Origin of the sequence: Halomonas sp. BL6 (genome assembly GCF_006228115.1) — a bacterium.
Classification (GTDB): domain Bacteria; phylum Pseudomonadota; class Gammaproteobacteria; order Pseudomonadales; family Halomonadaceae; genus Vreelandella; species Vreelandella piezotolerans.
Map to the genome: position 1 here is coordinate 57,672 of NZ_VDGL01000005.1, position 56,281 is coordinate 113,952.

General features: G+C 57.6%; 52 protein-coding genes (1 of these 52 running past the window's edge). 34 read left to right on the forward strand and 18 right to left on the reverse strand.

Annotated elements, in window-relative coordinates; translation table 11 throughout:
* Window positions 1-159: 159 nt before the first annotated feature.
* The 9 genes from FHJ80_RS11490 (at window position 160) to FHJ80_RS11530 (ending at window position 9,331) form a co-directional block, all read left to right on the forward strand.
* Window positions 160-945, forward strand: coding sequence for an ABC transporter ATP-binding protein (locus FHJ80_RS11490; protein WP_139527311.1), 786 nt, complete (start codon window positions 160-162; stop codon window positions 943-945).
* Entirely contained in the window at window positions 942-1,691 is a 750-nt protein-coding gene (locus FHJ80_RS11495) for an ABC transporter ATP-binding protein (RefSeq protein ID WP_139527312.1), read from the forward strand. The genes FHJ80_RS11490 and FHJ80_RS11495 overlap by 4 nt, the downstream gene beginning before the upstream one ends.
* Window positions 1,692-1,817: 126 nt before the next feature.
* On the forward strand, window positions 1,818-3,041 hold the full coding sequence (locus FHJ80_RS11500; protein ID WP_139527313.1) for an ABC transporter substrate-binding protein: 1,224 nt from the start codon (window positions 1,818-1,820) through the stop codon (window positions 3,039-3,041).
* A 146-nt stretch (window positions 3,042-3,187) separates the two neighbouring features.
* The gene (locus FHJ80_RS11505) at window positions 3,188-4,075 is read left to right on the forward strand and encodes a branched-chain amino acid ABC transporter permease (protein WP_139527314.1); all 888 of its coding nucleotides are present in this window, start codon (window positions 3,188-3,190) and stop codon (window positions 4,073-4,075) included.
* 2 nt (window positions 4,076-4,077) lie between these two features.
* The gene (locus tag FHJ80_RS11510; RefSeq protein WP_139527315.1) at window positions 4,078-5,085 is read left to right on the forward strand and encodes a branched-chain amino acid ABC transporter permease; all 1,008 of its coding nucleotides are present in this window, start codon (window positions 4,078-4,080) and stop codon (window positions 5,083-5,085) included.
* A gap of 240 nt (window positions 5,086-5,325) precedes the next feature.
* Window positions 5,326-6,480 carry an acyl-CoA dehydrogenase family protein gene (locus FHJ80_RS11515; RefSeq protein WP_139527316.1) on the forward strand — a complete coding sequence of 385 codons (1,155 nt, stop codon included), beginning with the start codon at window positions 5,326-5,328 and terminating at the stop codon, window positions 6,478-6,480.
* Window positions 6,481-6,527: 47 nt separating this feature from the next.
* Window positions 6,528-7,643, forward strand: a complete 1,116-nt coding sequence (locus FHJ80_RS11520; RefSeq protein ID WP_139527317.1) for an enoyl-CoA hydratase/isomerase family protein — start codon at window positions 6,528-6,530, stop codon at window positions 7,641-7,643.
* A 45-nt stretch (window positions 7,644-7,688) separates the two neighbouring features.
* The gene (gene mmsB / locus FHJ80_RS11525) at window positions 7,689-8,585 is read left to right on the forward strand and encodes a 3-hydroxyisobutyrate dehydrogenase (protein WP_139527318.1); all 897 of its coding nucleotides are present in this window, start codon (window positions 7,689-7,691) and stop codon (window positions 8,583-8,585) included.
* A gap of 119 nt (window positions 8,586-8,704) precedes the next feature.
* A complete protein-coding gene (locus FHJ80_RS11530) occupies window positions 8,705-9,331 on the forward strand; it encodes a glutathione S-transferase family protein (RefSeq protein WP_139527319.1) in 627 nt (208 codons plus the stop codon).
* A gap of 123 nt (window positions 9,332-9,454) precedes the next feature.
* Here the strand turns inward: FHJ80_RS11530 and FHJ80_RS11535 are convergent, their stop codons facing one another.
* Both FHJ80_RS11535 and FHJ80_RS11540 read right to left on the reverse strand, forming a co-directional pair.
* The gene (locus FHJ80_RS11535; RefSeq protein ID WP_139527320.1) at window positions 9,455-10,375 is read right to left on the reverse strand and encodes a ketopantoate reductase family protein; all 921 of its coding nucleotides are present in this window, start codon (window positions 10,373-10,375) and stop codon (window positions 9,455-9,457) included.
* A gap of 264 nt (window positions 10,376-10,639) precedes the next feature.
* The gene (locus FHJ80_RS11540) at window positions 10,640-12,505 is read right to left on the reverse strand and encodes a bifunctional diguanylate cyclase/phosphodiesterase (protein ID WP_139527321.1); all 1,866 of its coding nucleotides are present in this window, start codon (window positions 12,503-12,505) and stop codon (window positions 10,640-10,642) included.
* 266 nt (window positions 12,506-12,771) lie between these two features.
* On the opposite strand from FHJ80_RS11540, the gene FHJ80_RS11545 reads away from it, so the two are divergent.
* Window positions 12,772-13,566: a 2OG-Fe dioxygenase family protein gene (locus FHJ80_RS11545; RefSeq protein WP_139527322.1), complete on the forward strand. Its 795-nt coding sequence runs from the start codon at window positions 12,772-12,774 to the stop codon at window positions 13,564-13,566.
* A 77-nt stretch (window positions 13,567-13,643) separates the two neighbouring features.
* Here FHJ80_RS11545 and FHJ80_RS11550 read toward each other — a convergent pair whose 3' ends face one another.
* Window positions 13,644-14,171, reverse strand: coding sequence for an invasion associated locus B family protein (locus tag FHJ80_RS11550; protein WP_231125638.1), 528 nt, complete (start codon window positions 14,169-14,171; stop codon window positions 13,644-13,646).
* 208 nt (window positions 14,172-14,379) lie between these two features.
* On the opposite strand from FHJ80_RS11550, the gene FHJ80_RS11555 reads away from it, so the two are divergent.
* From FHJ80_RS11555 to FHJ80_RS11590, 8 genes are all read left to right on the forward strand, one after another.
* Window positions 14,380-15,177 (forward strand): M48 family metallopeptidase, encoded by a 798-nt coding sequence (locus FHJ80_RS11555; protein ID WP_139527323.1) that lies wholly within the window; start codon window positions 14,380-14,382, stop codon window positions 15,175-15,177.
* Between the two features lie 64 nt (window positions 15,178-15,241).
* Entirely contained in the window at window positions 15,242-16,447 is a 1,206-nt protein-coding gene (locus FHJ80_RS11560) for a GGDEF domain-containing protein (protein ID WP_139527324.1), read from the forward strand.
* A gap of 18 nt (window positions 16,448-16,465) precedes the next feature.
* Window positions 16,466-16,876 carry a DUF2784 domain-containing protein gene (locus FHJ80_RS11565; protein ID WP_139527325.1) on the forward strand — a complete coding sequence of 137 codons (411 nt, stop codon included), beginning with the start codon at window positions 16,466-16,468 and terminating at the stop codon, window positions 16,874-16,876.
* A 222-nt stretch (window positions 16,877-17,098) separates the two neighbouring features.
* Complete coding sequence (locus FHJ80_RS11570) at window positions 17,099-17,305, forward strand: ParD-like family protein (RefSeq protein WP_139527326.1); 207 nt, start codon at window positions 17,099-17,101, stop codon at window positions 17,303-17,305.
* A complete protein-coding gene (map, locus tag FHJ80_RS11575) occupies window positions 17,298-18,086 on the forward strand; it encodes a type I methionyl aminopeptidase (RefSeq protein WP_139527327.1) in 789 nt (262 codons plus the stop codon). Before FHJ80_RS11570 ends, map begins: the two co-directional genes overlap by 8 nt.
* 114 nt (window positions 18,087-18,200) lie before the next feature.
* Window positions 18,201-19,505 (forward strand): S8 family serine peptidase, encoded by a 1,305-nt coding sequence (locus tag FHJ80_RS11580; RefSeq protein ID WP_139527328.1) that lies wholly within the window; start codon window positions 18,201-18,203, stop codon window positions 19,503-19,505.
* A gap of 64 nt (window positions 19,506-19,569) precedes the next feature.
* Complete coding sequence (locus tag FHJ80_RS11585; protein ID WP_139527329.1) at window positions 19,570-19,809, forward strand: hypothetical protein; 240 nt, start codon at window positions 19,570-19,572, stop codon at window positions 19,807-19,809.
* Window positions 19,810-19,934: 125 nt separating this feature from the next.
* On the forward strand, window positions 19,935-20,324 hold the full coding sequence (locus FHJ80_RS11590) for a hypothetical protein (protein ID WP_139527330.1): 390 nt from the start codon (window positions 19,935-19,937) through the stop codon (window positions 20,322-20,324).
* Window positions 20,325-20,348: 24 nt separating this feature from the next.
* Here FHJ80_RS11590 and FHJ80_RS11595 read toward each other — a convergent pair whose 3' ends face one another.
* On the reverse strand, window positions 20,349-22,328 hold the full coding sequence (locus FHJ80_RS11595) for a DNA topoisomerase III (RefSeq protein WP_139527331.1): 1,980 nt from the start codon (window positions 22,326-22,328) through the stop codon (window positions 20,349-20,351).
* Between the two features lie 186 nt (window positions 22,329-22,514).
* Between FHJ80_RS11595 and FHJ80_RS11600 the strand changes: the two genes are divergently transcribed.
* Window positions 22,515-23,765 carry an AarF/ABC1/UbiB kinase family protein gene (locus tag FHJ80_RS11600; RefSeq protein WP_139527332.1) on the forward strand — a complete coding sequence of 417 codons (1,251 nt, stop codon included), beginning with the start codon at window positions 22,515-22,517 and terminating at the stop codon, window positions 23,763-23,765.
* 6 nt (window positions 23,766-23,771) lie between these two features.
* Here the strand turns inward: FHJ80_RS11600 and FHJ80_RS11605 are convergent, their stop codons facing one another.
* On the reverse strand, window positions 23,772-24,392 hold the full coding sequence (locus FHJ80_RS11605; RefSeq protein WP_255303934.1) for a GNAT family N-acetyltransferase: 621 nt from the start codon (window positions 24,390-24,392) through the stop codon (window positions 23,772-23,774).
* Window positions 24,393-24,511: 119 nt separating this feature from the next.
* On the opposite strand from FHJ80_RS11605, the gene FHJ80_RS11610 reads away from it, so the two are divergent.
* The gene (locus tag FHJ80_RS11610; RefSeq protein ID WP_139527735.1) at window positions 24,512-26,332 is read left to right on the forward strand and encodes an SEC-C domain-containing protein; all 1,821 of its coding nucleotides are present in this window, start codon (window positions 24,512-24,514) and stop codon (window positions 26,330-26,332) included.
* Window positions 26,333-26,359: 27 nt separating this feature from the next.
* On the opposite strand, the gene FHJ80_RS11615 is transcribed toward FHJ80_RS11610, so the two are convergent.
* Window positions 26,360-27,730 (reverse strand): MFS transporter, encoded by a 1,371-nt coding sequence (locus tag FHJ80_RS11615; protein ID WP_139527333.1) that lies wholly within the window; start codon window positions 27,728-27,730, stop codon window positions 26,360-26,362.
* A gap of 132 nt (window positions 27,731-27,862) precedes the next feature.
* On the opposite strand from FHJ80_RS11615, the gene FHJ80_RS11620 reads away from it, so the two are divergent.
* The 4 genes from FHJ80_RS11620 (at window position 27,863) to FHJ80_RS11630 (ending at window position 30,576) form a co-directional block, all read left to right on the forward strand.
* Window positions 27,863-28,381 carry a peptidylprolyl isomerase gene (locus FHJ80_RS11620; RefSeq protein ID WP_139527334.1) on the forward strand — a complete coding sequence of 173 codons (519 nt, stop codon included), beginning with the start codon at window positions 27,863-27,865 and terminating at the stop codon, window positions 28,379-28,381.
* Window positions 28,382-28,518: 137 nt separating this feature from the next.
* Complete coding sequence (gene ccoM, locus FHJ80_RS17460; protein ID WP_255303935.1) at window positions 28,519-28,644, forward strand: cytochrome c oxidase subunit CcoM; 126 nt, start codon at window positions 28,519-28,521, stop codon at window positions 28,642-28,644.
* A 292-nt stretch (window positions 28,645-28,936) separates the two neighbouring features.
* A complete protein-coding gene (locus FHJ80_RS17465; RefSeq protein ID WP_231125641.1) occupies window positions 28,937-29,443 on the forward strand; it encodes a hypothetical protein in 507 nt (168 codons plus the stop codon).
* Between the two features lie 29 nt (window positions 29,444-29,472).
* Window positions 29,473-30,576 (forward strand): GGDEF domain-containing protein, encoded by a 1,104-nt coding sequence (locus tag FHJ80_RS11630; RefSeq protein ID WP_231125642.1) that lies wholly within the window; start codon window positions 29,473-29,475, stop codon window positions 30,574-30,576.
* On the opposite strand, the gene FHJ80_RS11635 is transcribed toward FHJ80_RS11630, so the two are convergent.
* From FHJ80_RS11635 to FHJ80_RS11660, 6 genes are all read right to left on the reverse strand, one after another.
* Window positions 30,560-31,027 carry a group 1 truncated hemoglobin gene (locus tag FHJ80_RS11635; RefSeq protein ID WP_231125643.1) on the reverse strand — a complete coding sequence of 156 codons (468 nt, stop codon included), beginning with the start codon at window positions 31,025-31,027 and terminating at the stop codon, window positions 30,560-30,562. The two genes, FHJ80_RS11630 and FHJ80_RS11635, sit on opposite strands and share 17 nt — an antisense overlap.
* A 73-nt stretch (window positions 31,028-31,100) precedes the next feature.
* Window positions 31,101-31,958: a DUF3034 family protein gene (locus FHJ80_RS11640; RefSeq protein ID WP_139527335.1), complete on the reverse strand. Its 858-nt coding sequence runs from the start codon at window positions 31,956-31,958 to the stop codon at window positions 31,101-31,103.
* Between the two features lie 17 nt (window positions 31,959-31,975).
* Window positions 31,976-34,318 (reverse strand): bifunctional diguanylate cyclase/phosphodiesterase, encoded by a 2,343-nt coding sequence (locus FHJ80_RS11645; protein ID WP_139527336.1) that lies wholly within the window; start codon window positions 34,316-34,318, stop codon window positions 31,976-31,978.
* 11 nt (window positions 34,319-34,329) lie between these two features.
* Window positions 34,330-35,007 carry a Cupredoxin gene (locus FHJ80_RS11650; RefSeq protein WP_139527337.1) on the reverse strand — a complete coding sequence of 226 codons (678 nt, stop codon included), beginning with the start codon at window positions 35,005-35,007 and terminating at the stop codon, window positions 34,330-34,332.
* A 149-nt stretch (window positions 35,008-35,156) separates the two neighbouring features.
* Entirely contained in the window at window positions 35,157-35,669 is a 513-nt protein-coding gene (locus tag FHJ80_RS11655; RefSeq protein WP_239283607.1) for a transglycosylase SLT domain-containing protein, read from the reverse strand.
* 78 nt (window positions 35,670-35,747) lie between these two features.
* Window positions 35,748-37,481: a proline--tRNA ligase gene (locus FHJ80_RS11660; protein WP_139527338.1), complete on the reverse strand. Its 1,734-nt coding sequence runs from the start codon at window positions 37,479-37,481 to the stop codon at window positions 35,748-35,750.
* Window positions 37,482-37,732: 251 nt separating this feature from the next.
* Here FHJ80_RS11660 and FHJ80_RS11665 point away from each other — a divergent pair, with 251 nt between their 5' ends.
* A complete protein-coding gene (locus tag FHJ80_RS11665; RefSeq protein WP_139527339.1) occupies window positions 37,733-38,167 on the forward strand; it encodes a hypothetical protein in 435 nt (144 codons plus the stop codon).
* 87 nt (window positions 38,168-38,254) lie between these two features.
* On the opposite strand, the gene FHJ80_RS11670 is transcribed toward FHJ80_RS11665, so the two are convergent.
* Window positions 38,255-39,460: a benzoate/H(+) symporter BenE family transporter gene (locus FHJ80_RS11670; RefSeq protein WP_139527340.1), complete on the reverse strand. Its 1,206-nt coding sequence runs from the start codon at window positions 39,458-39,460 to the stop codon at window positions 38,255-38,257.
* A gap of 143 nt (window positions 39,461-39,603) precedes the next feature.
* Here FHJ80_RS11670 and FHJ80_RS11675 point away from each other — a divergent pair, with 143 nt between their 5' ends.
* A complete protein-coding gene (locus FHJ80_RS11675) occupies window positions 39,604-40,191 on the forward strand; it encodes a helix-turn-helix domain-containing protein (protein ID WP_139527341.1) in 588 nt (195 codons plus the stop codon).
* Here the strand turns inward: FHJ80_RS11675 and nfo are convergent.
* Both nfo and FHJ80_RS11685 read right to left on the reverse strand, forming a co-directional pair.
* Window positions 40,161-41,021, reverse strand: coding sequence for a deoxyribonuclease IV (nfo, locus tag FHJ80_RS11680; protein WP_139527342.1), 861 nt, complete (start codon window positions 41,019-41,021; stop codon window positions 40,161-40,163). The two genes, FHJ80_RS11675 and nfo, sit on opposite strands and share 31 nt — an antisense overlap.
* A gap of 20 nt (window positions 41,022-41,041) precedes the next feature.
* Complete coding sequence (locus tag FHJ80_RS11685) at window positions 41,042-41,818, reverse strand: glycerophosphodiester phosphodiesterase family protein (RefSeq protein ID WP_139527343.1); 777 nt, start codon at window positions 41,816-41,818, stop codon at window positions 41,042-41,044.
* Window positions 41,819-41,994: 176 nt separating this feature from the next.
* Between FHJ80_RS11685 and FHJ80_RS11690 the strand changes: the two genes are divergently transcribed.
* Window positions 41,995-42,972, forward strand: coding sequence for an NADPH:quinone reductase (locus FHJ80_RS11690; RefSeq protein WP_139527344.1), 978 nt, complete (start codon window positions 41,995-41,997; stop codon window positions 42,970-42,972).
* A 20-nt stretch (window positions 42,973-42,992) separates the two neighbouring features.
* Here FHJ80_RS11690 and FHJ80_RS11695 read toward each other — a convergent pair whose 3' ends face one another.
* A complete protein-coding gene (locus FHJ80_RS11695; protein WP_139527345.1) occupies window positions 42,993-43,886 on the reverse strand; it encodes a MurR/RpiR family transcriptional regulator in 894 nt (297 codons plus the stop codon).
* A 190-nt stretch (window positions 43,887-44,076) separates the two neighbouring features.
* Here FHJ80_RS11695 and FHJ80_RS11700 point away from each other — a divergent pair, with 190 nt between their 5' ends.
* The 7 genes from FHJ80_RS11700 to FHJ80_RS11730 all read left to right on the forward strand — a co-directional run bounded on the left by FHJ80_RS11700 (window position 44,077) and on the right by FHJ80_RS11730 (window position 53,250).
* Complete coding sequence (locus FHJ80_RS11700; protein ID WP_139527346.1) at window positions 44,077-44,886, forward strand: enoyl-CoA hydratase/isomerase family protein; 810 nt, start codon at window positions 44,077-44,079, stop codon at window positions 44,884-44,886.
* A gap of 66 nt (window positions 44,887-44,952) precedes the next feature.
* Complete coding sequence (locus FHJ80_RS11705) at window positions 44,953-47,133, forward strand: acetate--CoA ligase family protein (RefSeq protein ID WP_139527347.1); 2,181 nt, start codon at window positions 44,953-44,955, stop codon at window positions 47,131-47,133.
* Window positions 47,130-47,933: an enoyl-CoA hydratase-related protein gene (locus FHJ80_RS11710; RefSeq protein ID WP_139527348.1), complete on the forward strand. Its 804-nt coding sequence runs from the start codon at window positions 47,130-47,132 to the stop codon at window positions 47,931-47,933. The genes FHJ80_RS11705 and FHJ80_RS11710 overlap by 4 nt, the downstream gene beginning before the upstream one ends.
* A 146-nt stretch (window positions 47,934-48,079) precedes the next feature.
* Window positions 48,080-49,918, forward strand: coding sequence for an SLC13 family permease (locus FHJ80_RS11715; protein WP_139527349.1), 1,839 nt, complete (start codon window positions 48,080-48,082; stop codon window positions 49,916-49,918).
* A gap of 113 nt (window positions 49,919-50,031) precedes the next feature.
* On the forward strand, window positions 50,032-50,790 hold the full coding sequence (locus tag FHJ80_RS11720) for a DeoR/GlpR family transcriptional regulator (protein WP_139527350.1): 759 nt from the start codon (window positions 50,032-50,034) through the stop codon (window positions 50,788-50,790).
* Between the two features lie 145 nt (window positions 50,791-50,935).
* The gene (glpK, locus tag FHJ80_RS11725) at window positions 50,936-52,420 is read left to right on the forward strand and encodes a glycerol kinase GlpK (protein WP_139527351.1); all 1,485 of its coding nucleotides are present in this window, start codon (window positions 50,936-50,938) and stop codon (window positions 52,418-52,420) included.
* Between the two features lie 605 nt (window positions 52,421-53,025).
* Window positions 53,026-53,250 carry a hypothetical protein gene (locus FHJ80_RS11730; RefSeq protein WP_044628033.1) on the forward strand — a complete coding sequence of 75 codons (225 nt, stop codon included), beginning with the start codon at window positions 53,026-53,028 and terminating at the stop codon, window positions 53,248-53,250.
* A gap of 102 nt (window positions 53,251-53,352) precedes the next feature.
* On the opposite strand, the gene FHJ80_RS11735 is transcribed toward FHJ80_RS11730, so the two are convergent.
* Window positions 53,353-54,993 carry a glycerol-3-phosphate dehydrogenase/oxidase gene (locus FHJ80_RS11735; RefSeq protein WP_139527352.1) on the reverse strand — a complete coding sequence of 547 codons (1,641 nt, stop codon included), beginning with the start codon at window positions 54,991-54,993 and terminating at the stop codon, window positions 53,353-53,355.
* Between the two features lie 125 nt (window positions 54,994-55,118).
* Window positions 55,119-56,281: the 3' portion of an ABC transporter substrate-binding protein gene (locus FHJ80_RS11740; RefSeq protein WP_139527353.1), read on the reverse strand. 577 nt of this gene lie beyond the right edge of the window; 1,163 of the gene's 1,740 nt are visible here — the last part of the coding sequence; the start codon falls outside the window, past its right edge; its stop codon occupies window positions 55,119-55,121.

Consider the following 56,281-nt stretch of genomic DNA (forward strand, 5'->3'; position numbering starts at 1 on the left):
TTGGATGCGCCAGCATGGTGCGTAGACCAAAGTTGTAATTGTAATACCCACTGAGAGGTTGCTAGTTTGCAGCTACACCTTACGTTCAGGTAAGGATGCGTTGCTGGCTAACGAGTTTCGCTTCCCACCGTACAAGAACAACAAGAGGCGTATTACCTCATGCGTGCAGACGAAGTGACCAAGGGGCCAGTGCTCGAAACACGAGGGCTGACCAAGGAGTTTCGCGGCTTCACCGCCGTGGATAACGTTAACCTGCAAGTGCAGGAAGGGCATATCCACGCGTTGATTGGCCCTAATGGGGCAGGAAAAACCACGGTGTTCAACCTGCTCACCAAGTTTCTCCCCCCTACACGGGGTGACATTCTCTATCGCGGCCAATCCATCACTAGCAAAAAATCCAACGAAATCGCCCAGCTGGGCTTGGTACGTTCGTTCCAAATTTCGGCGGTGTTTGCCCATATGACCGCGCTAGAAAACGTTCGCGTGGCGCTTCAGCGCCAGCTGGGCACCTCCTTCCATTTCTGGAAATCGGAAAAGTCGCTGGATCACCTCAACGACCGCGCTCTGGCGCTGCTCGATGAAGTAGGCTTGCGCGAATACGCCGATACGCTCACCGTCGAAATGCCCTATGGCCGCAAACGCGCGCTGGAAGTAGCGACGACGTTGGCCCTGGACCCCAGCATGATGCTGCTGGACGAACCCACTCAGGGGATGGGCGCCGAAGACGTCGATCGCATCGTGGCACTGATCAAGCGAGTCTCCCAAGGCCGTACGGTGCTGATGGTCGAGCACAACTTGAGCGTGGTCAGCCGGCTGTGTGATCGCATTACCGTGCTGGCGCGGGGGGCGGTGTTGGCAGAGGGCGACTACGACAGGGTGTCGCGTAACCCCTTGGTGCGTGAAGCCTATATGGGCAGCGAAGCAGCAGAGGAGGCGACTGCATGAACACCGCTGAAGCTCTCGACTATCAAGATGCGCCCGACAATCAAAGCTTGGAAATGCTGCGCGTGCAGGACCTGCACGCCTTCTACGGCGAGTCGCACATTCTGCACGGCGTGAATTTTGACGTGAAGCGGGGTGAGCTGGTCACTTTGCTGGGCCGCAACGGCGCAGGGCGTAGTACCACGCTCAAAGCGATCATGAACATGGTGGGTCGACGCACGGGGTCGATCGTCATCAATGGCAACGAAACGCTACGCATGAAGCCGCACCACATTCCTCGGTTAGGTATTGGCTACTGCCCGGAAGAGCGCGGCATTTTCGCAAGCTTGGACGTGCATGAAAACCTGCTTCTACCGCCCACCGTGCGTTCCGGCGGTATGAGCCTAGACGAAATTTACGCCATGTTCCCCAATCTCTATGAGCGCCGTAGAAGCCAGGGCACGCGGCTCTCAGGCGGCGAGCAGCAGATGCTGGCCATGGCACGTATTCTGCGTACCGGCGCACGTTTACTACTGCTCGATGAGATCACCGAGGGATTGGCCCCGGTCATCGTGCAGAAGCTGGGCGAGGTACTGGTGCAGTTGAAGGAGCGCGGTATGACCATCGTGCTGGTCGAGCAAAACTTCCGCTTTGCCGCGCCGCTGGCCGATCGCCACTTCGTGATGGACCACGGTCAAATCGTCGAAGAGATCACGGCAGAGCAGTTGCCGTCACGGCGGGAACACTTGAACAGCATGCTGGGGGTATGAATCGCACACTATCTAAACGGTAAGTACGGCCTTAAAAACAACAAACGCAGCACAGATGCTCCACACATCAACGCTTTAGAACGTCCGCATCATAAAAACAAAGGCCCTCGGGGCCAGGAGACGAACATGACCTTTATGAAAAAAACGCTGGCCGCCAGCATCGCCGTTGCCGCTGCCTCTAGCATGGCGATTTCGACCGCTCAAGCCGAGATCAGCGATGGCGAGGTACGTATTGGCTATTTGGCCGATATGTCCGGCACCTATCGCGATCTGGCAGGCCCAGGCGGTCAAACCGCCATGGAAATGGCGGTGGCCGATTTTGGCGGTAGCGTGAACGGCTCGCCGATCGTGGTGTTTAGTGCCGATGACCGTAACAGCGCCGACGTAGGGGCCAACACCGTGCGCGAGTGGATCGATCAGCGCAACGTCGATATGGTCGGCGGCCTGGTGGCCTCATCGGTTTCCATTGCCGTGACCAAGGTGCTGGAAGAGAACGACGGTCTGGGTATCGTCTCTGGCTCGGCAGCATCCAGTATTACCAATGAACACTGCACCCCGAACCACATTCATTGGGTATACGACACCTATCCGCTGGCCAACGGTACGGCGAAAGCCGTCGTCGAGCAGGGCGGCGATAGCTGGTTCCTACTGACCGCTGACTACGCCTTCGGGCATGCGCTGGAAGCCGACGTGACCAGCGTGGTCGAGGCCAACGGCGGCGAAATCGTCGGTGGCGTGCGTCATCCGTTCCCCACCAGTGATTTCTCCTCCTATATTCTTCAGGCACAAGGTTCTGGCGCGAAAATCGTGGGTCTCGCCAACGCCGGAGCCGACACGGTCAACGCCATTACCACCGCCAGCCAGTTCGGCTTGACCCAAAGCGGCCAGCAGCTTGCGGGCCTGCTGATCTTCTTGAACGACGTGCACGCGCTGGGCCTGGAGGCCACCCAAGGTCTGCTGCTGACCACCGGTTGGTACTGGGATATGGATGACGAGGCGCGCGCGTGGTCCGAGCGTTACTTCGAAGAGACCGGACGCATGCCCACCATGGTGCAAGCCGGTATCTACTCCAGCACCATGCACTACCTGAAAGCCGTGGAAGCCGCAGGGACAGATGACCCCGAAACCGTGCGCGCCAAAATGGCCGAAGAGCCGATCAACGACTTCTTCGCCCGTAACGGCAGCATCCGTGAAGATGGCCGCATGATCCATGACATGTACCTCGCTCAAGTCAAAACGCCGGAAGAGTCCACCGGCGAATGGGATCTTTACGAAATCCTGAGCACTATCCCTGCCGCAGAAGCCTACCGTCCGCTATCAGAAAGTCAGTGCTCGCTGGTGCAAAACTGAGGGGCTAAACGCCGCGAGTCAGGGTGTTGGTCGCCTTGGCTCGCCGCCAAGCAAGCCGTAACGGCGTAATGAAAAGGCGTTATTCACTATAAATGCGCTGGGGCGGCCCGCTGGGCTGCCCGCTTAGCGGCGAGGAGAGTCATACCATGACGATGATATTCGGCGTGCCAATGGCCGTGTTCATGGGCCAGCTAACGCTTGGGCTCGTGAACGGTGCCTTTTACGCACTGCTTAGTTTGGGCCTGGCGGTCATCTTCGGCCTACTGAAGATCGTCAACTTTGCCCACGGGGCGCAGTACATGCTGGGCGCCTTTGCCGCGCTGCTGGGCTTTCGTTATCTGGGCATCAATTATTGGCTAGCTCTGATTTTGGTGCCGCTGGTGGTGGGCGGTTTTGGCATGCTGATGGAACGTTTTCTGCTGCGTCGCATTGCTCACTTGGACCACCTTTACGGACTACTGCTGACCTTCGGGTTAGCGCTGATTTTCGAAGGCACGCTGATCAACTTTTTCGGCGTTTCTGGAGCGCGTTACGCCACCCCCGAGATTCTGCAGGGCGGCCTGAACCTGGGCTTCATGTTCCTGCCGACCTACCGCGCATGGGTATTGGTAGCGGCGCTTGCTATGTGTCTTTTCACCTGGTTCATGATCGAGCGTACCCGTTTGGGCGCTTACCTGCGGGCGGGTACCGAAAACTCCCAGCTCATGCAGGCGTTTGGCGTGAACGTACCGCTGCTGATTACGTTGACCTACGGGTTCGGGGTTGGGCTTGCCGCCTTTGCAGGCGTGCTGGCGGCACCGCTGTACCCGGTGTCGCCCACCATGGGATCTAGCCTGCTGATCGTGGTGTTTGCCGTGGTGGTGATTGGCGGTATGGGCTCGATCTTAGGCGCTATTTTGACGGGGTTGGGTATGGGGATCATCGAAGGGCTGACCAAGGTGTACTACCCCGAAGCCTCTAACACCGTGATCTTTTTGGTCATGATCTTGGTGCTCATGTTACGCCCCGCTGGGCTGTTCGGTAAGGAGGCTTAACCATGACAACCACGTCTTCCTCTTCATCTTCGGCCACGTCGCTGCCCTCGGCAGTGCAGGAGCGCCAGCGGCGCGCCAAACTCCGCCGCAATATGTTTTATCTGGCGCTGTTGGTAGTGGGGTTGGTTGCGCCCTTCGTAGCGTACCCGGTCTTTTTGATGAAGATTTTCTGTTTTGCGCTGTTTGCTTGCGCTTTCAATCTGCTGTTGGGCTATGCTGGGCTGCTCTCGTTTGGCCATGCGGCCTTCTTGGCGACCGGTGGCTATGTGACGGGCTATCTACTGGCCAGCTATCCAGGCCTCACGCCCGAACTGGGTATTCTCGCAGGCACGGCGATGGCGACGCTGCTGGGGGCGCTGTTTGGCGTGCTCTCCATTCGTCGTCAGGGCATCTACTTTGCCATGGTGACGCTGGCACTTGCACAGCTGATGTTCTTCGTGTTCGTGCAGTCGTCGTTTACCGGTGGGGAAGATGGCCTGCACGGCGTGCCGAGAGGGCATCTGTTCGGGATGCTCGACCTGAGCAGTAACCTCGCCATGTACTACTTCGTGTTTGCAGTTTTCGTGTTTGGCTTTGCCGTCATTCAGCGCGCCGTTCACTCCCCCTTTGGGCAAGTTCTGAAAGCCATTCGTGAAAACGAGCCGCGTGCCGTGTCGCTGGGCTATAACGTGGATGCCTACAAGCTGTTGGCATTCGTGCTCTCGGCCGCGCTCGCGGGTTTGGCGGGTTCCACCAAGACCGTGGTGTTCCAGTTGGCCTCGCTCACTGATGCCCACTGGCATATGTCGGGCGAAGTCATTTTGATGACGCTGCTGGGCGGCGTCGGCACGCTGCTCGGTCCTCTAATGGGAGCGGGGCTGGTGGTCAGCTTACAGCACCTGCTGGCGCAGTCGCCGCTAGGTAACTGGGTGAGTGTGATTCTCGGCATCATCTTCGTGATATGCGTACTCAGCTTTCGTAGCGGCATCGTTGGCGAGCTGGCCAAGATGTACCGCAAGAACTTCAAATGATCGATTCCCGTTAACCGCGTCTGTCCGTGGATTGGGTGCCTTTGGGCACCCTTTTTTCTGCCTGATCGGAAGCGTTGGTCACCTTCTACGCCAAAGGTATTGGGGGATTGGGTTGCGCCGCACAAGCTAAAAATATAAGTTAACGTAAACGTCAACATTGCCAATAATGACAACAACCGTGTGTGACTGTCCCACTGCCTCAAAAGGGCGCAGGCCACCCACGCGCTGTGGAGATACGCCATGAATTTCGAGCTAAGTGAAGACCAGGTCGCCTTTTCCGATATGGCCCGAGCGTTCGCTCAGAACGAGCTAGAGCCCCACGCCGCCGAATGGGACGCAGAATCTTTTTTCCCCGTCGATGTGATTCGTAAAGCAGGGGAGTTGGGCTTTTGCTCGCTCTACGCCCCGGAAAGCGTCGGTGGGCTGGGACTTTCACGGCTGGATGCCAGCATCATTTTCGAGCAGCTCTCGATGGGCTGCACTTCCACTACCGCGTACCTCACCATCCATAACATGGTGACCTGGATGCTGGCCGATTTCGGCACGCCGGATGCCGTAGCGCAGTGGGGCGAAAAGCTGGCGACGGGTGAGCTATTGGGCTCCTACTGTCTGACCGAGCCCAATTCAGGGTCCGATGCAGCATCCCTCAAAACCACCGCAAAGCGCGATGGTGAACACTATGTGTTGAACGGCAGCAAGATGTTCATTTCCGGGGCGGGCAGTACAGACTTCCTGGTGGTGATGGCGCGGACCGGCGGTGAAGGCCCCGGCGGCGTTTCCGCCTTTGCGGTGGATGCCAAGAGCGAGGGCATCAGCTACGGCCGTAAAGAGGACAAGATGGGCTGGAATAGCCAGCCCACCCGTATGATTACCTTCGAAGACGTGCGCGTCCCCGCTAACCACCTGCTGGGTAACGAAGGTGACGGTTTCAAAATCGCCATGAAGGGGCTGGACGGCGGGCGTATCAACATTGCCACCTGTTCCATCGGCACGGCCCAGCAGGCGCTGAATAAAGCCCGCGAGTACATGCTCGAGCGCAAGCAGTTCGGCAAGCGTTTGGCCGATTTTCAGGCCCTGCAGTTTCGCCTGGCCGATATGGTCACCGAGCTCGTCGCCGCCCGTCAGCTAGTGCGCATGGCCGCCACCAAGCTGGATGCGGGTCACCCGGATGCCACCACTTATTGCGCCATGGCCAAACGCTTCGCGACGGACGTGGGCTTCAAAGTATGCGATGAAGCGCTGCAGCTCTACGGTGGCAATGGCTACATCAAGGAGTACCCAATGGAGCGCTACGTGCGCGATACCCGCGTACACCGTATTCTGGAAGGCACCAACGAAATCATGCGGCTGATCATTTCCCGCCGCGTATTGGCCGACGGTGCCGCCGAGCTATAGTCGCCGGGGCACTTGCCACCGAGCCCCTTTCATAACAAGGACAAACGATGAGTTGCGTACTGTTTGAAGAGCACACCACCCAAGATGGCCATGTGATTGGCGAGATCACCTTGAACGCCGAGCGCTCGCTCAACGCGCTGACGTTGGACATGATCGAAGAGATCCTACCGCGCCTGAGTCAGTGGCAATCTGACGATCGGGTCGTGGCCGTGCTGCTGGATAGCGCCGGTGAGAAAGCCTTCTGCGCCGGTGGCGATGTGGTCAATCTCTACAAAGCCATTCAAGGCGAGGGGGCCGCCGATTTCCCCGAGCGCTTCTTCGAGAACGAATACCGTCTGGATTATCAGCTCCATACGTTTCCCAAACCGGTGATTTGCTGGGGCAACGGCATCGTGATGGGCGGCGGCATGGGGTTACTCAGCGGCAGCAGCCACCGCATCGTCACCGAAACCTCGCGGCTGGCCATGCCGGAAGTCACCATTGGGCTATACCCCGACGTGGGGGCGAGCTGGTTCCTCAACCGTTTGCCGGGCGGTGCCGGGCGGTTTTTGGCGATGACCGGCGGGCAAATCAACGCACCGGACGCGGTTCATTTAGGCCTGGCCGACCGCGCCATTGCCAGCCACCACCGTGGCGCATTGGCTGAAAAGCTGTTGGCCGCTAACTGGGGCGAGGGTGCAGACACCGACGCCCACGGCGTGGTGAACCGCGTGTTACGCGAGCTTGAGCAAGCCTCCCAAAACGTCTTTGCGGAGATGGAAGCGCCGGTTTACAAGTCTGCTTCCATGATTCGTGAGCTAATGGACCACGACACCGTCGAGCAGATGGTCGAGGCCGTATTGGCCGTTCAGACCGACGACCAGTGGTTCAGCAAAGCGCAAAAAACCTTGGCCCACGGCAGTCCCGTGTCGGTCAAACTGATCTACGAGCAGCTCAGCCGCGCCAAACACATGTCGTTGGCGGAAGTCTTCCAATTCGAGCTGGCGCTTTCGGTGCAGTGCTGCCGCCACCGAGAGTTCCCCGAAGGGGTGCGCGCGCTGCTGGTGGATAAAGACGGTCAGCCAAGCTGGACCTATCCGGATGTGGCCTCGGTCGAACCTACTTTCATCGACGAGTTGCTGGCATCGCCTTGGGATACCAACCCGCTGGCAGACTTGGCATAACGTACCCTCATGCACCGCACATGACACGCTAACAAGGACAAAAAGATGACTACCGTTGCGTTTATTGGATTAGGCAATATGGGCGGCCCCATGGCCGCCAATCTGGCGAAAGCAGGCTTTACCGTGCGGGCCTTCGATCTCTCCGCTCAGGCGCTGGAGACCGCCCAATCGCAAGGCTGCGACGTTGCCGCCACCGCCACAGAGGCCGCTACCGACGCCGATTTCATCATCTCCATGCTACCCGCAGGCAAGCACGTGCGGGGGCTTTACGTAGACGGCGACGCGCCGCTGTTCGACGTCATCAAATCCAGTGCCTTGGTGATCGATTGCTCTACCATTGACGCCGACACCGCCCGCCAAGTCGCCGCCGCCGGAGCAGAAAAGGGCATTGGTTTTATGGATGCGCCGGTCTCCGGTGGGGTAGGCGGTGCCCAAGCGGGCACGCTGACGTTTATCGTCGGTGGCTCGGAAGAGCAGTTCGACCAGGCGCAGCCGGTGCTGCAAGCCATGGGTAAAAACATCTTCCACGCGGGCAACCACGGCGCGGGGCAGGTCGCCAAAGTGTGCAACAACATGCTGCTGTCGATTCTGATGGCAGGTACCTGCGAAGCGATCAACATGGGCGTCAAAAATGGCCTCGACCCCGCCGTGCTTTCGGAAATCATGAAGCAAAGCTCCGGCGGCAACTGGGCACTGAACGTCTACAATCCTTATCCAGGGGTAATGGAAAACGCACCCGCCTCGAAAGGCTACCAAGGCGGTTTCCAGGTCGACCTGATGATCAAAGACCTGGGCCTTGCCATGGATGTCAGCCAGCAGAGCGCTTCCCCGGTGCCCATGGGCTCCGCCGCTCGCTCGCTGTTCACCCTGCACAAGGCAGGAGGCAACGGCAAACTCGACTTCTCCAGCCTGCTCAAGTTGTATCAAGATAAGAGTGAGTAGTGAGTGGTAAATCGTGAGGCGATGGCGTAGCGCGGGGTAACGAGCAGCGCAAGGCACCCGCAAAGGGCGGCAACGCTGCCCTGGCCCGCCACTTCAATCTATCTAGCATAAGGACTTCCATGATCACGCTTTGGGGCCGCAACAACTCCACCAACGTCAAAAAAGTACTCTGGGTACTGGAAGAGCTAGCGCTGCCCCACGAGCAGATCGTGGCGGGCCTGCACCACGGCGTGAACGACACGCCAGAATACCTCGCCATGAACCCCAATGGCCTGGTGCCGCTACTCAAAGACGACGCGACACAAAGCGTGCTGTGGGAGTCCAACACCATTCTGCGCTACTTGGCAGCGCAGTACGCTCCTAATCATTTATGGATCGAAGAGCCCGCCAAGCGGGCGCAGATGGAAAAGTGGATGGATTGGTCCACCAGTCTGCTCACTCCCGCCCACCGCACCATTTTGATGGGGTACGTTCGCACCCCGCCGGAACAGCGCGATAGCGAACGGCTAAACCCTGCCATTGCTACCTGTGAAAAACTCCTCGCCCAGCTAGACACCGCGTTGAGCCAGCAGCCTTGGTTCTCCGGCGAAGCCTTCGGCCTCGCCGATATCGCCATCGCCCCGTTCACTTACAACCTGCTCAACAGCGGCCTCTCCTGGCAACCCCGCCCGCACCTCCAGCGCTGGACAGAACGACTCGCCGAACGGCCCGCCTACCGCAAGATCGTGATGATTCCAGTCACTTAAAAACTCATTTTAAACTCGGCAGGTATCGTCGCCGCCGAAGAGGGTCAACCACCCTGTAGCGCGGCGTAACGAGCACCGCAAGGCACCCGCGAAGGGCAGCATCGCTGCCCCTGTGCTGTTGTCTTAAAAGCCGACTTCCACTTGCGCTAACTCCCTATCCAACCCCTTCAATACCTCACACCTCAACCCATGCCGCTCAGCGCGCTCGATCAACGGCCCTAAAATCGCCCCCCGCTCGGTCAGCCGTTTGGCCTCAACATCCTGCAACATCGAGGCTTTATTGTTCGCGGTGTTCTCCACCACCTGCCACACCAGTTCCAACCAGGCGGCTTCACCCTCGCCACCGTTCGGCGGCACAACCCCTTCCTTCGCTAAAATCGCCGCGACTTCCCTCACCACGGCCACTACGCGGCCTGAATAGGCATCTCCACGAAGCTCCCCATTACGCACGCCATGCAGCGCCACTAACGGGTTAATCGCCGCATTCACCGCTAACTTCTGCCACAGACGGCTGCGAATATCGTTCACCTCTGAAGCAGTAAGCCCAGCCTCACTCAGCAGCACCGCTAAGGATGCCGCTAACCCGGCGTGCTGGTTATCTAAATCCCCCACAAACGTTGGCCCGCGCCCGGCGTGTACTACGCCATCATCTCCGGTTAAGTACGCCCCCTGAGTGGTGGTAGCGCACAGCACCGGCCCTGGCCACGTTTGGGTAATACGCGGCTGCGCATAAAAACCGTTCTGCCACAGTACCAGTGGAGTAGAAGGGGGCAGCGCGCTCGCGATACTCGACAGCGCCGCCTCGGCGGCCATGGCTTTGGTGGTGATGTGCACGAACGCAGGTGGTGCAGGCGTATCCGCCACCAACTGTTCAGCGGTAAGTGAGGTTAAATGCTGAACACGCACGTCGCCTTCCGGCGTGGTCAGCACCTGCCGCGATGGCAATGCACGGCGGCCAATTACCGCCACATCAACGAGCGGGGCTAGGGAGTGCGCTAACAAACGGCCAATGGCCCCAGGGCCAAGAATCCAGTGGGTGGTCATGGAGGAAGCATCTTCAGCAGCGAACGTGTTGCAAAGCTTACCTTTTTCGGTATGAAGAGGCTAAGAGTGAAAAGAACGGTGTGTGACTAGTTTCAATTGACGTCGATTCAAAAGATATGCCAATTCGTTCGGTAGTGTATTTGAAGAGGTCTAATCAAGACGATGAGCAAATGGTGGAGAACAATCCCGGTCATCAGTGGAAATCGCGCACAATCCACAAAAATAGAGCAACAAATGGAGCGCTAAGCCAAACCACAATAATCCTCAGCCCGATAACCCCCCAGGACCACCCACAAAACCGCTCAACAGCCGCTCGATTTCCTGGGCAGGCATCGGGCGGAAGAAGAAGAATCCTTGGATGAGATCGCAATGTAGGTCGCGCAGCAGGGAGAGCTGTTCGGCATTCTCGACGCCTTCGGCCACTACCTCTAATCCCAATCGATGACCGATGAGGATGGCGCCTTCCAGAATGGCTCGGTCTTTTGGTTGGGTAGGCGCATCCTGAATGAAGGAGCGGTCGATCTTCAGGGCCGTGGCGGGGAAGTGCTTGAGGTAGCTTAGGGAGGAGTAACCAATCCCGAAATCATCGATCGCAATGCGTATACCGCGATGATAAAGACGCCAAAGGTCTTCGAGGACGGTCTCGTCGGCTTCGATGAGGATGTTCTCGGTCAATTCGATGCCGATATCCTGCGGGGCCAAGCCATGGCGCTGTAGCGTGTCCTCGAAACGTTTGAGGGCGCCGGGACGTGTCAGTTGCCGACCCGAGATATTGATGTCGATCCGGTGCTGATGAAACCCCTTGGCACGCCACGCTACCTGCTGGTGACAGGCTTCTTCGATGACCCAATCGCCGAGACGATGGATCAAACCGGAGCGCTCGGCCAGCGGGATGAACTCGGCAGGCGAGATCGTCGGGCCCTCGGGGGGCTCCCAGCGCAGCAACGCTTCGAGGTTCTCTATTCCTCCACTGACCGCGGAGACTTGCGGCTGGTAGTGCAGGGAGAGTTCGCCATTATCCAAGGCCTCTTCGAGTCGCGACGAAAGATAGTGCTGGCGAACCAGCTCATCATGCAGCTTCTGCTGAAAGAAACGTACGGTACCTCGGCCCTCGAGTTTGGCCCGGTTCTTGGCCACATCGGCATTTCGTATCAATTCCCGTGACGATTCACCATTGTCAGGAAAGAGCGCCACGCCCAGGCAGGCCGTGACCTGACGCTCCCGACCATCCAAGACGAACGGTTTCCGAAAAACATTCTGAATACGACGAACCACGCGTTCGACATTGGTGGCTAAATGGCCGCAGGGAAAGGCCAGCACGAACTCATCGCTAGAGACGCGAGACACCAGGTCAGTGACGCGCTGGCACTCCCGCAGGCGTCGAGTCAGCTCCACGAGCAGGCGATCGCCCTGGTCATAACCAAGGGCATCATTGATCTCGACGAAGTGATCGATATCTAAATAAAGGGTGGCAAGACTGTTGCCCACACGGCGACAGGATTCCAGCAGGTTGTCCAGGTCCATCTCGAAGGTCTGCCGGTTAGGGAGATGGGTGAGCCTGTCGAAGCGGGTGGCAAACTCCAGGTCCCGGTGGGCACGTTTCTGGTCAGAAAGATCGACATCCACGCAAAACAGCAAGGGGGCATCGGTATGCTCATTGAGCATCAGGTGCTGTGAATAGACCGATATCAGTTCGCCGGTTTTGTGCATGAGTTCGAGCTCTCCGGCGGGTATGGCGACGCCTTCTTCGATCCAGGCGCTATGCGCCTGAATCACTCCCTCACGCATAGGGCCCGGAATGATCAGGTCCTCCAGTAACTCTCCCAGGGCTTCTTCAGGTGTATAGCCATAGAGGCGGGTGCTGCCTTCGTTCCAGTAAATGACGCGTCGATCGCGGTCGTACCCTTGAACGGCCACTTTGGGAAGGCTTTCCAGCAGGGTGCGAAATCGTTGTTCACTTTCTAAGTATTGGCGGCGTACTAACTCGATCTCTTCTCTGCCTGCATCATGTAGATCGACGTCCTCCGCTGGCGGCGGCTTGGACACCTGACACCGCTCATTGGGAAACGCCTTGGGGTGCTTCTTCGGACGTTCCAGATCTCTGTGATGTCGAAAATCGCGGGCAGTCATGGGATCCACTTAAAGAAAAACACTTTCAATGGCCATCATAAGGGTAACCATAAGGCATTTTGTTGTATTTATCCTACACCTATTGGTAGGAGATGAATTACTCCGATATAACGCCGACGGTCTGATCCTTTTGGCAACAAAATCACTCTTTTTACCTACATTTCTTTGACATATCCTTGCAACTCTTTTCATTTTTCTTCTGTTGGCCGGGGTGTTGATACCGGCCGCACCGGGCAATTCCGCCCAAAGAACAGGAGAATACTCACATGAAACTCGATACTCTCACACACGGTGTCGAACTTCCCTCTATGTCTGCCCATCCCATTGCCGAGTATTGGCGTCCCGAAGTGATCGAGGCGCTGCGGCATCAGGATTGGGCGAAGACCGATCTTCGCGAGCGAATCGATCTGGCTGCCTGGCAGGGTTTCGTGGCGGACCTGCCCCGCGATCCTTATGTCAATCTTCGCTGGAAGCGGATGTCATGGCTCGCTCTGAATGATCAGGGAGAGGTAGAGGATATGGGCCAGTGCCCGATGGCACAGGGAGGTGCTTTCAACGATGCGGAAAGCATGGCGGATCGCTTGCGGTATTATGATCCGCTGACGCAAGCGTTTTTAGCACGCCCCGATGTCAAGGCTTTCGTTCTCGCCTGGGCAACGCTTTGGGGCATCGGTGCGCACGAACCCATTCTGATGCAGATCACTGGGGTTCGCGGGGAAGGTGCCGTCGACCCTCTTCAGGGGCAGGGGATTCATGCCGATGGCTGCAAGGCGCTTAGCATTCTGGTTCTCAATCGGGAAAACGTCGCGGGCGCCGAAAACCACCTCTTTGCCGACAAGGCGGGCACGCAGTCATTGGTCGATATCACGCTGAACCCTGGTGATATTCTTCATCTGCGCGACGATCGGCTGTTTCACAGTGTCGATGGGATCGAACAGCTCGATAGTGAGGCCCCTTTCGAGCGTTTTATCATCATTATCAATAGCCGATTCGTGGATGATTTCCAAAACCGGATATTGCGTCGTCATTTCCCAAAAGCGGTCCTCAATGAGCGTCGCTGACATTCGCGGTAACTTGAACAACGAGTAATCACAGCGCCCCCGGGGTTCCGGGGGCGTTTTGCGTCGAGTCACTGTTTTCAGGGAGCGACGCGGTTACTGGCACTGGTGAAGCCCATCAATGAAATATCCAAATCTATACGGTCGCCGCGGGGACCTATCATGCTGAGGGTGGCTGTCGTTCCATTGCGCAGCTGTTGCAGCATAGCGGGCTCGATGGGGGCGTCAGCGCGGCAGCCTTGTTCCTGACAAACCTGATAGGGGAACTGGATAGGCTCTCCATTATCCACCACTAACTGCAAGCCCGCTGCCAAGCGAACCCCCAGTGGCACGAAGAAGCTCATGACGGGTCCGTCGATTTGCGGGGGGTGTTCGAGCACGACCTGCATCAATGGTTGGTCGCCGCCGGGCTGTGTGACCATTTGTACCATCGCGCAGCGAGCCGGGCCTTGGCTATCTTGGCAGCGTACTTCCCAATCTTGAAACGACTCGGTCGTGACATTACTTCCAGGTGCTGATCCCGGCTGTTGGCCGAAGGCGCTGGATGAAAACGCCAAGATCGATAACAGTCCCATCGTGCATAAGGTTTGAGTAAACCGGTGTGGCATTGCCTAATCTCCTATAGGTTTATGGATGGTGGATGAGGCTACCACCATGCCTGCTTGCTCCCTCGATATCCAGCGTAGTGACGATAGGCGCCAGGGTCGAGTGGGGACGCCTCTCTTCGACGCTAGTTGCTAACCTTTAGTAAGCTGCTTTGCCAGCGAAGCGACGTATACTCTGCGTCATGTTTCTCGATTTAGGCGACCTTTACGCATGTGTCTTCGATGTGTCAGACCCGTTTTCTTCCTCGCTCTATTGGCTTTGCTGGCGGGCTGTGGAGAAACGCCCACCGGGCGCTCCCAGCTGGCTCTGGTACCCGGCCCGTTAATGGCGGATATGGGCGCCGATGCTTTCGATCAGTTACGCAACACACAACCCATCAGCCGTGATGCGCAAGCGAACCAACTCGTCCAGTGCGTGGCGCGTTACGTGGTGGCCGGTGCCGAGGCGAGCTACCCTGGGCTCGATTTCCCTGAACGCTGGGAGGTGGTGGTATTTGAAGACCCTTCCCCCAATGCGTTTGCGCTGCCGGGCGGGCGGATCGGTGTGCATAGCGGCTTGCTGCGAGTGGCGCAAACCCCTGCACAGCTCGCTGCCGTCATGGGGCATGAAGTGGCTCACGTACTGGCCGACCACGGCAACGAACGCTTGACCCAAGAGCTGGGCATCAAGGCCGTGCTCGTAGTGGTAGGGCTGTTGGGAGAGGGCGAGTTTGGTAACCAGCAACTGATGCAGGCGTTGGGCGTGGGCGCTCAACTGGGCATTAGCCTGCCGTTTAGTCGTACTCACGAAGAGGAGGCCGACTTGATGGGCCTTGAGATCATGGCTCATGCCGGGTTCGACCCTCAGCAGAGCGTGGCGTTATGGCAGAACATGGCGGCTGCGGGTGGGGGGCAGCCGCCGGAATTCCTGTCCACCCACCCTGCCCATGAATCGCGCATACGGGCACTGCGAGGGGCGCTGGAAGAGGCCGATGCGACTTACCGCACGGTTGCTCCAGCGCAGTGTTGAGCAGAGCAGCCACCTTGTATTATCGAATTGAAAAATGGCGGAATAACGTGGGGAGTGTGGCGCTGTGCCGTTACAAAAAAAGCAGGATGTGGTGCATGGGCTAACCGGCCAATTTTGCGATGCTAGCCGTGAGCAGAGGTATCGTTGGTCTATCCAAGAACGCGTGCGAAGCGAGTTCCGTCTTGCCGTGAGCGTGGCGGCTGGTGTGTTTGGCATGTTTGCCATCGCGGATTACTACTTGTTGGGTCTTACCCGTGCGTTTTATACGCTGTTGGCCCTGCGCGTTGTGGTGGTCAGTCTATGCCTGTTGGTGGTGTATTTGGTGCGGCAGGGTAGCAAGTGTGATGACCGTCGTTGGCTACATGCCATACCGTTGTGGGTATTCGCCACGGGTATCATTTTGATCGTGCCGTTGCGTCCTGAGAGCCTATCCACGCAAATCACGGCCGTAGTGGTAGCCACGATGGCGTTCTATCTGCTGATTCCCAATCGCTTGATGATCGTGACGGCGGCAAGCCTCTATCTAAATATTGGCTTTTTAGTGGCGGCGGTGCTGTTTGCTGATGTGGCACCCGTGCCGACACTGTTGATCTCGTTGCTGCTGATCATGGGCATGGTGGTGGGGTTTTTTGCCTTGCTGCGCCTGGAAATCTTGCAGCGCAAGCAGTATGCGCTATTGCATGAAGAGCGCGATCAAAATAGCCAGCTTCATCAAGAAATCGCCCATCGGAAGTCGTTAGAAGAGCAGTTGAGGGTGCTGGCTGAGCGGGATGCGTTGACGAAACTCAATAACCGGGGCCACTTTATGAACGTGGCTAAACAGCTGCTGCAGAGCTGCCAAGCCGATCGTACGCCGTTCAGCCTATTGATGATCGATGTGGATCACTTCAAACACATCAACGACACCTGGGGGCACAGCTATGGCGATGGGGTGCTGGTCCGTATTGCCGAGGTCTGCGCCAACGCGCTGCGCCCATCGGATGTGATCGGACGCTTTGGTGGGGAAGAGTTCGTGGTGGCTCTGCCGAGCACAAGTGCTGCCGAGGCGGAGCACATCGCTGAACGCTTGAAGCAGCGAGTGGCGGCATTGGTCTTTAAAGATGGCGTGAGCGAACTGACACCGAGCGTCACCATCGGCGTAGCCACCAAAGATGCAGAAGCGAGTGGATTGGAGGCGTTGATCAAACGCGCTGATGAATTGCTCTATGAAGGCAAACGCGCTGGTAGAGACCGCGTGGTGGTAGGCCGCGAAGGTCTCAGTCCCCGTTAACCAACCGGCTTTGATGTGATGTTGCCCAGCCAATGGCTACTACTTGCCGATCTCGTGCTGATTCTCCACGTGCTGTTCGTCGCTTTCGTGGTGGTTGGCGTGGTGGCTATTTACGTTGGGCGAGGATGCCGCTGGGCGTGGGTCCATCATCGTCCGTTTCGGTTACTCCATTTGAGCGCCATTGGTTATGTAGTGGCGCAGGCATGGTTAGGAGTGGTATGCCCGTTAACTACCCTGGAAATGGCGCTACGCGCCGAGGCGGGCGTTGCTACCTATGCAGGATCGTTTATTCAGCACTGGTTGCATCGTTTGCTTTATTTCTCCGCGCCAGAATGGGTGTTTGCGGTGGTCTACACGCTGTTTGGTGGATTAGTGCTGGCCAGTTGGTGGGTCGTCCCACCGAGGCGGCGAGGTAAACCACGCGGTTAAACACTCTACATGGTGATATACATTTGAATAACCGGCGGTTAGCCAGCAATGCCGTGCCGATTTCGAGAGACAGATGTAACCTCCCATCCCAATAGCGCCACCCCTGACACCGTTGGCCCTCGGCAGGCCATTTTGTTGATGGCAGCCGTCACTTGCTGCGCCTATTTTGAAAATATATGATACGTATATATTGTGTATTCATTTCATATATTAGGTGGCGTGATGGGTATCGTGAAGATTGACGATCAGTTGCATGAAGAATTGCGCAAAGCGAGCACGGTGATGGTGCGTTCAATCAACGCACAGGCGGAGTATTGGATCAAAATAGGCATGCTGGCTGAGGCAAACCCCAGTATGTCTTTCACTGACATTATTCATGAACAAATGAAGCAAGCCGACGTGGATGTCAGGAAGGTGATGGGTGAGTAGGGTTGCGCTGAAAAGTCCAGCAGAGCTTGCCTTGATGCGTGAGGCTGGAAAGCTGCTGGCGCAGGTATTTCACTATCTCGACACGCGCATCGTGCCGGGGATCTCGACGATGGCTATCGACCGCTGGGCCGAGCGTTACATTGTCGATGAACTGCACGCCCGGCCGGCGAGCAAGGGCCAGTACGATTATCCCTTCGTATTGAATGCCTCGGTGAATCACGTGGTATGTCATGGTATCCCATCCGACACCCAGATATTGACATCGGGGGATATCGTTAATGTGGATATCACCCTGGAAAAAAACGGCTTTATCGCCGATTCCAGCAAAACGTATTTGGTAGGGGACGTGACGCCCAACGCCAAGCGTTTGGTGGATAAAACCTATGAAGCCATGTGGCAGGGTATCCATGCGGTCAAGCCCGGTGCCACATTGGGCGACGTGGGGTACGCCATTCAGTATCACGCTGAACGCCACGGCTATTCGGTTGTACGTGAATACTGCGGCCACGGCATTGGTCGTGAGATGCACGAAGAGCCTCAAGTGCTGCACTATGGTAAGCGGGGCAAAGGCCTTACGCTGCAAGAGGGAATGGTGTTCACCATTGAGCCCATGATCAATATGGGCAAAGCCAAAATCAAAACCAAGCGCGATGGCTGGACCGTTGTCACCAGCGACAAAAAGCTCTCGGCTCAGTGGGAGCACACCGTGGCTGTGACGGCGACGGGGGTTGAAGTGCTGACGCTGCGCGATGACGAACACCTACCCGTCCTCAGCGATTAGCGCGGCGTCATCATCCTCTTCTGGCGAAGCGTCCCATGTGCGTTAAGCTGAAACGGCAGGTGCTAACATGTGCTTGTCGTACTGCGCTAATGCTCAAAGAAAAGGATGTCGACGATGGCGAAAAAACCAACGGATAAGGGCAATATGCCCACACAGCAGCCACGCGCCACGGTTGCTTGTGGCCCTGAGAAGCTGCTGCTGGACGCCCTGGAGCGCGGAGGGAGCTGCCTGGAGACCGGGCGCTTTCTCATTAGCTATCGCGATGGCCAAGTGGAAGAGGGCATCCAGGCATTGAAAGCCCATCACCTACGCGTCGCGGATGCCCGTGACTTCAACGATCAAGCGGTGAGCCTCGAGGAAGCCGGAGATGCCGAGGCAATGGTGTTTCCTGAGATCGGCGTGGCGCTGATCGGCGGTGATGCCATCGAGCATCATGGCATGGGCGTGCTGGATGCGCTTGCGGCAGATAGCCCCATCGAGATCATCGAGCCGGAGTATTTTGCGTTCTCGGAACACTCGGAGTATCTCCGTGGCTTCTTACGTGCTGCCACTACTATCGCACAGGATTTGGGCGTAGAACTGGATAGCGAAGAGGCCCCGTCCGAACTAGAAACAGCGCTGCGGCCGACCTGGGGGTTAAGCCGATGCAAGGTGCCGCAAAGCTGCTGGAGCGGAGCGGGCATCAAAGTCGCTGTATTGGATACCGGCATGGATCTGGGCCACCCCGATTTTGCAGGCAGGGAGTTCGTTACCCGCTCGTTCGTTGGAGAGGCCGTCCAGGACATGAACGGGCACGGTACCCACTGTATCGGCACCGCCTGCGGCCCTCAGGCTCCTGCCGGTACGACGCCGCGCTACGGCATCGCTTACGACGCGCAGATTCAGGTGGGAAAAGTCCTCACTAATGCCGGCAGCAGTACCGGAGCCGGCGTGCTGGCCGGTTTGAACTGGGCGATTGCCAATCGGTGTGAAGTGATTTCGATGTCGTTGGGCAGCCAAAGCCCGGTACAGGCGGCCTACACTCATGCCGGGGCCGCGGCGCTGCGTAACGGCTGCCTGGTGATTGCCGCCTCGGGGAATGCCGCGACGCAAACGGGGGCACCGGCCAATTCGCCCACGGTGATGTCGGTGGCGTCTCTAGACCCCAGCTTATCGCCCTCTAATTTTTCCAATTACGGAAAAATTGAGATTGCGGCCCCTGGCCGCGATGTTTTTTCATCGTGGCCACGGCCCACGCGGCATAAATCGATCAGCGGCACCAGCATGGCCGCGCCCCACGTGGCGGGCTGCGCGGCGCTTTGGGCACAGTCGGATGCCTCGCTGCGTGGCCGCAAACTCTGGGAGCAGTTAGTGGCTTCTGCTAAAGCGTTGCCTCTGCCTGACGCTCAGGTAGGCGTTGGACTGGTGCAGGCCCCTTAACTCTCACTATGCGCTGGGTGTCTAAGCTCCAGCGCCCAGCGCACGACTTGTGGAGAGACACTCAATGGCAACGGTCACGCTATGGCTAATCACGATCTCCAGCGATCAACCGATTCAAGACATCGCCACCCGCCTCAGCGCCGAAGGGCTCACGGTCCGTGAGGTGCTAGAGGAAATCGGCTGCATTACCGGTGCTGCCGACGATGCCACCGCGCAGCGGCTTAAACAGGTGCAAGGGGTGTTAGATGTTGCTCCCGATGTACCCATGGATCTTGGCCCACCGGGGGCAGATGAGACGTGGTGACGACCACTATTATCATCCTGTTAACTAACCGAAATTCCTATGGTCATGCGCTAAAGTAGCTTCTGTACTGAGGCGACGTCAGCATTGGACGACGTTCATTTCGCTAAGTAGTGAAGGGCTACGTCATGCCTCCCATTTCCATCGATGTGCAATTCACTGAGCTCATGAATCAGCTCCGTCACTTAGGTGCCATTCGGTTTGTGATGATGGGAGTTTGTGCCGCCTTTACTATTGGGCTTCTAACGGCACATTACTCACTGCTAGATGAATGCAACATGCAAGCAATCGAGCGCGCGTTTCATACTCGAATGATCGGCATTATCATCATCGTACTCTTCGCCATCTTCGAGTTATCAGCAAGCTGGCAATACAAACAATTTGCTGATCGAGCGAAAGCGTTAGAGGGCGAAAATGGCGCTGTGTTCAAAGACAGAAAAGTACGCTTATTTGGCCTTGTCACACTCATATCGCTGATCGTTTACGCGCTGCTTCTGGTAGTTTGGTGGTTTTTGTAGCAACGCGTCGCCAGGCGGGAGTGCCTAGACCGTTGCTTTCTTGGTTCGCCGCTTCCCCGCCGCACTGCTGCGGCTCCCCGTGGTTTTCTTACTGCCGGTACTCTTGTTGCCAGTACTTTTACGTCGCGTATAGCTTTTCTTAGAAGTACCGCTGCGTTTGGCGGGGCTAGCCGCCTCGCCTTGTGCGTTTTGTAGGCTGTGGCGCAGTTTGGCCGCGTCGCTTTGGCCGAGCAGCGCGCGTAGGTCTTCTAGCAGCGCGTGTTGAAAGGCGTTGGGGTCGTCTTGCTGTTCGGAAATGGCCCGCAGGCGCTGCTCCCAAAGGGCGGTACTTTCCGGCGAGCTGACGGCGCTGGGCAGGGCGGCGATGAGCGCGCAGCCGAGTTTGGTGGCGCGTAGGGCTTTTTGCTGTCGCACCAAGTAGCCTCGCTGTACCAGGGTTTCGATGATGCCAGCGCGAGTGGCTTCGGTACCCAGGCCATCGGTGTCACGCAGCGTACGGCGCACCTCTGGATCCTCCACGTAGCGGCCAATGTTCATCATCGCTTTGATCAGGCTGGCATCGGTGAACGGCTCCGGCGGCCGGGTTTCTTTCTCTTCCACGCCTGTGCCAAGGACCTGGCAGGCCTCGCCTTGGGTGAGCGGCGGCAGCGGCGGGGCTTCTTCGCGGGTGGTGAACAGCGGCTTCCAGCCAGGGTCGAGAATGCTTTGCCCGCGGGCGCGAAAGACTTCGTTTAGCAGAGTGAACTCGGCTTTCACTTCGAAGGTGCGCAGCGGACGGTAGAACTGCGCCATGACGTTGCGCACGATCAGCCGAAATACATGGGCTTCGGTAGCGGAAAGCTGGCTGACATCGGCGGGTTTTCCCGTCGGAGCCAACGCGTGGTGCGCGCCTACCTGCTTGTCGTTCCAGGCTTTCGAGCGCAGGGTGAAGTCGGCCCCGTCGAGCCATCCTCGTAACATGTCGTCATTCTGGCAAGCACCACTTAGGCTGCGCTGGGCAAGCGCCAGGTGCTCCTCGGGCAAGTAGCGGCAGTCGGAGCGAGGGTAGGTAATCAGCTTGTGCTGTTCATAAAGCCGCTGACAAATATCCAGCACCATCTGGGCGGAAAGCCCGTGTCGACGGGCGGCATCAACCTGGAGGGCTGAAAGCGAGTAGGGTAGCGGGGGCGCTTGGCGTTTCTCCTGCTGCTCTAGACTGCTGAGTGTACCATGCGTGCCGGGGAGCTGGGCGGCCAGTGCATCAGCGGGCGTGCGGTCCGTCAGTCGGCCTTGATCATCCAGCGGTTGATGGGCTTTCGGTGCCCACCACGCGCGCAGCTGCCCCTGCGCCACCTGTAAATCTACCCAAAGCGGGTAGAACGGGTAGGGCTTGAAGTCGCGGATGCTGTTGTCTCGCCGCACGATCAGCCCCAGCACCGGGGTTTGTACCCGGCCCACCGAGAGCACGCCATCGTGCCCGGCCTGGCGGCCGGTGAGCGTCCAAGCGCGCGTCAGGTTGATGCCGTATAGCCAATCGGCCCGGGAGCGAGCCTGGGCGGCCTGAAACAGCGGCTGAAACTCAGCATTCGACCGCAGGCTGGCTAGCGCTCGGCTGACCGCTGGGCGGTTGAGGTCGCTAATTAAAAGCCGCTGCACCGGGCCACGGTACTTCAAATGTTCGATCACCTCTTGCACCAGGAGTTGACCTTCACGGTCTGGATCGCCTGCGTGCACCACGCTGGTCGCCTGTTTGATCAGTTTGCGAATCACCGCGAGCTGGCTGCGGGCTTTGGGGCGCGGGGCGAGTTGCCATGTGCCGGGCACGATGGGCAGCCGGTCGAGGCGCCACTGTTTATCGGCAGGGTCGTAGGCTTCAGGTGGGGCTTGCTCCAGCAAGTGACCCAAACACCAAGTCACCGTGGTATCGCCGCACACAATCGCGCCTTCCTGGCGCTTGCCGCCACCGGGCAGGGCGTCGGCAATGGCACGGGCGAGGCTGGGTTTCTCGGCGATAATCAAGCGCATACGGTAGGGCCCTGGCAGCGGTCTTCGACAGAGGGTCATGGTAGCAGAAGCCGCCCGGCGGTTGGGCGTGAGGCGTGAAAATTTATACAGCTACTCGAAGGGTGTCGCGTAAAATTTTGGCGTATAGTTTTTGTATAAAATTAGCGAATTGAGTAAGCTGATACTAAATCTTAAGAGGTCAAGTTCATGCGCGAGCGCGGTAGAACACGACGGTTATTTGGGCTGGGTGCCCGCACGGGTGGGGCTTTGCTTAAAACGCGGCTGGGAGGCCAAGCGGATTGGCGGTCGCTGGGCGAGGCGCTTTTCGAAGGGCTTTCGGAATTGAAGGGCCCGGCCATGAAGCTGGCGCAAATCATGTCCCAGTGGGATGACCTGCTGCCACCCGATCTTGCCAACGAGCTGGCGCGTCTACAGCGTCAGGCTGAACCCATGCCCTGGACTAAGATTCACGAGGCGCTGGTGCTCCAGTACGGCGATATCGACCAGCACTTCCATGAGATCGAAGAGCGCCCCTTTGCCAGTGCCTCCATGGGGCAGGTTCATAAAGCGGTCACGCTAGACGGCGAGACGGTGGTGCTCAAAGTGCAGTATCCCGGCCTTGCCGACGTGTTGGAGAGCGATCTAAAGCAAGTCAAGCGCATCATGGGGCTGGGGCGCTGGTTCAAGGTGCCCCAAGCACGGCTGGATGCGCTGTTCGAGGAGCTGGCGGCGGGCCTGCGTGACGAGCTGGATTACCACGCCGAGGCCGAGGCGCTGGCTCGCTACCGGGAGCGCTACCGTGATAATCCCGCGCTGGTGATCCCTGAGCCGCTGTTCGAACTCTCTGGCCAGCACGTGCTGGCCATGCGCTTTGTCGACGGCACGCCGCTGCGCGATTTAGAAAGTGCCGACGACGCTACACGGCAAAAGGTGGCGGTGGCACTGGCAGATTGGATCACCGAAGAGCTGTTTACCTACCGTGAACTGCACGCCGATCCCCATGCGGGTAACTTCGCTTGTGACGACCAGGGCCGTTTGGTGATTTACGATCTAGGTGCGGTGATCCCCGTCCCCGAAGCGCGGCTCAAAGCCATGATGCAGCTACTGGATGCCACCCTGGCTCGAGACCCGCTGGCCATGGATGAGGCGCTAATGAAGATGGGCGGCCGCCAGGGCCAAGGGGCACCGCTGGCACTGTATCGGGAATCCGCTGAGTGCATTACGCCGCTGTTCGCGCCCGGCGAGCAGGATTTTAGCGACGTGCGCGTTCACCGCCGCTTGCGGGAACTCACTCCTAAAGTATGGGCGGCCATGGACCGCCTGCAGCCACCGGCAGATACGCTTCTGCTCTCACGTGCGCTCAATGGCCACTACTGGAATCTGGTGCGCTTGAAGGCGCGTTTGGACATGCATGGACGCACCGAGCCGCTGCTGCGCTGGGCTAGAGGTTCGGCATGAGCCGTATCAGCTCGTCAATGGCTTGAGCCAGAACACCAGGGTCTTTTCGGTCTCCTGGTCATGGCCGCGATCTTTCCAGGCAAAGCGTGCCCGCAGGTTTGGGTAGCGCTGGTAGCCTTGGCTCTCCCAAAAGCCGTTCAACGGTGCATATGCTGGCGGTTTGTCAGGATGATCGACCTCGCGCTCGACGGCGCAAAAGGCCGCCGTTTCGAATCCTCGAGCCTTGGCATGAGCTTCCCGGGTTTGCATGAACGCTTTGCCAATGCCTTGACCACGATAGTCGTGTAACAGCACCGACTCGCCGTAATAAAAGACACCGATGGGGGCGATGCCCGCCGTTTCGAAAGGCTGACGAAATGCCTCCACCTCGTTGACCAGCGGTTGGCCCGTGGAGGCCCCCACGAGGCGTTCACCATCGAAAGCGAGCACGAACAAACTGGCCGGATTGTCTGCGTAGCGGCCCAGGTAATCTGCCTCGTAGTCCAGATCACCTTCGTAAAGGTAAGGGTAGTCGTGAAAGACCTGGATACGCAGCCGCGCCAACGCGTGTAGGTGAGGGGCTATGGCGCGTCCCTGGCGAGTGATTAGCTGAAGATCGTTCATCGCGTCGTCGCTCTTGCCTAGCATCGTTGTCGTTACACTAGCAGGACCAGGGGCGAGGGCCAATCCTCCTGCGTGTGGCGCATCGACCGTGTTAGACTATGCCGCCGAATAGTCGGTGACCGATCAACGTGTTGGAGATGGCAATGCTAGCGGTATGGGTCGATCAACTGCTGGGATTTGCCTCAGGGGCACTCTCGGCAATCAGGCAGCAGGAACACTACCCCGATTTCATGACCTGGGTGCGTGACCAAGGCGCTGCCTGCTTCAACGATAACGTGGCGACAGCACAAGCCTTGGCGCCCATTCTATGGTCGCAGACACCCTTGGAAAGGTTGAATTTTGCCTGCGAACCCTTGGCGACGCCAGGTCGCAACGAGCCTTGCTGGTGCGATTCAGGGCGCAAATACAAGCAGTGCTGCTACCGCGTCGAGTTTCCAACGGACATTCCCGAGCAGATGATGTGGATGCTGTCGCTGCGCGAGTGGAAGGGCGCCACGCTGAAAGCTGCGCTGGAGAGCCAGCAGGCACCGGCGCAAGCCCTGCTGGAAGCGGGATTAATTGCCGCTGAGAGTGGTCAAACGGGCCGCTCTATGCAGATTTTAGAGTCGCTGTTCGATGGCAGCGACTGGTCGCGCCTGCCTGAGCAAGCCGAGCCCGCTTTCGAGATTCTGTTGGATATCTACCAAGAGCGCGGTTTTACTCGCAAGCGCGCCGATTTACTGGACGACGTCATGGAGCGTGGGCCGCTCTTCCTGCGTGGCGTCGCCCTGGAGCGGCTATGCTTGATGCACTTGGATAACGATGATCTAGACAGCGCCCGGGCGGCGTTCGTAAAAGCCCAACAGGCGCTACCCGATTCTCCAACGCTGGCGTATATCGAAGCCATGCTGCTGCTCCACGAAGGCCATGAGGCCGAGGCTAAAGAGCGTGCCAATTTTTGGTATCGCCGCTTGGTGCGTCAGGGTGATCTGGAGGAAGACCAGCTCGACTTCTTGGCCGCTTTGGCGGATAACCCGGGTGCCACGCTGGCCGATCAGCTCTTGAGTGCCGAAGAGGACATGGCCACGCCGCTGGTCTCCCTCCAAGCGCTGTTGGCCGCGCTGCCCGTGGCGCCAAAGCTTTCGATCGAGCAGGATCCGGACTCGGGACGGTTGCTTTACACCACCTCGGCTCGTGAAGAGACGCTGTTTGCTGCCTGGCACGAGCAGTTCCAGGTCATGGTAGACGAGGACGTGGCCCTGGGCTTCCGTGACGATCCTTGGGGCAATGCCGTGGAGTGGATGTCGGCGTTGTGCGCACATCCGGAGTGGCTAGACGCCCCTCAGGTGGTGCAAGACCTGACGTTGGCACTGACCAGCCGCTTCGGCAGCTTGCCGTGGATGGCGCCGTCGCTGCTGGAGCCGCTGGCCCTGCGGTTGTCACGCTGGTTGGAACAGGCGCGCGCGGCTGGCGAAGGCAGCCTATGCTGGGACGATGCCGATAACGCCATTTTGCTGCGCACCGGTTTGGCGCTGGTGGTAGGCATGGAGCGCGGCGCTCGCCAGCACTCCCGAGAGCTGGCCGAAGAACTGCTGACCATCGATCAAGAGGACAGTTTGGGTTTGAGAGAACTGGTGCTCGATCAATTGCTACGCGACGACCGTAACGCAGAAGCGCTGGCGCTGACCGAAGAGCCCCAGAAAGACGATGGCTCACTGTTGCTGGGGCTGCTCATGGGACGCACGCTCGCGCTTTATCGTTTAGGCCAGCAAGACGCGGCGGAGTTGGCCATTCAAGCCGTCAAGGCCCATAATCGCCACGCGCTGGACATGATTTGCGCCGAGAATCCGAGGCCTTCCATGCCCCATGCCGATGGCCAAGTGGACCCGGGTTCACGGGCGGAAGCGTGGCAGTATCGTACGCTGATGCGTGACCAGTGGCGCACAACGCCTGGGGCGCTGGAGTGGCTGGCCACTCACTGCTGATGACGGCTGGTCTCGTTGGACGAGCGGCTAATCACGTGCGCCGCTCGTCGGAGCGGCCACCAGCTGCTTGTCGCGGCTTATCCATATCGCCAGCACGATGGCAGGCAAGCCAAGCAGCGTCGCGATGACGAAAAACGTTGGATAGCCTTGAGCGCTCACCACGATGCCGCCAAAGCCGCTCAGGAATTTCCCCGGTAGTGTCATTAGCGATGAAAACAACGCGTATTGTGTGGCGGTATAGGCGCGCGAGGTCAAGCTCGACAAGAACGCGATAAACACGGCACTTGCCAATCCGTTGGCCAGATTATCGCCGATGATCGTCACCACCAGCATGGGTAGCTGGTTACCGACCAGCGCGAGCACTGCAAACAATAGGTTGGTGATCATCACCAGCCCCGCACCCACTATCAACAGCGCTCCAATACCGTACCGGGCGACTAGCAGTCCCCCCAAAATCCCCCCTGTGATACTCATGGCGATCCCAAACACATTGGTGACGTTAGCAATGGTCGCCAGCGAAAAGCCCAGGTCGATATAGAGCGGATTGGCCATGGAGGCCATGGCCAAGTCGCTGATACGAAACACGGCAATGAAGATTAAAAGAGCGATCGCTTTCACGCCGAAGCGACGAAAGAAATCGGTAAACGGGCAAACGATAGCGCCAATGGCCCAGGCCCCCAAACGTCGCAGTGTTTTAGGCTGCCCCCGGCTGGCACGAATGAAGGCGCGTACTTTGGGTTCATGGATGAGCTGCACGGTTAACGAGGCCCGCTTGGGTTCGGGGCGAATCAACACGGTCATCACGCCAATGCCCACCAGCGCCGCCATGGTCAGATACGCCGCGTGCCACGAAACCGCCGAGGCCACGTAGAGCGCCCCGGCGCCCGCTGCTAACAGTCCGCCGCGATAACCGATGATGTAGGTCGATGCCATGGCTGCCTGCACATCGTCATCGGCGGATTCGATACGATAGGCATCGATGGCAATGTCCTGTGTAGCGGAGCCAAATGCCACCAGCAGTGCAAAGGCGGCCACCCAACCCAGATTGCCTACCGGCTCTAGCCCCGCTAGCCCGATGAGGCCAGCAGCAATCATCCCTTGGGCGAGCAACATCCATCCCCGGCGTTGCCCAAAGGCGCGGGTCAGTAGCGGTAGTGCGAGCCGGTCTACCACCGGGGCCCAGAAGAATTTGATCGAATAGAGCATGCCAATCCAGGCGAAAAAGCCGATGGCGGCAACGTCGACGCCGTCGCTGCGCAGCCAGGCCGAGAGTGTCGAGAACACCAATAAAAAGGGCAAGCCTGCCGAAAAGCCTAAAAACAGCATGGTGATCACGGGCGCTTTGCAGTAGATGCCAAGCGCCGCCAGCCAACTGCGCTGGGGTATCGGGGTGGGCATGAAAGGGGCTTCTCCAGAAAGAAAACATCGGTGACGTGGCCCGCTGGAAAACCCGACGATGTTAGACTGTGCCAAGGATTCATGGTCAGCGTGCCATGACAAAGGCGACAGCTTACCGGAGAGGAGTTTTCCATGTCGATTACCGCCCATCAGGTAGTGACCTTGCACTACGTACTCAGCGATGTGCTCAGCGATGGTAGCACCCGCGTGCTGGATGACTCCCGTGCACGTCAAAAGCCGCTGGAGTACCTTCACGGTCATGACAATATTCTGCCGGGCCTCGAGCGTGATTTAGCCGGTAAAACCGCAGGCGATGAAGTGAGCGTCACGCTGACGGCGGCGGATGCGTATGGACTGCGTAACGAAGCGTTGGTGCAGAAGGTGAGCCGCGCTTCGTTTGGTGGCGCGGACATCGAGCCCGGTAGCCGTTTTCAAACGGAAGGCGAAGCGGGGCCACAAATCGTGACCGTGCTTGCCATTGACGGTGATGACGTCACCGTGGACACCAATCACCCCCTGGCTGGCCACACACTGCGCTACCAAGTGAGCATTCTTGACGTGCGTGAGGCAACCCGTGCCGAGCTTGCCAAGGGCCACCCGCTGCCGCCGGGCACCGAACATAGTAAAGTAGAAGATCGCAAAGTGTTGTAAGCCCCCCCTAAAAACTGACCTGCATCAAGTGCACGGCTGCCTTTGAGGCGGTCATTTTGAAAGCTTGATCCAGGTCAGTTTCCTCTTGGCTGAACGCAGTACGATGGCCCCATACATCACAGCGGGAGGGGAACATCATGTACTGGGACGACGCTGTTATTTTTGGCTTGGCCACGGTCGCCTTAGTGATCGCTTTCATGGTGGGGTGGGTAGGCTTCGTGATTCGTGACCACCTGCGCAAAGACGAACGCAAAAAACCGTGATTGCAACGACTCTCATGTGCAGATAGCTCGCAGCGTGATACTGCTTTCGTCAATCGACGGTATCAGTCGTCAGGGGAGGGGGCTTACGCCAAGGTGTAAGCTTCCTGTTGCCGGCCCTTTTGGGTCGGCTTTTTTGTGCTTTTTACTTCACTAATTCTCATTGGCCACGGACCCCCAAAGGGAATCGATTGAGCCGAAAGTGTTAATAGACGTTGAAGAGCATTGGCCTTCTTGCTCTGGTAAAGTGCATGGATCTTATCGTGCACTAAACCAAACTAGGAAGCTGCCTGCTATGAATGCTGTTCCGTCTCGTCTGCCCCTGCGCTTCGGTAGGGCGTGCTCCAAAGCAGCCATGGTGCTCGTTACCTTATTACTGGTTGGCGTGTCGCCCGCGGTTCAAGCACAAGCGCTGAGCTTGATCAATGGGGAGTCCACGCAAAAGGTAGCACTGGGTGATTTGCGTGATCGTGCCGATACCGCCTTTACCGTTTTCGATCCTTTCCAAGGCCGTGATGTCGACATGCGCGGCATCTCTTTCCGTGATTTTTTGATCGAGCATTTTGGCGAGGTGCCGCCGACATTGCACTTTACCGCCTGGGATGATTACGAGGTCAGTCTTGGCGGCTGGGACGACCCGAGTTGGTACTTGGTGACCATCGAAGATGGCGAGCCCCTAAGCCTGCGCTCGCGGGGGCCCATCCGGCTAGTCGAGCGGGAGTATTCTGGACGAGATATCGAAAACTTGCGCGACTTCAACGACTGGATTTGGATGATTCGCAGCATCGAGGCACAGTGGTGACCTCTCCAGATCCAAATAAGCAGCAAGGCTTGTCAGTTCGCTGGGGGGGGCATCGGCTGTTTAACTGGCTGTCGCTGAGTCTGATGAGTTTCGTGGGCCTGATGGTGCTGATCGTTTACGAAGCGCGCTGGGTCTACCCTGAAATCCAAGCCTATTTCAGCCAGACCGGCAGTCTCACTGGCCAGCAGTTGGCGACCCGTGCGCGAGGCTATGTGCAGCGCGCTCAAGAGGAGCTGTTGGTCGCCGCCTCACCTCTCGAAATCAATAGCGCTCGTCACTCGCTGGAACTTGCCTACGGTCTGTTCGACGTGGACGTTTACCGTCAAAAATATGCCTGCACCGAACCCAGCTTGGCACTCATGGATGAACTTGCCGAGCTCCTCGATACTCAGCAGGTCGACCCCTTCGATGCCGCTCATGCCCTGTTCATTCCGGTTCAGTGCCTGACTCGCATCGAGATGAATCAGCTAGACCAACGCGGTGTGGTCATCAATGATTTTTCATCCAGCACTCGTCGGCACCATCAGATACTGACGTACTCAAGCGTGCTAATTTTTGCGCTGGGCCTGCTGTTTTGGATCATGCACCAACGCCAGCTTAAACGCACCGAGCGGGCGAATTCGGAAAAAATTGCCTGGATGGCTAGGGCCATGTGCGATCCTCTGACCGGCATTGGCAATCGCAGCGCGCTCTACCAAGACGTTGCGGCGTATACAGGCTGTTCGATGGGCTTGATCCTGGTCGATATCGATTTCTTCAAGCAGTATAACGATGCTCTGGGCCACCCGGAGGGGGACCGCCTGTTACGGAGGCTCGCAAGGCTACTGAAGAGCGCATTGGGAGAACAGGCGCGCCTTTACCGGCTCGGGGGTGATGAGTTTGCGGCACTACTGCCATGCCCCAACGACCAAATGCTGGTGCATCATTGTGAAGCACTGCAATTGGGACTGGAAGAAGCCCAGTGCCACCATCCAGCGCATCCCGACAATAAGGACGTGACGTTGAGTATTGGGGGCGCCCGCTTTGTGGCCGACGCTACTTCGTTCGCGGCGGCCTATGAAGCGGCCGACAAAGCGCTTTATCAAGTCAAAACCGCAGGGCGCGACGGCTGGCAAATTACTGCAAGCGCATGACGTCGTCGTACATGGGGGCCAAACGGCCCAGCATGTCGTTGCGGGCGGCTAGCGGTACGTTTTCATCCGCCATGGCGGCGTCGAGATATTCCACCACACGATTGAAGTGGGCGTTGGTGATGCCCATGGTTTGGTGGGCGCGGTCCATGGGTGGGCCATCATACTGACAGGGGCCATCGGCCACATCGCAAAGTTGCGTCGCAAGCGAAGCTGCAAACAGATCGATGTTGCTATTGGCGAAGTAGCTGACGATCTCGTCGTCATCGGCAATGCGGTAAAGCAGATTCTCGACCACTGCATCGATGGTCGCCTGTCCGCCCATGCGCTCATAGAGCGTGGCGTTCTGGGGCTGATGTGCGCTGCAGCCTGTGATGAGCAGCGCTCCAGCGAATACGCTCGCCATGGTCGTGCAGCGTAACGCGCATAGTGATCTCATCTTGAAAAATCCCATGGCGGCTCCTTTCGTGATCTTTTTGATTAGGCGTTGTAGGGGGGGATAAGCCTGTTGGGTCGGTGTGAACGATTTAGAACGCTGCTTGCAGCGAAAGGTAGCCGCCACGCTGAGACGGCAGCCCGGCGATATCGCCTAAATCCAACCACGCGCCGGTCAACGAGACGTGTTTATTGAAGAAGTAGGCACTGTAGACACTTTGCCAATCCTCCTCTTCGGCAACGCTCAGGTTGTCGGGTTTTTGGCGGTATTCGGTCCCTACAATCCAGTTGGGAGTGACGAAGACCCCAACACTACCTTCCGCCATCCATGCGTGACCGCCTTGATCCCCGCCAAATCCTAACAGGCCGCCCTGGTTGGCTGAGGTGTTGCGCAGCGTACCGTTGATCAGCACGTTACGCCCCAAGAAAGCATTGAAGAGCAGTTTGCTGGCACTCAAGTAGGTATCGGTACCGTTCACGTCATCGGCTCCGAGGGCCGTTGGCACGCTGCCATCCACCAGACGTTTATGCATGACGCCAGCGCTCCATATGCCAAGCGGGTGATACAGCACGTCCCCGAAGAGGCGTACTTTTGCGCCGTAAATGTTCTGCTCCAGTTCTCCACCTAGCGTCGACAGCTCGAACGATTGGCGAGCAATGGAGAATTCCATGCGATCATGGAGGTTTAGGCTGGCGCTGGTCACAGTGAGTCGATAGTCATCGACCCAGGCGCGTGTTGCCGCAGCGGTTACGCCGATTTCATCGTCGCTTGCGGTGCTCGACAGCACGGCCCAGGGGGAGAGGCCGCCCCCGGCTGCTCCCTCAATGGCACTGACGGCACCGGTGCCTAGAATACGGCTGCCCGCCATGCTGGCGGTAGCGACCAACAGCGTACTGAGCGCGGTCGCCGTGACAATGGCGCGCCGTTTTGATGAGCCAGTCTTGCGCATAACGTTCCCTTTTTTAATTAGTGAGCCGTTTCGGCCGAGAGTGACAACGGCTTGAATTCGTCTAGCCAGTCGGTGATGGCTTCCGCGGGCATGGGTTTGGCAATCCAATAGCCCTGAAGATAGTCGCAGCGTAGGTGGCTCAATATCTCGGCACTGGCGCTGTTCTCTACCCCTTCCGCAACGATCTTGAGCCCTAAATGGTGGCCCATCTCGATGGTCGAACGGACGATGGTGAGATCTTCTTGCTGGGTATCCAGCTTCAAAACGAACGATTTATCGATTTTGAGCTCATTGACCGGTAACCGTCTGATTTGCGCCAGAGATGAATAGCCGGTGCCATAGTCATCAACGGCAATCGTAAGCCCCATTTGGCTAAGCGCCATTAACGTTTCAGTCGCAGCATCAACATCTTGCATGACGGCGCTTTCGGTGACTTCCAGTGCAAGCTGGTCAGGCGACAGGCCGTAAGTCTCGAACAGCTCGTGGATATGCATTGACAGGCCAGGATCGATCACGTCGCTTGCCGAGAGGTTGATGGCCACCGAGAGATGGCAACCTTGACGTTTCCAGTCGCTAAGCTGCTCACATACGTGGTCTAGCATCCAGTCAGTGAGTAAGCCAATATTGCCGGAGCGTTCGGCCAAACCGATGAATTCGTCCGGGGGAACGAAACCGAGCGTGGGGTGGCGCCAGCGCATCAGCGCCTCGAATTGGCAAACGTTGCCCGTGGTGGTGTCGACTTTGGGCTGGTAGGCCATCCATAGTTCACCGTTGTCTACCGCTTCCTGAAGATCACGAATCAACATGAGCTGGCGCAGGTGCTGTTCGTCTTGGCCCTCTACGTAGCGCTCGTGGGAGTGACGGTGGCGACGCGCTTTATCGAGGGCAATGTCCGAGCGACGCAGTAGCAGTTGGGCGCCGTCGCCATGGGTGGGATAACTGACTTCACCGACAGAGAGCGATGGGACGATCAGCGATTTTTCCAAGCTAATCGGTTCGCTGATCTCTTCGATTATCTCTTCACGTTTGCGCTGGTCAAGCTCGGGCGCGTCGATCATCAGCATCAGCTCGTCGCCATCCAGGCGATACGCCTTTTCGACGGGGGCGGGCAAGCGGTGCAAACGTTCAGCGAGGGTCACCAGAAGATGATCGCCGAGCTCGTAGCCGAAGGTATCGTTGATGTCGCGAAAGTCATTGATGGATAAACGCAGCAGTGTAAAAGGTGTCTTCAACCGAATGTAGCGTTGGATGTCTTCAAAAGCGCTGACTCTGTTGGGCAGATTAGTGAGTAGATCGTGACGCGACTGATGCAGCAGCGTGGCTTCACGCTCGGCAATGTCCCCCTGCATGGAGAGTAGCGTTTTGGCTAATTGATTGGTCTCGGTCACCGAGCTGCCGCTTGCGATAGTGTCGATATGCTCACCCTGACCAATACGTTTAGCCGCTTGGGCTAGCCCAATTAGCGGCTTGCTGATGCTTCGTGCGCTCCAGAGCGCCACGACCAGCGTCAAAAGCAGCATTAGCGCAACGATACTCAGTAGCTGCCACTGCAAGCGACTGTAAGCCCCCAGTAGCTCGTCGCGGGAGAGCTGAATGAGCGCGAATGTTTGGAAGTTTGGGTCTGCCATCAAGGTCGTCGCATAAGAGAAGTAGCCATTCTCCTGCGACAGTTGATGACTGGGCGTGTAAGCACCCTCTATCAGTTGTTTTCCGCTATCGCTCATCAAGCTGACGGCCAACTGATCGCTATGGGAGCTGGCGAGGTAACTGATATCGCCACTGGCGTCGTAAGTGACGATGCTGACTTCCAAGCCGGTGAGTGCATTGAGCTCTGAAGTCACGTTCTCGTCGATCAAAAACCCCATGCCGACCCAGCCAATCAGATTGGGCGCGCGTACCGGTAGGAGCACGAACTCGTAAGGTTCGCCATCATTGATCACCACACCGACTCCGCTGCCGGTTTGCTGGGCACGTTGAAACAGGTCTGGAAACGGCATGGGGCTGTTTTGGGCATGGTGGCTGCTGGCTAGAACGTTACCGTTCAAATCGCTCAGCATCACCAAGTCGGCCTTGGCACGATCGCCATGATTGGCCAACACCGAGTAGAGCGTGGCCGTATCCTGGGTGGCAACGGCGCTTTTAAAGCCAAAATCCTCGGCGAGAATGGCCACGTTACCTAGTAACTGCTCGCCGCGAATGTTCAGCAACTGCTCAAACACCCTGGCACCGACCTCCAAGCGCTGATTGCCTTTGGTTAACGCATCGTTTTGGGTCGCGCGCAAAAACGCGATCCCCGTTGCCAGCTGTGAAATGATCACGACCGTCAACAGAACGAGCGTTAATCGCGTGCGAAAGCGCATGGTTCCCTCGTTCAGTGACTATGCGTAGCGTTTTGAAAACGCTGTTGCAGCGGCGAGAGTGTAGGGGCGGGGGGAGGCACTGCGTTGAGCTCCAACGCCACGGTCAAAGTGTCAGCATCGCTGATCTCACCTTCCCACCATACGTTCTGACTATCGTCCATGCGGCTATGCCATACGCGCATTCGGTGGGCGCCGTCGGGAAGCGCTGGGAGGGAAAGACGGCCTTCGCTGTCAGTCAGTGCTGCATAAGGCGCATCGCTGACCACGATGAACGCCTGCATTTGGTCGTGAATGTTGCAACCCAGCACCACAACGCCGGCTTGGTCAAAGTGAACGGGCGGCGGTGTTTCGCTGAGAAACAACTCGAGCTCGAAGGTTTTCGCAGGTGAAAAAGAGAAAACGTGGTGCCGCGTGGTATCTTCGTTCGGAAACGCCACATAGCTGCCGGTAGGGATCGTTGTGACTCGGGGGTTAAAGGAGGCATTACGCTGAACGATATTTTTCGTCTGAATGTCGCTAGGCGCGGCAGGCTGGTAATAGACCTCCACTACGGCATTTTCCAAGGGGATGCCATCGGTGTCGGTGACGCTTACATTCGCGGCCTGTGCAGCAAAGCTCGTCATGGTCGTCAAGCAACCAAGCGTCCATAGAGTGAGGGTAAAACGCACACCTTGACGCAATGTAAGCATGGGGAGTTACCTAAGTAAGTACGAGATGGCCAATCATGTAATGATTATGTGGCAAAGTCATGTTGATGCACTAACGATCTACTCACAGAAAGTAAAAAGCATCAGCATCCGACTCTATATCGGCACCTGCAAGCTCGGCTTGAGGATGCCTAGCGCCAGTGGTTTTGCCACGCATCGAACACCCGTTCCGGGTACCACGTTTTACCTAGACTGCCATTGTAGCGAGCGAGTGCGCGGGTAAAGTCGCCCCGTTCGATGGCTAGATAGTGGGCGAGAATCGTGCAGCCATAGCGCAGATTGCGGTTGGGATCGGTGAGATCGTCCATGGGTAGGCCAAGCTCTTCTACCCAAAATGGCATGATTTGCATCAAGCCGACGGCACCCGCCGAAGACACTGCCTCGGCGTTAAAGGCGCTTTCTACCTGGATGAGTGCCAATACGAGATCGGGCGGTAGCCCGGCGAGCCGAGCTTCTTGGTAGAGGCGCGTCAGTAGAGCGTGGCGCCGCTCAGGCGAGGCGACAAATCTGGCAAGCGGCGCATCCTTGCGGCTTCGCCACTGCTGTAACTGCCACTGACCATAGGGCGTTCGTAGATCGGCGGCTTCCAGCGTAGCTCGCAGTGGTGGCTCCGCCACGCTCGGCGAAGCAATGGCGGTCATCATTAGGATGACCGCCATCGTCCTTATCACATGTCGCTGCCGCCAACGCCCCCGAAAAGAGCTCAGTGACATACGTGTTGATTACTTAGCGCTAATAAGGCCCGCTTGTTCACGCAGGAAGTCTACGATGTTGTCGGCAGGGATCATGGTGGCCTCGCTGTCGCGACGTCCTTTGTACTCCAACTCGCCGTTGTCCAGGCCGCGGTCGCCGATCACCACGCGGTGCGGCACACCCATGAGCTCTAAATCGGCAAACTTGACACCAGGACGCGTATCCCGGTCATCTAGCAGGACGTCCAAACCTGCTGCGGTCAGCGTTTGGTAGAGGCGCTCGGACTCTTCGCGCACACGCTGTGATTTATGTGCATTCATGGGCACCAGCGCGACGTGGAAGGGGGCGATGGCATTGGGCCAAATAATGCCGGCATCGTCGTGGTTCTGTTCGATCGCCGCCGCGACCACGCGCGTTACGCCAATGCCATAGCAACCCATCCATGGATGGCTGGTTTTGCCATTGTCGCCCAGCACGCTGGCATTCATCGCTTCAGAGTACTTCTTGCCAAGCTGGAACACGTGGCCGACTTCGATGCCGCGCTTGATCGAGAGCGTGCCTTGGCCGTCAGGTGACGGGTCGCCTTCTACCACGTTACGAAGGTCGGCGACCTGTGGCAGAGCTGCATCGCGTTCCCAGTTGATGCCGAAGTAGTGTTTTCCGTCGATATTGGCACCTGCGCCGAAATCGCTCATCAGGGCCACGCTTCGGTCGATGATGATCGGCATTTCCAGGCCGACCGGGCCTAGCGAGCCGGGACCTGCGCCCACTGCCGCACGGATTTCTTCCTCGTTGGCCATGGTCAGCGGGGCTTTTACCTGGGGCAGGTTCTCGGCTTTGACTTCGTTGAGTTCGTGATCACCGCGCACCAGCAGGGCAATCAGGCCGCCTTCTGCTGCATGTACCATCAAGGTTTTAATGGTCTTTTCAATAGGCAGCTTGAACTGCTCCACCAGCGTGGCAATGGTTTTGGCATCGGGGGTATCGACCAAGCGCATCTCCTCGCTGGGAGCGGCGCGCTCGACGTTGCTGCCGAGTGGTGCGGGCAGCGCTTCGGCTTTTTCGATGTTGGCGGCGTAATCGGAGGCATCCGAGAAGACGATATCGTCTTCGCCGGAATCGGCCAGCACATGGAATTCGTGAGAGCCTGTGCCGCCAATGGAGCCGTTATCGGCAATCACCGGGCGGAAGTCGAGGCCAAGGCGAGTAAAAATGCGCGTATAGGCGTCGTACATACCCTGGTAGGTCTCTTTGAGAGATTCCTCGTCCAGGTGGAAGGAGTAGGCATCCTTCATGATGAATTCACGCGAGCGCATCACGCCGAAACGCGGACGAATCTCATCACGGAATTTGGTTTGAATCTGGTAGAAGTTCACCGGCAGCTGCTTGTAGCTGGCGATCTCTTTGCGCACGAGATCGGTGATGACTTCTTCATGAGTGGGGCCTACGCAGTAATCGCGCTCGTGGCGATCTTTCAAACGCAGCAATTCCGGGCCGTACTGCTCCCAGCGGCCAGACTCCTGCCATAGGTCGGCGGGTTGAACGGCAGGCATCAATACTTCTTGGGCACCGGCCCGGTTCATCTCTTCACGCACGATGGCTTCCACTTTGCGCAGAGTGCGTAGCCCCAGGGGCAGCCAAGTGTACAGGCCCGAGGTGAGACGGCGGATCATCCCGGCGCGCAGCATTAACTGGTGGCTGATGACTTCAGCATCGGCCGGGGTTTCTTTTAATGTCGCAATCAATAATTGGCTGGCGCGCATGGGTGTGAGCATTCCTTGGTTAACAGCGGTGACGCTGAATGTTGTATCGAACGTAGCGCTTAATCGAGCGTTGAATCGCGCATTGTACGGCGAAGCGGGTAAGGCGGCAAAATCCTAATCGGCTCGGTGAGCGTGCGCGGTAACAGAAGTGTGCTAGAATCGAGCGGCATTTGAGTCGATAGTCGTTGATTTGATCATAACAAGCAGCCATGCGTCGGCTATCGGGACGTTTAGTTTTCGAGGGAACCTCCATGCAGCAAGCAGTTCGCCGTTGTTTAACGGGGGCCGTTATAGGCGTCTCCATTGTGGCATTGAGCGGTTGCGGAACCATGTTTTACCCTGAGCGTAAAGGGCAAATGAGCGGCGATGTCGATCCAGTCGTGGCGATTGCCAACGGTGTGGGTTTGCTGTTTTTCATTGTGCCTGGAGTAATTGCTTACGCCGTCGATTTTTCGAATGGCACCATCTATCTCCCTAGCGCGAGTAGCGCATCGGTAGATGTGCATCATTTAAACGACGCGATGGACATGGCCTCTTTGGAGAAGCTGCTGTCAGAGAAAGCCGGTCAGCCCGTGAGCTTGGAGAACGAGCTGCTGGTGATCGAGGAGATGGACAGTTTGGATGAGGCTCTGGCCATGGTGAGGATGTCCGGCGTGTTGGATGAGGAGCGGCTGGCCACGATGTGAATGGTCGGCGTCTTTATCCCAACGCCCCTCTTAAACGCCCCTGTCAGGTTAACCTGACAGGGGCGTTTATCTATTGCTGCACAGCTTTTACGATGTTGCTTTCGCTGAGGTTATTTTCAATACCGTCAAGCCGACTACCAACCCCCAAAAGGCTCCCCCGATCCCCAGCAGCGTAATGCCCGAACCGGTCAGCAAAAAGGTCACGATGGCTGCGTCGCGCTGCTCGCTCTTTTCAAACGCACTTGCCAACCCTGCGCTCAGCGTGCCAAGCAGGGCAATACCCGCCAGCGCTAGGACAAGAATACTCGGTAATGCATTGAAGATGCCGGTGACCGTGGCGCCAAATATACCCATCGCCATATAGAAAACACCTGCGGCAACGCCAGCGGTATAGCGTTTTTTAGGGTTTGGGTGCGCATCTGGCCCCAGGCAAACCGCAGCGCTAATGGCGGCCATGTTCAACGCATAGCCGCCCAACGGGGCGAGCAGCAGCGAAGCGCCGCCTGTCCATGTCATCAGCGGCGAGCTATTGGGCTGGTAGCCTGCTGCCCGTAAAACCGCAACACCCGGTAAATTTTGAGTCGCCATAGTTATCACGAACAGCGGAATACCGATACTCAGCATCGTCATTGGGTTAAACACTGGGGCAGTAAAGACCGGGAGCGTGGGTGTTAGCGGAATATCCTGGGCACTGATTTGGCCTTGCAGCAGGGCTACCACGACGCCGGTGAGCAGCACCCCCGGCACCGCGAGCGTTGGCCATAAACGCCTGCCTACCACCCAAGCCGTCAACATCACAAGCGGTAGCAGCCACTGGCGTTCCATGACGTTAAAAAGTTCTAGCCCAAAGCGCAGCAGAATACCGGCCAGCATGGCGGCGGCAATGGCGCTGGGGATATGGCGCATCAAGCGCTCGAAAAGCCCCGTCACGCCACACAGCGTGATCAGTAACGCTGAAAAAAGAAACGCCCCGATAGCCTCTTCGATCGGAATGCCAGGTAGGCTCGTGGCGAGAAACGCCGCGCCTGGCGTCGACCAGGCCGTCAACAGCGGCATTCGGTAGCGCAGCGACAGGCCCAGTGAGGTCACACCCATGCCAATGCCCAGCGCCCAAAGCCACGAGCTAATTTGCGCCGTGCTGGCGCCGGCGGCCGCTGCGGCTTGAAAGATGATCGCCGCCGAGCTGGTGTAACCAATCAATACGGCAACGAAGCCCGCAATGACGGTTGATAGACTAGTATCGCGCCATAGGCTAGGCGCAGGTTCGGCGTGAGTAGTGGAGGGCGCTTCCATGGGTGGCCTCGTGCAAGCTGGGGTGGCACTATGTGCGTCATAACGTACAAGCGCCACGTTACCACTGTGCGCTATAGCGCACAACTGGGGTTGAGACAGGGTTTGAACAGGGTTTGAAATAGGACCTGAAACAGGAGAGAGGAATGGCAATCGAACCGCACACCATTGCTGCACATATTGCGGGGACAGTGCGTCAGTTGCGCAAAGAGCGCGGCTGGAGCCTTGACCGGGCGGCCGGTGAAACGGGGGTGAGTAAAGCCATGTTGGGGCAGATAGAGCGCGGTGAGTCTAGCCCTACTGTTTCGACGCTCTGGAAGATTGCCAGCGGCTTTCGGGTATCTTTCTCGACACTGTTCGATAATGACAAACCCGCGTTAGGTGAGCTACACCGAGACGGTCGAGAGTCCGTCTGGGGTGATGACAGCGCCGGTATGCAGGCGCGCTTGCTGTTTCCCTACGACCCTCTGCTGGGGTTCGAGATGTTCATGATCGAACTTGCCCCTGGAGCGATCAGCGAATCATCGGCCCATGCCAGCGGCGTGGTGGAACACATCGTGATAGTGGAAGGGGAGATGGAGCTGCGCATTGATGAGCGCTGGCAAACGCTGCGGGCTGGCGAGGGGCTGCGTTTTTTTGCTGACCGGCCCCACGCCATGCGCAATAACACGGAGAGCCGATTACGCTTTCACGATGTGATTCATTATTTGCCCGGCGCGGCGTCGGGCATTTGATCGCGCAGCCAGTTGAGTTCCTCGGCCCAGATCTCGGGCTCGATGGTCTCCAGAATCATTGGGATACCTTGAATGCGCTGGTCTTGCATGATAGCGCTAAAAGCGTCCAGTCCGATATTGCCCTTACCTAGGCTGTGATGTCGGTCGACGCGGCTGGCAAAAGCGCTTTTGGCGTCGTTCAGGTGCATGCCGCGCAAGTACTGGAAACCTACGACCTTGCCAAGCTCATCCAGAGTGGCCTGTGTTGCGTCGCGGGTGCGGAGATCGTACCCAGCAGCGAAGGCGTGGCAGGTATCGATGCATACGCCTACCCGTGCTTTATCATCGACTTGCTCAATAATCTCGGCCAGGTGCTCGAAGCGCCAGCCGAGGTTGGTGCCTTGACCTGCGGTATTTTCGATCACCGCGGTCACGTCCTGGGTATCCGCCAGCGCTTCATTGATCGAGTCGGCAATACGTGACAGACACTCGGTATCGCTGATTTTGTTCAGGTGGCTGCCGGGGTGAAAGTTGAGCAGCGTCAACCCTAGCTGCTCGCAGCGCTGCATCTCGTCTAGAAACGCGGCACGGGATTTTCTAAGCCCCTCTGACTCTGGATGGCCCAGATTAATCAGATAGCTGTCGTGGGGCAGAATTTGCTTTGGGCCAAAGCCGTGGTCTTGACAGGCCTCCTTGAAGGCGGCAATGGCCTCGTCCGTCAGCGGTTTCCCCTTCCACTGACGCTGATTCTTGGTGAACAGCGCAAACGCCGTTGCACCGATCTCGACCGCGCGCAGCACGGCCTGATCCGCGCCGCCCGCTGCACTCACATGAGCACCCAGATAATTCATCATTTCCCTTAAATGGCAGGTTAAGCAGACTGGCCCGCACGTTGGCGATTATCTAAATATCGCTTAAAGGCGGCGGGCTCATCGGTAATGGCACTGGTCACGCCCCACGACCAGCGGCTGGCAAAAGCGCTGGGGTCGTTAGCGGTGTAGCAGAGTATCTGGTAGCCATCGCGGCACATGGCAGCGGCTTGCGTCTGCTTGAGCCTTGGCCAGTGGGGGTGAATACTAAACGCCTGTACCGCCTCACACTGCTCACGCCAGTGCTTGGGCACACTACCAAACAGGGCGCCTAGTGCCAGTGCTTCTTTAGGGGCGTGGTGTCGGCAATGGGCAAGGGCGGTCGAGTCAAACGACGAGATCACCAACCGCTCGGGAGGTAGAGCCTCTAAAACGACGGGCAGTACCTCATCCACCAGGCGGATGGGGTCACGGCCTTTATTGACCTTGATCTCTAGGTTAACGCCCATCTCCAGCTCGTTCAGCAGGGAGAGCATGGTCTCCAGGCTGGCCATTTTTTCTCCGGCAAAGCGATCACCAAACCAGCGGCCTACATCGAGCTGCTGGGCCTGCTGCCACGTGAGGTTGGCAAGCTCTCCTCGACCATCCGAGCAGCGGCTCACATCGCTGTCGTGCCAGATGACGGGTGTATCGTCTTTCAATAGCTGCACATCCAGCTCTACCCAGGTGGCACCGGCTTGTTGGGCCGCACGGACGGCGGTTAGGGTGTTTTCAGGCGCTGCCGCTGAGTAGCCTCGATGGGCAATAAGCGTAGGAACAGAAATAGCAGGATGCGTCATGTCCAGTCCGTGTGTGGTGGCTGATAAACGGAGTGATCACCATTTTTGGCACAGTCTAGCACGCAGCCATGACAGCCGTGTGTCGGTTTAGCGGGCTAATCACTTGATTTAATGTGCCCAACGCGGTTGGATAGCGTCCAGGGTATGTCCAATAATTAATAACAGGAGTCTCATGAATGTCTAAGCGTATCCAGTTTTCCAAGACCGGTGGTGCCGAGGTGTTGGAGTGGGTGGAGGTCGAACCGGCTGCCCCCGCCGCCGGTGAAGTGCGTATCGCCAATAAAGCGGTGGGGCTCAACTTTATCGATATCTATTTCCGCACGGGGCTATATCCCGCGCCTGCCATGCCGTCTGGGCTGGGAACGGAGGGCGCTGGCACGGTGGATGCCGTCGGCGAAGGTGTGACGCATCTCAAAGTCGGCGACCGTGTGGCGTATGCCCAAGGCCCGCTGGGTGCTTATGCGGAATTGCACACGCTGCCTGCCGCTAAAGTCGTCAAATTGCCTGACTTTATCGATTTCGACACTGCCGCTGCCAGTATGCTGAAAGGGCTAACGGTGCAGTATCTGTTGCGCCAAACCTATGCACTCAAGGGCGGTGAGACCATTTTGTTCCACGCGGCGGCCGGTGGCGTGGGCTCCATTGCTTGCCAGTGGGCCAAAGCGCTCGGCGTCAAGCTGATTGGCACGGTCAGCTCCCAAGAAAAAGCCGATCTTGCCATGGCCAACGGCGCTTGGGCGACGATCGACTACACCAAGGAAAATGTGGTGGAGCGCGTACGCGAACTCACCCAGGGTGAGATGTGCGACGTGGTTTATGACTCCGTCGGTAAAGATACCTGGGAAATGTCGCTGGACTGTTTGAAGCCCCGCTCGTTGATGGTGAGCTTTGGCAACGCTTCTGGCCCCGTCGATGGCGTGAACATCGGTATTCTGAACCAGAAGGGCGCGCTTTTCGTCACGCGCCCGAGCCTGAACGGCTACGCTGACACGCGTGAGCGCCTTGAAATGATGTGCGACGAATTCTTCGGCATGATCGAAAGCGGAAAAATTCACATCGACGTGGCTAACCGCTACCCGCTACAAGAGGCTGGCAAGGCACAGGATGCGCTGCAAAGCCGTAAAACGACGGGTTCTACGATTCTGTTGCCGTGATACCTACTCGATATCGACACTTACTCGATATCGATATAAGCACCCAACTGACGCATTCGGCTCTCAAAACGGGTCACGTTGTCGACCAGCTGGTCGGGGCCGAATGCCACGCACTCCGCTAGAATCGCTTCGCTGAGCGTAATCGACGCCAGTATCGACGGGAAAAAGTGCGGCGTGGCGTTGGCGACGGTAAACGTCATGCAGGCACCCGGCACGAGTGGCGATCGCAGCGTATCGGTAATCACGATGGCTTGAACGCCGTTGGCGCGGGTAATTTCCAGCGCCTTCACCGTCTCGGCGCAGTAGGGCTCAAAGCCAAACGCCACCACCACATCCTGCTCATTGAACGGGGCCAATTCGGTGAGCAAGCCTCCCTCCTGGCCGCGAATGAGCGTCACTTCCGGCATCGCAATGCGCCCCACGTAGGCAAAGTGGTACGCGCAGGCGAAGGTGTCTCGAAACCCGACCACGGCGACTCGCCGTGCGGCCAAGATTCGCTCGGCGGCCTCTTTGACGCGCGTTTGGTTATCCGCCGTAAACAGCCTGCCAATATTATCGAAGGCAGCGTCGCCTACCTCCGCAAACAGCGCCGCTTCTGGTTTTCGGTGCTGCTGCTTCAACTGGCTGGCGCGGCCGGATAGCTCCACCGGCGCTGCTTGCACTGCCGATTGAAACACTTCCCGAAATGGCTCGTAGCTCTCGAACCCAAGCCGCTTGGCTAACCTGACCAGAGTGGAGGGAGTGACGGATGCTGCCTGAGCCGTTTTGCGGATCGACTGAAACGCCATCTCTGCAGGGTGTTCCAGCACATAGCTGGCGGCACGCTTGAGCTGTGGGCTAAGCGCTGCGTAGCTCTCGGCTAGCTGCAGGTGAATGCTGTCCAGGCTGATGGCGTGAGTGGCGTTGTCTGGCATGGCACCCTCTTTCATGGAAAATAAAACATTTGTACCAATTATAAATGTTTTTGCTACAGATGTATTGACGGCGTCCCCGCGACTACTTTATCGTTCAAAAAAAACACATTCGTTTCTTTTTATTTTAAATAAAGAAACAAGCGTTTCGTTGAGTTTTGACGACTGTTCCGAGGAGGTTAGAAAAAGCACCATGCCTGCTGACGCTACTGCGCTGCCCAATTATGAAACGCTGCTGGTGAGTTTAAATGCCCGCGTAATGACCGTACGACTGAATCGCCCGCAGCGCCTCAACGCCGTTGTTGAGGCGCTCTATCAAGAGTTGCTGGATGTGCTGCGAATAGCACAGCAGTCGCCTCAGGTTAGGGCGCTGGTGCTGACCGGTGAAGGCCGGGCGTTTTGTGTGGGGGCCGATATGAAAGCCCACGGCAGTGCCGCGCGCACGCTGTTTCAGCGTCGGGGCTATTTGCAGCTGGGTAACGACGTATGCGAGGCCATCACCCAGCTCGGTAAGCCGGTGGTGGCGGCAGTGAACGGTTATGCGCTGGGGGCAGGCGCGGAAATGGCCGTCGCCTGCGATTTTGTCGTCATGGCCGATGACGCGCAGATAGGCTTTCCAGAAACCAGTATCGGGACGTGCGTAGGTGGCGGCGTTTCCAAACTGCTTCCCCAACTGGTGGGGCTTACCCAGGCCCGCCGCCTGCTCTACTTAGGTGACAAACTTTATGGGCCTGAAGCCGCCGGGATGGGGCTAGCGCTGGCGAGCTATCCGCAAACGCAGCTGATGGCCGAAGCCCAGCTGCTTGCTGAACGGCTGGCCAAGCAGGCGCCTGTGTCCATGGCGATGTTAAAGCCGCTGGTCAACCGCAGTACCCATACAAGCATGGAGAGCCAGCTTCAACAGGAGTTGGACGCGGTGTTTACCTGTTCCACGACCGATGATTGGCAAGAGGGGGTCGATGCCTTTGCCGAGCGGCGAGCGCCAAATTTCCAGGGCCAATGATCTCGGCCCTTTTGAATTAGCTTGGTATCACTCCGTCACGCACTTCTTTGTCAAACAGGTCACGCAATGAATACTCTCGAAGGCCATCTTCCACTGCGCAGCCCGCTGCATGATATCTTAGCGCCCTCTGGCATTGCCGTAGTAGGCGCTTCTGCAGACCCCACCAAACGGGGCTACAAAGCCATGGTTGGGCTGATTAATGGCGGCTACCGGGGACATATTTACCCCATCAATCCCAAAGCCGATCACATTTTAGGCGTGCAGGCGTGGCCTTCACTCACCGAGATGCCGGGCCGCCCTGAGCTTGCGCTGCTATGCACGCCTGCGGCCAGCGTGCCTGCGCTGATTGCCGAGTGTGGCCGCCGGGGGGTGAAAGGGGCGGTCATTCTGGCCAGCGGGTTTGGCGAAACCGGCGAAGAGGGGGCAGCGCTGGAGGCACAGATGATGGAGATCGCCCGTGCCCACAGCGTGCGTATCATCGGCCCAAACACTTCTGGCATGTTTAACCTGCACCACCAAATTAACTTGCTGGCGCTGGATAACGTCAAGCCGGGGGATATCGGCATTGTGTCTCAGTCCGGCAATATGCTGCTCTCTCTTGCGCTGGAAGCCCAGCATAACGGGCAAGTGGGGTTCAGCACCTACGTTGGTCCTGGCAACCAGAGCGATATCGGCTTTAACGATTACCTGCGCTATTTAGGGGAGGACGAGCACACTCGCGTGGCTACGCTCTACGTGGAGGGCTTCCGTGATGGGCAGCAGTTTCTGAAAGTGGCCCGTGACGTGACCGCCATGAAGCCGGTGGTGGTGTATAAATCCGGTGCCACCGAGCAGGGCCAAAAAGCCGCCAGCTCCCATACCGGTGCGTTGGCCGGTAGCTACCAAATGACCGTCGATTTGTTGCGCCAGGCAGGCGTTAGCGTGGTGCAGTACTCCGATGAAATCCTGCCCGTGGCGGAAGGATTGGGGCGGCTCCAAAAAGCCCCCGGTAAGCGCGTGGCGGTGATTTCTGACGGCGGTGGCCAAGCCACCATTGCCGCCGACCGGTTATCGGAAGCGGGACTGACACTGGCCGAGCTTTCTGACGCTACTCGCTCTGCACTGCGCGAGGTGTTACTGCCTCAGGCATCTACCCTTAACCCGGTGGACGTGGCAGGCTCCTCGGATGCTAACCCTTCGCTGCTTGCACGCTGCATCGAGCTGTTGATGGCGGATGAAGGCGTCGATAGCGTCTTTCTGGTGGGCATGTTCGGCGGGTACAGCCTGCGTTTTGCAGAATCACTGATGGGCGACGAGATGCGCGGCGCAGAGCGCATGGTAGAGCTTGCTCAAGCCTCCGAGAAACCCCTGGTGATTTACAGCCTTTATGCGCCGATCAAACCGCCTGCGTTGCGCCGTCTACACGAAGCCGGTTTGCCGGTGTATTCCTCGATTGAGCATGCGGTGCGCGTGCTTGCTGCCCTAGGTGAGCGAGGAGAGTACCTGGCCAGCCAACAGGCACAAGAGACGATAGCGCCCGCCGCGCCATCGGAAACAGGCAAGACCATGCTAAAAGCGGCCAAGGCGGAAGGGCGCGATTTATTGGAGTTTGAAGCAAAGGCTCTGCTGGCGGAGCACGGCATTACCGTCCCTACCGAGTGGCTGGTACGCCAGGAGGAAGAGCTGGCCAAGATCGCCGAGCAAGCCGCAAAAGCGCCGCTGGCGATGAAGGTGGTTTCAAAAGACATTTTGCATAAATCCGACGCGGGCGGGGTCAAGCTCAACTTAGTGGGTGACGCCGCACTGCGCGATGCCTTTCAGGCCATTCACTCAAACGCCCAGGCTTACGACCTGAACGCCCAGATAGAGGGCGTGCTGGTCACGCCCATGGCTGAGAAAGGCGTCGAGGTGATTATCGGCATGCTGCGCGACCCGATGTTTGGCCCGGTGCTGATGTTTGGCTTGGGCGGCATTTTCGTGGAGGTGCTAGAGGACGTTGCCTTCCGCTCGCTGCCGCTGACCCTGCGCGACGCACGCTCCATGGTCGATCAAATTAAAGCGCAAAAAGTGCTGGCGGGAGTGCGCGGGGCGGCTGGGGTCGATAAGCAGGCGCTGGTGTCACTGCTGATGCAGGTATCCCAATTGGTGGACGCCTACCCGGAGATTTGCGAACTAGACTTGAACCCGGTGATTGCCTATCCAAAAGGCCACTGTGCCGCTAACTATGCCATCGTCGATGCCCGAATCATTGTGGAGCGCCAACCATGAGCCAACCATTACCCGGATTAACCGATGCCACTCTCACTCTAGATAATCGTGTGGCGACACTTACCCTTAATCGCCACGACGTGCGTAATGCCTTAACGGGCACCGCACTCGTTGACGACATCGTCGCCACCGCCGCCTGGGTGAATGGCTGCCAGGAGGTATCGGTGCTGTTGATTACCGGAGCGGGCAGTGCGTTTTGTGCCGGTGGAAACGTAAAAGACATGGCCGAGCGCGGCGGCGATTTTGCGGGGGATGTGGCGGAAGTCGCCGAGCGCTACCGCACGGGCATTCAGCGGATGCCGCTGGCACTCCATAAGGTCGAAGTGCCCATCATTGCCGCCGTCAATGGTGCGGCCATCGGTGCCGGATTCGATTTGGCCAATATGGCGGATATGCGTATTGCCTCTCGCAAGGCGAGCTTTGGGGAGACCTTTCTCAATCTGGGGATCATTCCCGGTGATGGCGGGGCATGGTTCATGCAGCGGCAGATTGGTTATCAGCGTGCCTTCGAACTGACGCTCTCTGGCCGAGTGATCAGTGCCGAGGAGGCGTTTGCTTACGGCATAGTGCTGGAGGTGGTCGAGCCCGAACAGCTTATGGAAACCGCGATGGCCCATGCCCAACGCATTGCGGCTCAGCCGCCCAAGGCGACACGTCTGACTAAACGGCTAATGAAAATGGCGCCGGATATGGAGCTGAGAGCCTTTCTGGATGTCTGTGCCGTTTTTCAAGGCATGTGTCATAACGAGCCGGAGCATCTTCGAGCCGTGGAGCGGCTGATGGCACGTATGAAACGCTAACCCGCGTCTTACCACTGGCAGTTCGTGGCGATATTGATTTGCCAGAGCTTGTACGTTCGTATAGTCATCGTCTAATGTGTCGCTCAGTACGCTGCACTTTCCTCGTCGGGAGAGCGGTGGGTATCACATAGGGAGATGGCGCTCTGATGACTCTGGAAAGTTTAGGACTGACCCCCAGCACGCTGGTGTTTATCGTGTTGGGACTCACGCTGGCAGCCTTCATCTGGGGGCGATTTCGTTACGATTTAGTGGCCCTGGCGGCGTTGCTAGGCTCGGTGATGCTGGGCCTTGTCCCTGCCGATGAAGCGTTTTCCGGTTTTGGCCATCCAGCGGTGATTACCGTGGCGGCCGTGTTGGTGTTAAGCCGTGGTTTCGAGCGCTCTGGCGTGGTGGATGTCATTGCCAATCAGGTGCTCAAAGTGGGTGAGCGCTTGATGCTACAGCTACTCGTGTTGGTGGGCACCGTGGTGGTGCTTTCTGGCGTGATGAATAACGTCGGCGCACTGGCGCTGTTGTTACCGGTGGCGATGCGCCTTGCCCGTGAACACAATACATCTCCCTCATTGCTGCTGATGCCGCTGGCATTTGGCTCTCTGTTGGGTGGTCTGACCACGCTGATTGGCACGCCACCCAATATCATTATTTCCGCCTACCGAGGCAATATCACTGGCGACAATTTTGGGATGTTCAGTTTCTCGCCCGTGGGAGTCGCGGTGGCACTGGTGGGGTTGATGTTTATCGTGATCGTGGGCTGGCGATTGACGCCCAAGCGCAATAGCCAAGCCGCTACGGACGATATGTTCGATACCGCCAACTACTTGGTCGAGCTGAAGGTGACCGAGGATTCCAAAGCCAACGGGCTTACCCTGCAGCAGCTGCGCGACGAACTGGAGGAAACCATTCCCGTCTTGGCGGTGGTACGTGAAGACAACCGTCGAGCAGGCTATCAGTTTCATGGCGTGCTTCGCGAGGGCGATATTCTGCTGTTGGAAGCGGGTCCCGACGAGCTGAAACTACTGGAAGATAAAGTGGGCTTGAGCGCGATTGCCGAGCCGGAAGAGCCTGAGGAGGGGCAGTCAAAGGGCGATGATGAAGGCAAAGACGATGAACGTCAGCCGGTCGATACCGAAGGGTTGCAGCTCATCGAAGCCGTCGTGCGCAACGATTCGATGATGATCAATCGCAGCGTGCGCCAGTTACGTCTCAACCATCAGTTTGGCCTGCACCTCGTGGCCGTAGCCCGTGACGGTGGCCGCTTGAAACAGCGCCTGCGCGACATTCGTTTTCAAACCGGCGACGTGCTGCTATTGCAGGGCAGCGAAAACGAAATCGCCGATAGTTTATCGACGCTGGGTTGTTTGCCGCTGGCCAACCGCGAGCTTCACCTGGGACAGCCGCGCAAATTGGCCGTTTCAGTGGGGATTTTCGCCCTGGCAATCGTGGCCATGCTGCTCGATTTGCTGCCTGCTGCCGTCGCCATGAGCAGCGCCGCACTGGTGTCTCTATTGATCGGCGTGCTGCCCTTGCGTGATGGCTACCAGGCCATCGACGGGCCGGTGATCGTGTTGCTGGCCGCCATGCTGCCGGTGGGTGAAGCGCTGGAGACCAGCGGCGGTGCAGATATCATCGCCGAGGCGCTGCTACGGTTTGGCGTGGAGTGGCCGATCGTCGTGTCCTTGGTGGGACTATTTTTGCTCTCCATGCTGCTCTCCAACGTGGTCAACAACGCCGCGGCGGCGCTGCTCATGGCGCCCATTGCGGCGAGCCTTGCCAACGGCTTCGACGCCTCGCTCGATCCGTTTTTGATGGTGGTGGCCGTCAGCGCCTCCTGTGCGTTTTTAACGCCCATTGGGCACCAGTCGAACACGCTGGTGTTAGGGCCGGGGGGCTATCGGTTTGGCGACTACTGGAAACTGGGACTGCCACTCTCGCTGGTGGTCATGGCCACGGCCATCCCAGCCATATTGTGGGTATGGCCCCTGTAGAAGATCAATGGAGCGCTGGGCTCCGGCCTGTTCGTGGTTCGCGCTATTAGATTCCGAAAATTTTGCTAATCTATTACGCACATAGACCAATAAATATCGAACAGGCCGGGCTAATGAATCAACAGTATCGCCAGGATGCCATCGTCGAACTGGTTCGCCAGCACGGCTATATGAGTATCGAACAGCTCACCGAACACTTCGCGGTCACGCCACAAACCATTCGTCGAGACTTGAACACTCTGGCCAACGAAGGTCGCGTGCGCCGCGTACATGGTGGTGTCGGGGTCGAGTCAAGTACGGTCAATACGGCTTACAGCACCCGCAAAACGTTGCACCTCGAAGAGAAAGAGCGCATTGCCCGCTGCTTGGCACAGCATATCCCCCATCATGCCTCGCTGTTCATCAATATCGGGACCAGCAATGAAATGATCGCCCAAGCGCTACTGGAGCACCAAGGTTTGGAGATCATTACCAACAACCTCAATGTGGCGGCGATTCTGCAACACAAAGAGGACTTCACGGTGATCATCGCGGGCGGTCAAGTGCGCTCCCGTGATGGCGGGATCATCGGCGAAGCCACCATCGACTTCATCAATCAGTTCAAAGTGGATTACGGAATCATCGGGATCAGTGGCATCGACGAGGATGGCTCGCTTCTGGAGTTTGACTACCAAGAGGTACGCGTTGCCCAGGCGATCATTGCCAATTCGCGAAGGGTGTATTTAGCCGCAGACTACTCGAAATTCCACCGAAACCCAGTGGTGCGCCAAGGTAACATTTCCCAACTGGATGCGCTGTTTACCGATCGTAAGCCCCCCGAGGCGATTCAGCGACTGCTCAACCAGCACGATGTGGCGCTGCACATTGCTTAGCGCCTGTCACGACAGTGCTCAGGCTTTGGCTAAGGTGGCAGAGTTTCATACTTGAGCATTCCAGGCGCCTAGAGTAGCCTCTGATGATAATAAAACGAAACAAAACAGACAAAATCGAAAGAACCTACAACAAAGTGAATGCGCTATGTCCTCCTTTATTCTCGCCATCGATCAAGGCACGACCAGCTCCCGCGCCATTCTTTTTGACCGCCAAGGCCAAATTGCGGCAGTTGCCCAACAAGAGTTTCCTCAACACTTCCCACAAGATGGGTGGATCGAACACGACCCGGAAGATATCTGGGAATCGGTGATCGCGACCTGCCGGGAAGTGCTCAGCAAAGCCCAGATAACCCCCGAGCAAGTGGATGGGGTCGGCATTACCAACCAGCGTGAGACCACGGTGGTGTGGGATCGCGCCACAGGCAAGCCGCTGTACAACGCCATCGTTTGGCAAGATCGTCGCACCTCCGAGCGCTGTCAGGCGCTACGCGACGAGGGGCATACTGAGTTAGTACAGTCGAAAACTGGCCTATTGATCGACCCTTACTTTTCCGCCACCAAACTGGCCTGGATTCTCGATTGCGTCGAGGGCGCCCGCGAGCGTGCTGCCCGGGGCGAGCTGGCGTTCGGCACCGTCGATAGCTTTTTGATGTGGCGTTTGACCGATGGTAAACGTCACGTGACCGATGCCACCAATGCCTCGCGCACGGCGCTGTTCAACATTCATGACCAAACCTGGGACGAGGAACTGCTGGCGCTATTTGATGTACCCGCCAATATGCTCCCCGAGGTGAACGATTCCAGCGATGATTTTGGCACGGTCGAGGCCCACTGGCTGGGCGCGCCGCTGCCGATTGCAGGCGTCGCGGGTGATCAACAGGCGGCGCTGGTCGGGCAGGCGTGTTTCAAACCTGGTATGGGTAAAAGCACCTACGGCACCGGCTGTTTCATGATCGTGAATACCGGGGAAACAGCCTCGGTATCGCGTAATCGCCTGCTGACCACCATTGGCTACCGTATCAACGGCAAACCTACTTACGCCATGGAGGGGAGTATTTTCGTAGCAGGCGCCACGGTGCAGTGGCTGCGAGATGGTCTGAATCTGTTTGCGGATGCCTCGGAAACCGAAGCACTGGCCCAGAAAACCCGCAGCGGGCACAGCGTTTACTTGGTGCCTGCGTTTACCGGCCTGGGCGCCCCGCACTGGGACCCTAAGGCCCGTGGCGCTATTTTTGGCCTGACGCGTGACACTGGCATCGCCGAAATCGTCGCGGCGGGGCTTCAGGCGGTGTGTTATCAAACCCGCGACCTGCAGCACTGCATGAACGATGATATGGAAGCGTCACCGGGTAACCTCCGTGTGGATGGCGGTATGGTGAAAAACAGCTGGGTCATGCAGTTTTTGGCCGATATGCTCAATGTCCAAGTTGACCGTCCGACCATTTTGGAAACGACGGCCCTTGGGGCGGCTTACTTGGCAGGGTTACGTCTTGGCTGGTACGACACGCTAGAGGAGATCGAGCAGCTCTGGCGTTGCGAGCGCAGCTTTACGCCCACCATGGAAGAGGAGACCCGTGAGAAGCTCTACCAGGGCTGGTTGGATGCGGTATCCCGTGTGCGCTCTACGTAAACAACGCCGCCGCGAAGCGCCATAAAAGATGCCGCTGTCAAACAGCGGCGTTTTTTTATGGCGGTTTTTTAACGAAGCCATCGTCCTTGGTCGTATAGAGAAATCGTTATTTAGGAGTAAACTGCATTCGTTTTTAATGAGCAGACGTTTTTTATCTTTTAAAGACGTGTTAGTTCTTCTCCATTGATTTTTTTCTACCCTTTTAAAACAGTCGTTTAACTCTCTGCTTGAAAGTCTACGTCATCGATAGCGCTTCAATGGGGGTTATGTAGTCAAACTACAACCCAGCCTGCTGCCAATGATGCATTGTGAGCATGGCAGCCGTGAACCATAGTGAAGTCATGGATCAGGGCGGTGTTTTGTTATCCCGATACGTCGCACTCATCCTTGCTACATACCGAGGCGCTGTCGTATTACCAGGGCGCTTAAGGCGAAGGTCTTGTAACGCTTGTGACCGTTTCGCAGTTACCGAACTGGGCACTTACCCGGCCCAGCATGAGTAGCAATGTCACCATTCGTCGTTAATTAAGATGGCTGCCCGATTATTCATTACGAAGTATCAAATAATAACGAGCAGCGGCTGACCATACCATGAGGGACTAACCATGAACTGCATCGAATTGAGCCAACAAGCCGACCGTATCGCTAGCTCTTTCAGCAAGCAAGATTTAGCCAAGCTAGTATTGGCGCTGAAGAGCAATCGTGAGTCGCTCCAACATGCCGTCGAAGTTATCGACACCATTGATAGTCGTTCAGGCTGTACGCTGGAAGAAGCATGGGATGAGGTATTAGCGGGCGATTCTCAACTGCTCGTCGAACACGAAGAGTGATGCCTTAACACACTTACTCACGATATTAATACCCCCTGCTATTGCGTTAGCAGGGGGATTTTTATGTGAGCAAGAGTGACGTTTTAGGATGATCGCTTCTGTTTAAGAGAGCGTTTCAACCGGCGGCCGAGACGTATCACGATTCTCTTTGAAGTAGGTGGTAAACCGTTCTTCTGCTTCTTCGCCAAAGAGGACCCGACAGGCCTCTTTGAGGCCTGGCGACTGGCGCAGCTGCTCATGGTGAACGACCAGCGACACCTTGGCGCGGCGGCGTAAGAAGTCTTCCAACTGCGTGATCATCTCATGGTCACGCGCGTGCTCGAGTTCGCAGCGGATGTACTCGGTGCCTTCGATCAAAATATCGGCTTCAGAAGGGTCTTGGCGAATTTTCTCAAGCATGGGAATCGCCTGTTCTGCATAACGTCGCCATAGTCTTGAGGATAGCGGCTCTGAAGAGGTAGCCGCCGTCATGGCATCCAGGTTCATGCGCTTGGCTTGATCCATAAACTGCTGCTTCACCGGCTCGGGCGGCTCGCCATACCAGTGAAAGTTAGGATCGCTGAGCGCCACGCCAAGTGCTTTTACCTCCTCGGCAATTTCATCGCCCACGTTGAGGCAATCAGTGAGCTTGCCGCCAAAGATACTGATATGGGCACTCTCTGCATTGGTATCGATGACATGCTTGCGCGATAGCTGCAGGAAGTCGCGGTCGCTGCCCTGGTCGGCCTTGATGGCGAGAGGGCGTACCCCGCAGCGCGTCGATATGATGTCGGCTTGGGTGAGCGGTTTGTCGAGCGTCAGGCGCTTGTTGATATTTTCCAAAACGAACGCGATATCGTCGGCGGTGACGTCGACCTCAGGGTGCTCCATATGGGTGTCGGTGGTGCCGACACAGGTGCGGTTGCCCATCGGAATGACGAAGAAGAGCCGCCCATCATCGGCAAAGAACGCCAGCACCCGCTTGGTGTCGGTCAACTGCGGCACGATCAAGTGAATGCCTTTCGAGTAGAGGTGCTGGTGGGACGTTTTTTGCCCCGTCAGGGCATTGTGCTGGTCGACCCAGGGGCCAGCGGCGTTGATCAATACTTTGGAACGAATATTGAAGGTGCTGCCATCCATTACGTTGCGGGCTTTGGTCACCCACACGTCGCCTTCACGCTCAGCGCCCAGCGATTCGACATAGTTGGCAGCGACGGCACCGTAATTGAGCGCATGGCGCACGAAGTTGAACACGAAGCGAGCGTCGTTATCATGAAGGTAAGCATCCGAGTACTCGAACCCGCCAACGGCACCTTCAATGTCGATAATCGGCTCTTCTTGCTTGATCTTTTTGGGCGAGAGTAGGCGCGGTAGCTTGGTAAAGCCATTGCCCATGAGCCAGTAAAGCCAAGTGCCCGCCCACAAATAGCGCGGAGAGTGGCGGAAACCTTGTGTAATCGTGGTGAGGAAACGAATTTCTTGAACGGTAGACGGGTAGCTTTTGATTAAGTGGTTGCGGCTTTTGCAGAGCTTACGTACCAGCGCAAAGTCTTTGCTTTCCATGTATTTGATGCCGCCCCAAACCAGGTTCGAGGAGTGCATGCTGGTACTGCCGGCAAAGTCGCCACGGTCGATTAGGGCTACTTTAGCACCTTTGCCCGCAAGAGCAGCGGCGGTTGCTGCACCATTGATGCCGCCACCGATAATCAGTGCGTCAAAGTCATCAGTGTGCAATTTCTCGACATTACGGTTACGCAGTTTCATAGCGGTTCCAATTAATTAAGAAAAAGCCCCGTGTCGGTTGCGGTCTCAACGAGTGGAGAGGGCAACAATGCCCGCCGCTGATGACACCACGGAAAAGGGGCGGGCTGTCGCCCGCCCTATAGGTCTTAGCGGGTGCCAGCCGCCATCCATGCTTCCATCATTTCATCGTAAGGAACGGTGGTGCCTTGCGGCATCTCGTTATCCAGCTTCGCTTTGGGTGCGCCTTCCTGGTCGAGCCAGTACTGCGGGTCGCGTTCTTCGTTCAGCACCGGGGCATAGCTGTCGAAGACGTTGGCCCGTGCCAAGCGGTTCATGGTGTTGTCCATGTCGGCGGCGAGCTTGTCGAGGCCTTCTTGGGGCGTGACTTCACCACTCATCACCGGTGCCAGGTTCTGCCACCACAGCGGTGCCATGCGTGGGTAGTCCGGTACGTTGGTGCCGGTAGGGGTCCAGTTAGACTCGTTGGGGCTGCGGTAGAACTCCACCAGGCCGCCCAGTCGGGGTGCCATTTCGGTCATCTGCTCGGAGAAGATGTCCGACTCGCGAATTGGCGTTAGGCCCGCCATCAGTTTTTCCAGCGAGGTGGTTTTCGCCACGGTGAACTGGGCAAACAGCCAAGCGGCCGTGCGGCGATCTTCAGGCGTAGAGTCGAAGAAGGTCCAGGCACCTACGTCCTGATAACCCACTTTCATGCCCTCTTCCCAGTAGGGGCCGGTGGGGGAAGGCGCCATGCGCCACAGCGGATTGCCTTCATCGTCGGTCACGGCAACAGATGGGTCGGTCATGTCGGCGGTAAAGGCGGTATACCAGAAGATTTGCTGAGCGATATGGCCCTGGGCGGGCACGGGGCCAGCTTCACCAAAGGTCATGCCCTGTGCTTCTGGTGGCGCGAAGTCACGCAGCCAATCCACGGCTTTCTGCATGGCGAAGACGGAAGCAGGTGAGTTGGTCGCGCCACCCCGGCTGACGCTTGCGCCGACCGGCTGGCTCTCTTCGTTGACACGAATACCCCAGTCATCCACCGGATTGCCGGAAGGCACGCCGGGGCTACCCATGCCTGCCATGGAGAGCCAGGAGTCGTGGAAGCGCCAACCCAAAGAGGGGTCGCGGCGGCCGTAGTCCATGTGCCCGTATACCTTGGTACCGTCGATCTCACCGACATGCTCGGTAAAGAATTCGGCGATATCTTCATAAGCGGTCCAGTTGGTGGGCACGCCTAAATCGTAGCCGTAAATGTCACGGAACTGCTCTTGCAAGTCTTCACGCTGGAACCAGTCATAACGGAACC

What these genes read in the sequence shown, in the direction of transcription:
- FHJ80_RS11490 (WP_139527311.1), top strand. Translation starts at nt 160, where the DNA reads ATGCGTGCAGACGAAGTGACCAAGGGGCCAGTGCTCGAAACACGAGGG.
- FHJ80_RS11495 (WP_139527312.1), top strand. Translation starts at nt 942, where the DNA reads ATGAACACCGCTGAAGCTCTCGACTATCAAGATGCGCCCGACAATCAA.
- FHJ80_RS11500 (WP_139527313.1), top strand. Translation starts at nt 1,818, where the DNA reads ATGACCTTTATGAAAAAAACGCTGGCCGCCAGCATCGCCGTTGCCGCT.
- FHJ80_RS11505 (WP_139527314.1), top strand. Translation starts at nt 3,188, where the DNA reads ATGACGATGATATTCGGCGTGCCAATGGCCGTGTTCATGGGCCAGCTA.
- FHJ80_RS11510 (WP_139527315.1), top strand. Translation starts at nt 4,078, where the DNA reads ATGACAACCACGTCTTCCTCTTCATCTTCGGCCACGTCGCTGCCCTCG.
- FHJ80_RS11515 (WP_139527316.1), top strand. Translation starts at nt 5,326, where the DNA reads ATGAATTTCGAGCTAAGTGAAGACCAGGTCGCCTTTTCCGATATGGCC.
- FHJ80_RS11520 (WP_139527317.1), top strand. Translation starts at nt 6,528, where the DNA reads ATGAGTTGCGTACTGTTTGAAGAGCACACCACCCAAGATGGCCATGTG.
- mmsB (WP_139527318.1), top strand. Translation starts at nt 7,689, where the DNA reads ATGACTACCGTTGCGTTTATTGGATTAGGCAATATGGGCGGCCCCATG.
- FHJ80_RS11530 (WP_139527319.1), top strand. Translation starts at nt 8,705, where the DNA reads ATGATCACGCTTTGGGGCCGCAACAACTCCACCAACGTCAAAAAAGTA.
- FHJ80_RS11535 (WP_139527320.1), bottom strand. Translation starts at nt 10,375, where the DNA reads ATGACCACCCACTGGATTCTTGGCCCTGGGGCCATTGGCCGTTTGTTA.
- FHJ80_RS11540 (WP_139527321.1), bottom strand. Translation starts at nt 12,505, where the DNA reads ATGACTGCCCGCGATTTTCGACATCACAGAGATCTGGAACGTCCGAAG.
- FHJ80_RS11545 (WP_139527322.1), top strand. Translation starts at nt 12,772, where the DNA reads ATGAAACTCGATACTCTCACACACGGTGTCGAACTTCCCTCTATGTCT.
- FHJ80_RS11550 (WP_231125638.1), bottom strand. Translation starts at nt 14,171, where the DNA reads ATGCCACACCGGTTTACTCAAACCTTATGCACGATGGGACTGTTATCG.
- FHJ80_RS11555 (WP_139527323.1), top strand. Translation starts at nt 14,380, where the DNA reads ATGTGTCTTCGATGTGTCAGACCCGTTTTCTTCCTCGCTCTATTGGCT.
- FHJ80_RS11565 (WP_139527325.1), top strand. Translation starts at nt 16,466, where the DNA reads ATGTTGCCCAGCCAATGGCTACTACTTGCCGATCTCGTGCTGATTCTC.
- FHJ80_RS11570 (WP_139527326.1), top strand. Translation starts at nt 17,099, where the DNA reads ATGGGTATCGTGAAGATTGACGATCAGTTGCATGAAGAATTGCGCAAA.
- FHJ80_RS11580 (WP_139527328.1), top strand. Translation starts at nt 18,201, where the DNA reads ATGGCGAAAAAACCAACGGATAAGGGCAATATGCCCACACAGCAGCCA.
- FHJ80_RS11585 (WP_139527329.1), top strand. Translation starts at nt 19,570, where the DNA reads ATGGCAACGGTCACGCTATGGCTAATCACGATCTCCAGCGATCAACCG.
- FHJ80_RS11590 (WP_139527330.1), top strand. Translation starts at nt 19,935, where the DNA reads ATGCCTCCCATTTCCATCGATGTGCAATTCACTGAGCTCATGAATCAG.
- FHJ80_RS11595 (WP_139527331.1), bottom strand. Translation starts at nt 22,328, where the DNA reads ATGCGCTTGATTATCGCCGAGAAACCCAGCCTCGCCCGTGCCATTGCC.
- FHJ80_RS11600 (WP_139527332.1), top strand. Translation starts at nt 22,515, where the DNA reads ATGCGCGAGCGCGGTAGAACACGACGGTTATTTGGGCTGGGTGCCCGC.
- FHJ80_RS11605 (WP_255303934.1), bottom strand. Translation starts at nt 24,392, where the DNA reads ATGCTAGGCAAGAGCGACGACGCGATGAACGATCTTCAGCTAATCACT.
- FHJ80_RS11610 (WP_139527735.1), top strand. Translation starts at nt 24,512, where the DNA reads ATGCTAGCGGTATGGGTCGATCAACTGCTGGGATTTGCCTCAGGGGCA.
- FHJ80_RS11615 (WP_139527333.1), bottom strand. Translation starts at nt 27,730, where the DNA reads ATGCCCACCCCGATACCCCAGCGCAGTTGGCTGGCGGCGCTTGGCATC.
- FHJ80_RS11620 (WP_139527334.1), top strand. Translation starts at nt 27,863, where the DNA reads ATGTCGATTACCGCCCATCAGGTAGTGACCTTGCACTACGTACTCAGC.
- ccoM (WP_255303935.1), top strand. Translation starts at nt 28,519, where the DNA reads ATGTACTGGGACGACGCTGTTATTTTTGGCTTGGCCACGGTCGCCTTA.
- FHJ80_RS17465 (WP_231125641.1), top strand. Translation starts at nt 28,937, where the DNA reads ATGAATGCTGTTCCGTCTCGTCTGCCCCTGCGCTTCGGTAGGGCGTGC.
- FHJ80_RS11635 (WP_231125643.1), bottom strand. Translation starts at nt 31,027, where the DNA reads ATGGGATTTTTCAAGATGAGATCACTATGCGCGTTACGCTGCACGACC.
- FHJ80_RS11640 (WP_139527335.1), bottom strand. Translation starts at nt 31,958, where the DNA reads ATGCGCAAGACTGGCTCATCAAAACGGCGCGCCATTGTCACGGCGACC.
- FHJ80_RS11645 (WP_139527336.1), bottom strand. Translation starts at nt 34,318, where the DNA reads ATGCGCTTTCGCACGCGATTAACGCTCGTTCTGTTGACGGTCGTGATC.
- FHJ80_RS11650 (WP_139527337.1), bottom strand. Translation starts at nt 35,007, where the DNA reads ATGCTTACATTGCGTCAAGGTGTGCGTTTTACCCTCACTCTATGGACG.
- FHJ80_RS11655 (WP_239283607.1), bottom strand. Translation starts at nt 35,669, where the DNA reads ATGATGACCGCCATTGCTTCGCCGAGCGTGGCGGAGCCACCACTGCGA.
- FHJ80_RS11660 (WP_139527338.1), bottom strand. Translation starts at nt 37,481, where the DNA reads ATGCGCGCCAGCCAATTATTGATTGCGACATTAAAAGAAACCCCGGCC.
- FHJ80_RS11665 (WP_139527339.1), top strand. Translation starts at nt 37,733, where the DNA reads ATGCAGCAAGCAGTTCGCCGTTGTTTAACGGGGGCCGTTATAGGCGTC.
- FHJ80_RS11670 (WP_139527340.1), bottom strand. Translation starts at nt 39,460, where the DNA reads ATGGAAGCGCCCTCCACTACTCACGCCGAACCTGCGCCTAGCCTATGG.
- FHJ80_RS11675 (WP_139527341.1), top strand. Translation starts at nt 39,604, where the DNA reads ATGGCAATCGAACCGCACACCATTGCTGCACATATTGCGGGGACAGTG.
- nfo (WP_139527342.1), bottom strand. Translation starts at nt 41,021, where the DNA reads ATGAATTATCTGGGTGCTCATGTGAGTGCAGCGGGCGGCGCGGATCAG.
- FHJ80_RS11685 (WP_139527343.1), bottom strand. Translation starts at nt 41,818, where the DNA reads ATGACGCATCCTGCTATTTCTGTTCCTACGCTTATTGCCCATCGAGGC.
- FHJ80_RS11690 (WP_139527344.1), top strand. Translation starts at nt 41,995, where the DNA reads ATGTCTAAGCGTATCCAGTTTTCCAAGACCGGTGGTGCCGAGGTGTTG.
- FHJ80_RS11695 (WP_139527345.1), bottom strand. Translation starts at nt 43,886, where the DNA reads ATGCCAGACAACGCCACTCACGCCATCAGCCTGGACAGCATTCACCTG.
- FHJ80_RS11700 (WP_139527346.1), top strand. Translation starts at nt 44,077, where the DNA reads ATGCCTGCTGACGCTACTGCGCTGCCCAATTATGAAACGCTGCTGGTG.
- FHJ80_RS11705 (WP_139527347.1), top strand. Translation starts at nt 44,953, where the DNA reads ATGAATACTCTCGAAGGCCATCTTCCACTGCGCAGCCCGCTGCATGAT.
- FHJ80_RS11710 (WP_139527348.1), top strand. Translation starts at nt 47,130, where the DNA reads ATGAGCCAACCATTACCCGGATTAACCGATGCCACTCTCACTCTAGAT.
- FHJ80_RS11715 (WP_139527349.1), top strand. Translation starts at nt 48,080, where the DNA reads ATGACTCTGGAAAGTTTAGGACTGACCCCCAGCACGCTGGTGTTTATC.
- FHJ80_RS11720 (WP_139527350.1), top strand. Translation starts at nt 50,032, where the DNA reads ATGAATCAACAGTATCGCCAGGATGCCATCGTCGAACTGGTTCGCCAG.
- glpK (WP_139527351.1), top strand. Translation starts at nt 50,936, where the DNA reads ATGTCCTCCTTTATTCTCGCCATCGATCAAGGCACGACCAGCTCCCGC.
- FHJ80_RS11730 (WP_044628033.1), top strand. Translation starts at nt 53,026, where the DNA reads ATGAACTGCATCGAATTGAGCCAACAAGCCGACCGTATCGCTAGCTCT.
- FHJ80_RS11735 (WP_139527352.1), bottom strand. Translation starts at nt 54,993, where the DNA reads ATGAAACTGCGTAACCGTAATGTCGAGAAATTGCACACTGATGACTTT.